Here is a 53,523-nt window from a genome sequence, read left to right on the forward strand (position 1 = left end):
CGGACTACTACACCGAGCTGGAGCGCGGACGCGGCGCCCAGCCCTCGGCCCAGGTGCTGACCGCCCTGGCGCGGGCGCTGCGGCTGACCGGCGATGAGCGCGACCATCTGTTCCACCTCGCCGACCGCCCCGTTCCCCCGGCCACACACGGCCCGACCGCGCAGGTCCAGCCCGCCCTGCTCGGCCTGCTGGACCGGCTGGGCACCACCCCCGCCCAGGTCATCACCGATCTGCACCAGACCCTGGTGCAGAACGAGCCGGCCGCCGCGCTGGTCGGCCGTCCCCCGGCGGTCGGTGGCCCCGCGGCGAGCTTCGTCTACCGCTGGTTCACCGATCCGGACGCCCGTGCGCTCTACCCGCCCGAGGACCACCCCCACCACTCCCGGGTCTTCGTCGCCGACCTCCAGGCCGTCGCCGCCCGGCGCGGCGACGACACCGAGGTACGCCGGATGGTGGCCGCGCTCCGGCGCCGTAACGAGGAGTTCGCCACCCTCTGGGACACCCATGACGTCGCCCTCCGGCGGACCGACCACAAGCGCATCGTCCACCCCGCGCTGGGCGTCATCGAACTGGACTGCCACTCGCTGTTCAGCGAGGACGGCCGCCAGCGCCTGCTGTGGTTCAGCGCCCCGCCCGGCAGCGAAGGCGCGGCCCAGCTGGAACTTCTCTCGGTCATCGGCACCCAGTCCATGACGAGCAGCGAGAACCGCGCGTCACCGTGATCCCCTGCCACGTGTGGTCCGCTGCCGAAGGGGCCTGCGGGGCCGGTCACGGCCCCCTGATCGCGCCAACGTGGTGACGTTCGGCGTGCGGAGCGAGCGCACGGCCCGTCATCGGGAACCCCTGTCGCAGTACGAGCGGGCTCCGCCGGTGCTGGGCACGGCATCGGTGGCGGGCCCGCCGGTCCGCGACTCACACAAGGATCCCGTATGAATGGACCAGCCCCGCTTCTGACCCTGAACAACGGCGTGCGGATGCCCGCTCTGGGCCTCGGTGTCTACCAGAGCCCGCGCGACGAGACCGTCCCCGCGGTGACGACCGCGATCGAGAACGGCTATCGCCTGATCGACACCGCGGCCGCCTACGGCAACGAGAAGGAGGTCGGTGAGGGCATCGCCCGCTCGGGTATCGGCCGCGAGGACATCTTCGTCATCACCAAGCTGTGGCTGACCGACTACGGCTACGACTCCGCCCTCCGCGCCTTCGACACCAGCCTCACCAAGCTGGGCCTCGACCACCTCGACCTGTATCTGCTGCACTGGCCGCTGCCGTCCGCGTACGACACCACGGTGGCCTCGTACAAGGCGGCCGAGAAGCTGCTGGCCGACGGCCGGGTGCGCGCCATCGGCGTATGCAACCACACTCCCGAACGCCTGACCGACCTCATGGCGCGGACCGACGTCGTGCCCGCGGTGAACCAGGTCGAACTGCACCCGTACTTCAGCCAGCCCGAGCTGCGTGCCTTCGATGTCCGCCACGGGATCGTCACCCAGTCCTGGTCGCCCATCGGCGGTGTGACCCGCTACGGGGGCGAGCGCCCGGACAAGGCCAAGGACCCGCTCCAGGAACCCGCCATCACCGGACTCGCCGAGCGATACGGCAAGACCCCGGCCCAGATCATCCTGCGCTGGCAGATCGAGCACGACCTGTGCGCGATCCCGAAGTCCGTCAAACCCCATCGCATCGCGGAGAACATCGGCGTCTTCGACTTCTCCCTGACCCCCCACGAGGTGGCCGCCATCGACGCGCTCGACACCGGAGCACGCGGCGGGCCGGACCCCGACAGCGTCGGGCCCGACACCTTCTCCTGAGACGAGTGCGGGGCGGCCACCGGGCCGCCCCGCACAGCTCATCGGACACCTCCTCCGGACCGGGTCAGGAGTCCAGGTCGGCGGCGAAGTGGCGGAAGCCGTTCCGATCCTGGTGCAGGGTCCACAGCGTGTCCGCGAGCACGGCCGGGTCCTTCCTGTCGTGCCCGGGGACGATCGCGCCCGGGATGACCAGCTGCGCCACATGGATGCCCTCGGCGGCGAGGGTGTCGTGCAGCAGCTGGCCGTACGCGCTCTCGGCGGCGAAGGCGATGGAGGTGCCCGCGCGCTCGGGGTGCGGCACCACGGCGGTGCCCCCGTTGACGAAGAGCACCGTGCCACGGCCCAGGCCACGCATCCCGGGGAGCACCTGCTGTACGGCCGTGACCGGGCCGTACACCGAGAACTCCACCGGGCCCGCGAGATCGTCGGCGGTGGTGTCCAGGACCGGCAGCATGAACTCCCGCTGCGGCACCGGGCTGTATTGCAGGACCTCGATCGGCCCCAGGGCCGTGGCCGCGGCGTCCAGGGCCCCGGTGAGGGTCTTCGGATCGCGTACGTCGGCGGCGAAGCCGCGCGCGGTCACGCCCTCGTCGGCGAGGCCGGCGGCCAAGGCGTCGAGCCGGCCCTGGTCGCGGGCGATGAGGGCGGTGTCATAGCCCTCACGGCCGAAGCGCCGCGCGACAGCGGCGCCGAGACCGGGGCCGGCTCCGATGATGGCGAGGGTGGTCATGGCTTCTCCGGGTGCTCGGACGCGTCATGGTCATCTCGGCACGAGCCTCAGTGTCGTGGCACGCGCGGTGTCCGCGACCATGGGCTCGACGTAGGTGCCGCTGTAGCGGCTGTACTTGGAGCGGTAGGCGTTGTCGAGCCGGTCGTTGAGGCCGGGGTCGCCCTCCTCGATGAAGGTGACGTCCTTGTCCACCCCGCCGGAGCGGATATGGCCCTCGTGGCTTCCCCGGGCGGTGCGCCACCAGGATCCGTCGATGCCCCGGTAGGAGCGTACGTAGAGGTCGTCGCCCTCACGGACGACCCAGATCGGCACCGCCGTACGCGGTGTGCCATCGCCGCGCAGCGGCGCCATTTCCAGCTCGTCCGTCGTCGCGATCCGGTTGAGCTCGTCGCTCGTCCATGTCGTCATCGTCTGCCTCCTTCACGAGTGAGCGAACGGGGAGAATTCCATCTCGGGAGGAAAGCAACCAGGGGGCGGAAAACCTCCTCTGGGCGGCCGGCGAACGATGCCACTTCGACCAGTATGCCCAGCGACGCGCGTCGCAACGAGCGGAGAGTCACCCGGCGAGGACGGCGAACGCCTCGTCCGACCCGCACACCGGGGCTGAGCCATGATTGCAGCCATGAGACCCGATTACTACCATGACACCAAGTTCCATATATGGAATGGTGATTCATGGTGATTCTTCGGTTCCGGACCTCTGCGAGCGGGAGACGGGCATGAGGGGACTTCAGGGCAAGAGGATCGTCATCGCGGGCGGCGCCACCGGGATCGGCGCCGCCACGGCCGAGCGGCTCGCCGAGGAGGGCGCCTCGGTCGTCATCGGCGACATCGACCTCATGGGCGCGAAGGCCACCGCCCGGCGCATCGCCGAGGCCGGCGGCACCGCGGTCGCCGTCGCGTTCGACCTCGCGGACGAGGGATCGATCCGCACACTGGTCGACCGCGCCGCCGCCGAGCTCGGCGGGGTCGACGGGCTCTACAACGTCGGCGCCGACCTCTCGGACGACCACCTGGGCCGGGACACCGATCTGCTGGAGATGGACCCGGCGGTGTGGCGGCGCACCCATGAGGTGAATCTGCTCGGCTACGCCCTCACCTGCCGGGAGGTCATCCCGCGGCTGCTGGCCCAGGGTGGCGGCGTGATCGTCAACACCTCCTCCGGCGCGGCCTGGGGAGGGGAGCCCCGGCGTCCCGCGTACGCCGCCTCCAAGGCCGGTATCAACGCGCTGACCCGCCATATCGCCTCCCGCTGGGGCAAGGAGGGCATCCGCTGCAACGCCGTGGCACCCGGGCTGGTCATGGGCGACACCCAGAAGCAGCGGGACGACCAGCGGCTCCAGACCCTGGCGCTGAAGGTCGCCCGCAGTCCGCGGCTGGGCGAGCCCGCGGATGTGGCGGGCACCGTGGCCTTTCTGCTCTCGGACGACGCCGAGTGGGTCAACGGCCAGGTGTGGTCGGTCTGCGGCGGTATGAGTCTGCGCGACTGAGGCTCCCCTCCGGACTCTCCGCACCCTCGCCGGGCTCGGCCGAGGCGTCCTGCGGCGCCCTACGGCGTCCAGGGCGTGGAGACGCGCCAGCTCACGTCGTCGGCCCATGACGTGGCGCTGTCGAAGGCGTTGGATCCTCCGTTGGACGCGATGTAGACCTTGTTCTCGTAGTGGCGGATGAGCCGGTCGGGGTAGTTGTAGGAGGCGAACGAGGTGCCCTGGCCGTTCTTGCCGGTCTGGGGGCAGAAGGTGGCGTCGGCCCGGAAGACGGCGGTGCCGTCCATCGGCTGCCGGAGCAGCTGGTAGTCGTAGTGCCGCGAAGTCGCCGGGATAGTTGCGCGACTCGAACGACAGGGCAACCCGCGGTCACCGGCAACGCGTCCGCGGGCACACCGGAGTTGGCGGGGCCCGCGGTGCCGGCCGGTTCGATGGGCATGTGGTTGTGGCGCGGTGACTGGTCGTAGATGACGTTGATGACGCAGGTCGTTCCGGCGCAGAAGGAGTCCTGCCGGGCGGCGTCGGCGTAACCGCCCGCCGCGAGCGTGCCCACGTCGGTCACGGCGCTGTCGGAGGCGCGTTTCAGCTGGTAGAGCGGGCCGTTGAAGGAGGCGTAGAGGGCCCGGGTGGTGCTGTGCGCGGCCACGCAGGGCGTACCGGCCGAGGCATGGATGTCGCACGGCAGGGACGCCGCGGCCTGGGAGGTGCCCGTGCCGCCGGCCAGGAGCCCGACGACGAGGGTCGCTGTCGCACCCACCGACAGCAGCGCCTTTCGCATCCTCGTGAGAGCTAACGGAATTTTCATGGTGGTGTCCTCCTCGTGCCTGGATGCGTGCGGCATGCCAGGTGCATGTCATCGACCACGATGAGTGAGCGGTTCGATATTTCGTACGTTGACCGTGAAATCGAACCTGACGGTAGGACTGGCGGCCGTCGCCGTCAATGGCCGTGCACGACTTGGCCATCCGGCGCAGGGACACGCGGGGGCACCGCCCCGGGGGAAATGTTTCCGTGCCGCCTTTTCACCCTGCGTTCGAACGCCGTTGGACGGCAATCCCGCCGCCGTCCTCGATTTGGGCATTGCCCGGCGGCCCACCGGGATCCCGGCCCGGGAGAGGCATTCGGACAGGAGTAGTCTCCTGCGCGGCGGCCCTTACGGTTCGTTCGCCCCACACCAAAACGAGGAGAGACCGCTTGTCGGGATTGTCGAGTTTTATCGTGTTCGACCTTGAGTTCACTTCATGGTCGGGAGCGCTCGAGCAGGATTGGGCGGGGCCGGGGCGGCTCCGCGAAATCGTCCAGATCGGCGCGTTACGCATCAGCACCGGCCGTTCCGCTGCCGACTACTCCGTTGTCGAGGAATACGAAGCCCTGGTCAGGCCGGTGGTCAATCCGCGGCTGTCCCCGTTCTTCACCAGCCTCACGGGCATCGACCAGGAAACCGTGGACCGCGAGGGAGTCGCCCCCGCCGAGGCCATCAGCGACTTCCTGGCGTTCTGCCAGGGGCAGTCCGTGCTCTCCTACGGCAACGACATGGTCGTCCTCGGGGAGAACGTGGGATGGGCCCGAGTTCGCGGCGAGGAGATCAAGAACAGTTTCCTCACCGCCGCCTTCCTGAATATCCGTCCATGGCTGAATACCATCGCGCCGATAACGGCTTCGGCCAATTCCGGCCGGCTATGGGAAGCGCTCGGCCTGCCCAAACCCATGGCGGGCAGTGAGCATTCGGCGCTCTTCGACTGCTATTCGATCGCCGCGGCGATCGGACACCTCCGCGCCAGTGGGGCCGCCCTGCCCGAGGGGTGCCTCTAGTACTCGCGGGCGGCCAGGGCGAGCGCCGTGCCGCCCCATGCCCGTCGCCACGGCGAGGTCCACCGCCCGCGCCCGGGACGCGCCGACAGCGAGTGGCACGATGGGCCGAAGATCTTGCCCGGCGGCGCTCGTACGCCGTCCGGTACGCGCGGAAGTCCGGTACGCACGGAGGAAAGGAAACCCCCACATGACCGCAGTGCGCGGAACAGCCGTGGACATCCCCACCCAGGACGGCATCGCCGATGCCTACCTGGTCCATCCCGACGACACCGACCGCCACCCGGCCGTTCTGCTGTACATGGACGCGTTCGGCCTCCGGCCCCATCTGCGGGGGATGGCCGACCGTCTGGCCGCGGCCGGTTACACCGTGCTGGTGCCCAACATCTTCTACCGACACGGGCGCGCTCCCGTGGTGGAGCTGCCCGACTTCATCGACCCCGCGGCGCGTCCGCAGCTCTTCGAGCACATCATGCCGATCGTGCGGGAGCTCACTCCCGAGCGCGCGATGAGCGACGCCGGTGCCTATCTCGACTGGCTGGCCTCCTGCCCGCAGGCCACCGACGGGCCCGTGGGGCTCACCGGCTACTGCATGGGTGCCGGGCTGGCGTTGCGCACCGCCGGAACCTACCCCGACCGCGTCGCCGCGGCGGGCGGATTCCACGGTGGCAATCTGGCCACGGAGGCGCCGGACAGCCCGCACACGGTGGCCGGGCGGATCACCGCCGAGCTGTACTTCGGCCACGCGGACCAGGATCGCTCCCTTCCGCCCGAGCAGATCGAGCGCCTGGACAAGGCCCTCACCGAGGCCGGTGTCCGCCACCACGCCGAGGTCTACGCGGGCGCCCAGCACGGCTACACCCAGGCGGACACCGTCGCCTACAACGCCGAGGCCGCGGAACGCCACTGGGAGGCCCTGCTCGACCTCTTCGGCCGCACCCTCTGACCACGGCGCCGCGGACGATCAACGGCAGCTCCGTGCGCTTCCAGCGGAGCGCTCAGAGCTGCCGGAGGTGGTCACGCAGGGTGCGGGCCACCTGTGCCATGAGGGCTTCGGCGCCGGGCTGGGAGTTGGCGGGCACCAGTGACTCGGTGAGCACGGCGATGGCGAACGCCTGACCGTCGGAGTGCTCGACGATGCCGATCTCATGGCGGAGGTTGAGAAGGGTGCCGGTCTTGGAGGACCAAGTGGTGGCGTCGGAGCTGAAGTCCGGGGCGAGCCGGTGCCGCAGCACGTTATGGGCCATCAGATCGCGCACCCGCAGCGCCACTTCGGGGTGGATGGCCGATGGTGTCCACAGGGCCTGGAGCAGCTCCACATAGGCGCGTGCGCTGCCGGTGTTGGCACGGGTGGTGTCCAGCTGCGGCACCCGGTGGCCGCGGCCGCCGGTACCGGCGTCGATGGCGAGGGCGTGGGCCAGATGCGCCTGTGCGGCGTCGAAGCGTTCCACGGGGGTTTCGGACAGTTCGCGCATGCCGTGCCGGACGGTGATGCCACGCAGCCCGAGCTCGTGGAGGATCTCGGCGACCCGGGCGGGTGGGGTGAGGTCGAACAGCGCGTCGGCCGACGTTCCGTCGCTCACACAGGTGCTCAGATAGAGCAGATCGTCGATCGCGATCCGGGCGGGGTGGCGGAACCGGCTCAGTCCGGTGGGGCCCGGTGTGGTGATCCGTCCGGGCGGCACATCGAGCATCGTCGCGCCGTCGAGTTCACCGCGCCGGATGCGCTCCACCGTCGCCAGTGCGAGCGGGACCTTGACCAGGGAGGCGGAGGGCAGCTGGGTGTCCGGGTCGATCCCCAGCTCGTCCCCCGTGTGGAGATCCCGTACGAGCAGACAGCCGTGCAGACCGCCGTCGCGCAGCTGCCCGCGCAGATCGCGCAGCAGTGCCTCGGTGCTCACGCCACGCCCCCTTCCGCGGTGTCCGTCCCGGTGCCCGCGCCGAGGCAGCGGGCGATGGCGCCGCCCAGGCGCCCTTCGATGTGCTGCGGATTGCCGTCCGCGGCGGCGGTGAGCGCGAATCCGCGGCTGAGTGTGATCTCACCGATGGGCCGCCACGTCAGGGCGAGTTCATCCGCCTGGGCGGGAGAGCACAGCAACAGGTCCCGGGTGCAGAGGACTTCGGCGGCCGCGGTGGTCAGATCGGTGGCGGCCACGAGCTGTGCGGGCCGCAGGCCGACCGCGTCGCGCAGCCGGGTCAGCGGGTCGCGGATATGCGGCACATCGTCCTCCGGCTGGATCCAGATACGGCGGGCCGGGGCCGGCGAGGCCCGGCCGACCCGCAGTGTCTCGAGATAGACCCGCCGCACACCGGGGTCCTGGACTCCGGCGAGCCCGAGCGGCACGGACCACGTGGCCTCGTCCGCGGGCACCGCGAGCAGGGCGGCCCGCACCTGCTGCGCATGGATGAGCTCCAGGCGCCGGGCGGGCGCCGCCACGCGGAGATCGAGGGTGACTCCGTGCCCACGCGCCTCGGCGACCAGGTGGGCGAGCCCGGACGTGGAGCAGATACCGGGCACCGCGAGCCGCCACGGCTTGCGCTTGGCGGCCTCCGCCTCGTCCAGCAGCACATCGGCCGCCTGTACGAGCTGTCTGGCCACCGGAAGCATCTCCCGCCCGAACGGGGTGAGTACGGCCCGCCGTGAGGTGCGCTCGAAGAGCTGCTCCCCGAAGCGCTCCTCCAGCGCGGCCACCCGACGGCTGGCCACCGACTGGGACATCCGGGCAGCGGCCGCCCCGACGGTGAAACTTCCGCGCTCGCTCACACTGACGAACGCCCGGCACACTCCCACCAGATCCACATCCGCACCCTATGCCAGATCCGCATGAAGAAGCGCATGAGCGTATTGGACCGCATAGCCGTCCGAAGGCGAGGGTGGCTCCGACGCCCACGACCACGCCCCGCGGGGGCCGGGTCGTCTCATCCCCTGTGCGCTCCGCGTGATGGGGCCAACCGGAGGTTCTGACCATGCGATTCACCCGTGCCCGGCACACCGCTGTCGGCGCGCTCGCCGCGCTCGCGCTGCTCGCCCCGCTGACGGCCTGCGGCCAGGACGAGTCCTCGGACACATCGGGGGCCTCGAATGCCTCGGCCTCGTCGTCCACATCCGCGGAGAGGGCGAGTACGAGGAGTCCTGGCGCGGACACGAAGGCGTTCACCGGTGAGTTCAAGAAGCTGGAGCGCGCCCACGACGCGCGGCTGGGGGTCTACGCCATCGACACCGGCACCGGCCATGAGGTGGCGTATCGCGATGGCGAACGGTTCGCCTACGCCTCCACGTTCAAGGCGCTGGCCGCCGGTGCCGTACTGCGGAAGTACTCGCTGAGCGGACTGGACCGGGTGATCAAGTACTCCAAGGACGACCTGGTCGACAACTCCCCCGTGACCGAGAAACACGTGGACACCGGGATGAGCCTGGGCGCGCTGTGCGACGCCGCCGTGCGCTACAGCGACAACACCGCGGCCAATCTGCTCTTCGACGAGCTCGGCGGGCCGGGGGGTCTGGACGCCATCCTCGAGAAGATGGGCGACGGCGTCATCCAAATGGAGCACTACGAGCCGGAGTTGAGCCGATGGGTGCCCGGCTCCACAGCCGACACGACCACCCCGCGGGCGATGGCCAAGGACCTGCGCGCGTTCGTCCTCGGTGACGCCCTCGGCAAGGGAGAGCGCGCGCAGCTCACGAAGTGGCTGCGGACCAACACCACCGGGGACGAGCTCATCAGGGCCGGGGTGCCCAAGGGCTGGGTGGTCGGCGACAAGACCGGAAGCGGCAGCTACTACGGCGCCCGCAACGACATCGCCGTGGTGTGGCCTCCCGACGCCGCTCCCATCGTCATGTCGATCATGTCGTACCGCGGCGACAAGGACGCCGACTACGACGAGAAGCTGATCGCGGAAGCCGCGTCCGTGGTGGCCGACACGCTGTCGTAGCACGTCTGCCCCGCGTGGCCGAGGGGTCAGCCGCGGAGGAAGTACAGGACGGTCATCGTCACCGCGGTGGCCAGAATGACGCTCCGCAGCAGCCACGCGGGGAGCCGACGGGCGACATGCGCCCCGGCCACACCACCGGCCACCGCGCCGACCAGCATGGTGGTGAGCAGAAGCGGTGCGCTCAGCGCGTCCGAGGCGAAGAGGAACAGCCCGGTCGCGCTGAGATAGATGGCCGCGATCTGGGCGACCCGCATCGGGTTGCCGGCCGAGGTGTCCAGGCCGAGCCCGATGCTCCACACGGCCAGCATCATGATGCCTACGGCACCGCCGAAGTATCCGCCGTACACGGCGAGGAGCAGCTGGCCGAGCAGCACGGCCCGGGGACTCATCCCCACCGCATGGCCCCTCGCGTCGCTCACCGCACGGGACACCCGGCGCCCGAAGGCCAGGACCACCGTGGCGAAGGCGAGCAGCCAGGGCAGCGCGGCGTCGAAGGACACCGCGGGCAGCACCAGCAGCAGACCGGCGCCGAGCAGGCCACCGATCACACTGACCGCTGTCAGCGACCGTGTGGACGTGTCGCCGACCGGGGTGAGGTCGCGCCGGTACACCCACGCGCTCGCCACGGTCCCGGGCACGAGGGCCACGGTCGAGGACGCGTTGGCCGTCACGGGGGACAGACCGGCCGCGACCAGGGCGGGGAGCGCCACGAACGTGCCCCCGCCCCCGACCGCGTTCAACGCCCCGGCGGCCACACCCGCCAGCAGGACAAGCAATATCTCGGACACCCGCAGAGCATCGCGCCATCGCCCGCGGGCTCACAATGCGTGATCCACGTAGCCGGCACAAGGCTGTGCCATAGGCTCATCAGAGTGCGTTATGACCTGGATGATCTGCGGCTCTTCCGTCACATCGTGGCGGAGGGCTCGATCACGGCGGGCGCCCGCCGGATGCATCTGAGCCTGCCGTCGGCCAGCGCGAGGGTGCGCTCGCTGGAACACCACGCGGGCGTGGCCCTGCTGATCCGCGAACGGCGGGGAGTGCGTCCCACCCCGGCGGGCACGGCGCTGGCCCGCCACGCACGGGACGTTCTCGCCCAGACGGCACGCCTGGAGAGCGCCGTGGCGAGCTACGCCCGGCCCCCGACCGCCCCGCTGACCCTGTTGGGCGGCGGCTCCGCGATGCATCGGCTCGTGCCACGGGCCCTGGTCTCGTTCCTCCGCGCACACCCGGACGTCGACGTCGCGGCGTCCGAGAGCCGCACCCCACGAACCGTGCGGATGCTCGCCGACGGCGAGGCGGACCTGGGCGTCGTGCTCGACAACGAGGCCCGCGACTGCGGTCTCACCATGGAACCGCTCGGCGATGACTCCCTGGTGGTGATCGGCCAGCCCGGCGGGATCCTCGCGGGGCGCACCGCGGTGGCCTACCGCGAGGTGGCCGAGCATCCGCTCGTGGGGCTCGACTCCGGCTCATCGCTGCGGCGCTGGATCGAGAAGAACCTCGGCCCGCACGCCCCGGCGGTGCGCTATCGCACCACCGTCGCCCACCTCAACACGCTGGTGTCCCTCGCGGCCGCCGGCGTGGGACTCGCCGTCGTGCCACGCCGTGTCCTCGCCCCCTCCCAGCCGCTCGATGTGTGCGAGCTCCGGGATCCCTGGTCGCACCGCCGCCATCTGCTGGCCTGGGGTGTGAAGGCTCAGGCTCCGTCCACCGCCACCGCGGCACTCGCCGAGCACCTGCGCCACGCGGCCATGTCCGAGCCGGAAGGTGGCGAGGGCGTTCCGGCGATGTGAACCCGGGGCCCCGCGGGGGCTGGATCAGTGCCGAGCGCATCCGGTGTCGAGGCGGCGCAGTTCGCGTACGCCGTCCGCGAGCGTGCGGTCGCCCAGCGACCCGAGCACCGCCTCCTCGGCCTCGACGGTGAGCGCGGCGAAGTACTCACCGGCGTGCGCGGTCACCGCGCACACGGGCTCCACCCCCGGTGAGGGAGCCCACAGGGGCTTGTCGCCGACGGCACAGCGGTAGATCTCGGCCAGGGTGATCCGGTCGGCCGGCCGCCCCAGCCTCGCCCCACCCGTACGGCCCTTGACGCAGACCGCCAGCCCCTCGTCCGTCAGCGGGACGAGGAGCTTCCGGACCAGGCTCGGGTTGGCGTGCAGCCGGTGGGCCAGTTCGGCGGAGCTCAGCGGCGCGGAGCCGTTCTCGGCGGCCACGGCGAGGAACAGCATCAGCTGGAGCGCACGGGAGAACCGGATGTCCAACACATTCGCCACCTCCGCCCGCGGATCGGGGCACAGCCTACTCGACGGTGCCGTTCCGCCCTTCCCCTGAAAAGCAATCAATACAGTTGCAGTTTACGGCGTGAAAATTGTATCTTTCAGACTCACACTTTCGAGCTCCGGGTAAGCCACCCCGGAGTGACACGGCAGGAGAGCGACACGGTGAACACCCGCCTGACCACGGCACTGTCCCGCCCGTTCGCACTGGGTTCGGCCAAGCTGCCGAACCGGATCGCCATGGCCCCCATGACCCGTGGGCACTCCCCCGACGGCATTCCCGGTGAGGACGTCGCCGCCTACTACGCACGCCGGGCCGCGGCGGGGACCGGCCTGATCATCACCGAGGGCACCACCGTCGACCACCGGTCCGCCGGCTATATCGACGGCGTCCCCCGGTTCCACGGCGAGGAGCAACTGGCCGGGTGGCGAAAGGTCGTCGACGCCGTGCACACCCACGGTGGCGCGATCATGCCCCAGCTCTGGCACGTGGGCATACAGCGGCCCGCGGGGGCGCCGCCGTTCCCCGACGCCCCGTCCGTGAGCCCGTCCGGGGTCGCGCTGGACGGCACGCCCGGCGCGGGCGAGACCATGACCCTCGCCGACATCGACGCCGTCATCGGCGCCTTCGCCGAGGCCGCGGGGGCGGCCGAGCGGATCGGTTTCGACGGTGTGGAGCTGCATGGCGCGCACGGCTATCTCATCGACCAGTTCCTCTGGGAGCGCACCAACCGGCGCACCGACGCCTACGGTGGCGATCCGGCCTCCCGGACCACATTCGCCGCCGACCTCGTGGCCGCCATCCGCGAGCGGGTGGCGCCGGACTTCCCCGTCGTCCTGCGGTTCTCCCAGTGGAAGGCCGACCACTACGACACCCGGCTCGCCGAGAACCCCAAGGAGCTGGAAGCCGTGCTCACCCCGCTGGCGGAGGCCGGGGTCGACGCGTTCCACGCCTCCGGGCGGCGCTACTGGCAGCCGGAGTTCCCGGACACGGGATCGGACCTGAACATCGCCGGATGGGCGAAGAAGGTCACCGGCAAGCCGGTCATCACCGTCGGCTCGGTCGGCCTGGACAGCGTCTTCCAACCCGGCTCCCTCTCCGGCGCGAACGCGGCCGTGGAGACCATCGACCGGCTCCTGGACCGTCTGGAGCGGGACGAGTTCGATCTCGTCGCGGTGGGGCGCGCCCTGCTCGCCGACCCCGAGTGGGCCGACAAGGTCCTGAACGGCCGGATGAGCGAACTCATTCCGTTCACCAAGGACGCCGTGGCGACGCTGCACTGACAGGGCCCGCGGCCGGGGGCGCCACTGCGCCTCGTCGCCCCGGGAGGGGCGGAAGGGGGATCGGCGCCGGCCGACACGGGGGAGTCCGGCCGGCGCCGAGCACGGGGTGCGATGTAGTTTAACATTTCACCACTGCCGCGGATTCCCCAGCCTAGCCGGTGGCGCAGGCGCCCCCGTTGAGGGTGAAGGCGGTCGGCACCGAATTGGTGGCGCCCCTGTCCGCGGTGAAGCCCAGGGTGACCGAGCCGCGGGCGGGGATGGTGGCGGTGTACGAGGCGGGGGTGACGGTCACCGCGGCGCCGGTCTGCCGGGGCGTACCGCCCCACATATTGGTGATGACCTGGCCATTGGCGAAGCTGAACGCCAGAGTCCAGTCGGTGATGGCGGCGGTGCCGGTGTTGCGGACGGCGATCTCGCCCTGGAAGCCATTGCCCCATTCATCGGCCACGCGATAGCCGACCGAGCAGCCGGCGTCGGGGCCACCGCCGTTCTTGGTGGTGACGTCGACCGTGGCCGAGCGCGCCGAGCGGTTGCCGGCCGCGTCCCGGGCATAGACCGCGAAGGTGTAGGAGGTGGCGGCGGTGAGGCCGGTGAGCGTTGCCGTGGTGCCGGTCGAGGTGGCGACCCTCGTCTCGGCGCCGCCGCCGACACGGACCACGTCATAGGCGGTGACACCCACATTGTCGGTGACGGCGGGCCAGCCGAGGGTGGCGGAGGTGGCCGTCACGGCCGACGCGGTGGGGGCGCCGGGGGTGCTGGGCGCCCGGGTGTCGCCGCCGGAGCCGCCGCCGTAGACGGTGGCCTCGCGGGAGGTCTCGGCGATGCCATTGGGCCCGTTGAAGACGCGCTTGCCCCAGTCGGTGAGCCTGCCCGGGTCGAAGTCGGTGGCCAGGTCCAGGATCGGGTCGGTGTTGCCGCTCCAGGACCAGGCCAGATAGCCGAGCTTCAACTGCTGGGCGGTGGCCATCATGGTGTTCTCGTCCGGGTCGCCGTATTGGTCGGGGGGTCCGCCGAACTCGCCGATGAGGATGGGCAGTTCGGCGTCGACGAAGGCGTTGAGATAGTCGGTGATCTCCTGTGCCGTGTCATAGACGCTGTACATGTGGATCGAGAAGATCAGGTTGCCGGTGGAGTCGGCGTCGTAGACGGTCCGCGCGTTGGTGCGCATGACGTTCTGCCAGTCCTGCCCCCAGTTGGGGGCGTCCACCATGATGGTGTGCTGGAATCCGGCGTTGCGCAGCTTCTGCACGGCGGCGACAGTGGGGGCGGTCCAGCCGGCCGGGTCGGTGTTGCCCCAGGGCTCATTGCCGATGTTGATGAGGACGTAGTTCTCCTGGCCGGTGAGCACGCTCTTGAGGCCGATCCAGTAGTCGGCCGCCTGGTCGAGCGAACCGGCCGCGGCATCCTCGCCGTAGCCGGTGGTGTCGTGCACCTCCAGTACGCAGATGAGCCGGTTGGCCTTGCACTGGGCGATGATGGCGGCCACGTCCTCGGGGCTGTTCTTGCTCCAGCGGTGGCCGTCGGAGAGGACGACCCGGACGGTGTTGGCGCCCAGGGCCTTGATATCGGCCAGCGACCGCGTCTCGCCCGGGTACCAGGCGTGGGCGTGGTTGACACCGCGCATGACGAAGTCGTTGCCGTTGCCCTCCAGCAGACGGCCGTCGCCGATGTGCAGCCCCGTCGCCAGAGTGGCCGACGGCCGGGCCGGGTCGGCATGGGCGGTCCGGCCGAGACCCGCGATCCCGAAAAGGCTGACCAACAAGGCCAGTAAGGCGGCCAGGGATCTCTTCCGTCTCATCATGACTCCAAGGAGTGAGCGCGCGGTGGCTTGCGTACGGCGGATTTGGGAGCGCTCCCATCCATTGCATCGCGCCTGACGGACGTCAAGACCTCCGGCGGGAACCCGGAATGCGGACCGGGAGTCCCGAGGTTATGACGGTCATGAGCGATTCATCCGGTGATGCCGCTTTCACTCCGGCCGAGCGTGAGACCATCCGCGAACGGCTGGTGGCCGAGCGCGCCGGAACCAGCGCGCGGATCGCGGCCCTGAACCGTGAATTCGACGGGATCGTCGCGGCGAACGCCCTGGTGGCGGTCGACGACGAACACGACCCGGAGGGGTCGAGCACCGCCTTCGAGCGAGCCCATGTGGCCTCTTTGCTGGCCCAGGCACGCGATCATCTGACCGCCCTGGACGAGGCGCTGGAGCGGCTGGACCGCGACGACTACGGACGGTGTGCGGTGTGCGGTGAGCGGATCCCGGCGGAACGGCTGGACGTGCGCCCGGCGGCGGACACCTGCGTACGCTGCGCCGGCGCCCGCTCCCACTGAGCGGCGCCGATCACCTCGGCCTCACCGGCGTTGCCGAGCGGACACGAGCCTGCATGCGCTGCCGGCCGTGGCGGGGGGATGATGCCTGCGAGCCCTTGCCGTCCCCTGAGCCCGCACATCCACTGCAACGGTGTGGTGGTGAGGCGCCGCATGTCCGGTTCACACGCCGAGTTCGCGGAGCGACGGGCGCGCACACCGGGCCGCACACGGCCGCCCGGACCCCGTGAACGAGCCAACGGCCCTGGTCCGGGCGCTAGTTGTTGCCTTGAGAAGATCACGTCGACCGGCACCCCGGAGCGTGATCGTTTTTCGCCTGGTGAGACGATGCGCTCGCTCGAAACAAGCCTCGACAAGCGAAACGGAGGGCGAATGCATAAACGTCGTGGAACCGTGACCCGCCGCTGGAGAGTCGCGGCGGTCGCGTCCACGGTGGCCGTGGCGATCGCGGTCCCGGTGGCGATGGCCCAGGCTTCGGCCGAACCACCACCGGAGGTCAGCGCCCAGGGCGCGTACCTGCTCGACACCGGTTCCGACAAGGAACTGATGGCCAAGGACGCCGACACCAAGCGTCCGATGGCGAGCACCACAAAGATCATGACTGCCCTCGTGGTGCTCGAGACCCGAGGTCTGGACCTCAACCAGCAGGTCACCATCAAGCAGGAGTACCGCGACTATGTGACCAAGTCGGGTGCCAGCACGGCGGACCTCCAGACCGGCGACAAACTCACCGTCAACCAGTTGCTGTACGGGTTGATGCTGCCGTCGGGCTGCGACGCGGCGATGGCGCTGGCCGACACCTTCGGCACCGGTGACACCACCGCCGAGCGCACCAAGTCGTTCGTCTCCAAGATGAACGAGAAGGCACAGGACTTGGGGCTGACCAACACCAAGTACGACTCCTTCGACGGTGTCTCGGCCGACGCCGACAACTACTCGACGCCCCATGACCTGGCGCGGCTGACCGGGCGCGCCATGGAGAACGCGACGTTCGACACGGTTGTCAAGTCGGTGTCCATCAAGCAGGAGGCGCCGGCGGCCAACGGCCGGACCCGGTACTACACCTGGGACAACACCAACCAGTTGCTGGGTTCGTACGAGGGCGCGATCGGCGTCAAGACCGGGACCACCACCCCTGCCGGTCCCTGTCTGGTGTTCGCCGCCAAGCGCGGTGACAAGACGGTCGTGGGAGTCGTCCTCAACGACGCGGACCGTTACCCGGACGCGAAGAAGATGCTCGACTGGACGTACGACACCACCACCGAGGTGAAGTGGCGCCAGCTTCCCAAGGACGCTCAGCGGGACTGATCCACAAGCCCCGACAGGCGACAGCGCCGGTGCCCCGGCCGGACTCGTTCCGGCCGGGGCACCGGTGCTCGGGCCCGTCCGCCGAGAGCTCCTGGCGGAGCTTCCCAGGCGTACGGGAGCGGACACGGGGAAGGCGCTGGTCGGGAGAGCCGAGGGCAGGGGCGGGCGCACCGAAGCGAAAGGTCGCCCGCCCCTGAGGCGCCCCCGCACCGCCGTCGGGCCGCTGTGCCGTCGCCGTACTTCTGTACCGGCCCTCGAGCGCAACACAGCACTCTGTGAGGACAGTTGGGGCAGCGGCCCCGCCGTCCTCGAACGGAGTCGACCATGGCCTTCACCCTCGACCCTGAACTCGCCGCGGTGCTCCAGGCCCTCGCCGAGCAGGGCGACCCCGCTCCCCCGCCCGAGCGCGACGACTGGCGGACCCTGCGGGCCAGGGGCGTGGCCTCGATGCGGTGGATGGCCTCGCTGCTCCCGGCATATCCCTCCGGCTATCCCCTGGTGAAGGCGTCCTCGCACAAGGTGCGGTCCGAAGGCGGGGCGGAGATCCTCGTCCGCTGGTACGAGAGGGCCGACTCCGCGCCGGGTTCCGCGGTCGTCTACGCCCATGGCGGAGGGATGGTCGCCGGCAGCGTCGACCTCTATGACGCCGTGGTGGCGGGGTACGTCCAGGCCACCGGGGTGCCGTTCCTGTCCGTGGACTATCGCCTGGCCCCCGACGCGACCACCGGCACCGGCCCCGTCGAGGACGTGTTCGCCGCGCTGAGCTGGTTGGGCGGCCAGGCGGCCGCGCTGAAGGTCGACCCCCGCCGAATCGCCGTCATGGGCGACAGCGCCGGGGGCGGGCTCGCCGCCGGAGTGGCGATCCTCGCCCGTGACCGGGGAGTTCCCCTCGCTCACCAAGCGCTTCTCCATCCCATGCTGGACGACCGCAATCTCACCCCGGATCCACGGCTGACCCCCTATGTCGCCTGGACCTGGGACGACAACTGGACCGGCTGGCACGCCCTGCTGGGTACGGCGTTCGGCACCGACGACGTTCCGGAGGTGGCGGCGCCCGCGCGCGTCGCCACCGTCGAGGGCCTGGCACCCGCCTATGTCGAGGTGGGCGAGCTGGACATCTTCCGCGCCGAGGCCGTCGGCTACGCGCAGCGGCTCGCCGATGCCGACATCCCCGCCGAACTGCACGTCCACAGCGGGGCCATCCACGAGTACGACCGGCTCGCCCCCGCCTCCCGGCTCGGGCGCCGGGCCATGGAGGACCGCAAGCGGGTGATCTCCTCGCTGTGAGGGCCCGTCGCGGGCCGAAGAGGGCAGCGGCGCCGCGCGGCCGCCCATAGGTCGGTGTTCATCGCCGATGCCGTGGCGGCGGCTGTGGCGATCCGCCCGGACCGGCGGCGAACACCGTGGCACAGGCGAACACCGTGGCACGGACGGGCTCGTCGGCCCGCCACGTTCCCTTGCACGCGGGTAACACCAGCAGTGCCACATGTGCAATTGCCGTTCATCCATGAGGTTGCCTACCGTCGAGGCGCAGACGGCGAAGCGCGCACCAAGCCTCCCCCTCTTTCACCATGTGCGGGAGCACCTCATGTCCACTGCCAACGGCACCACCACCCCCGGCACCGGTCTCGACACCGCCTTGCTCACCCGGGTCACCGCAGCCGTCCGCACCGCCGGCGACCTGCTGCGTGAGCGCCACACCCCACACCCCCGCGGTGTGGCCCTCGACGAGATCGTCGCGGAGATCCACGCCAACGACGACGCGGTGCTCGACGTCCTGAAGGCGCCGCTGATGGCCGCCAGGCCCGGCGCGCGCTGGGCCGAGGACGAGTTGGAAGGCGGTGCGCTGCCGCCGGGCGAGTGGTGGATCGTCGACCCGGCCGAGGGCAACATCAACCATGTGCACGGCATGTCCGACTGGGCCGTGACCGCCACCCTCGTCCGGGACAACCACCCGGTCCTCACCGTCGTCCACCTTCCGCCGACCGGCGACTGGTACACCGCCGTGGCCGGTCAGGGTGCCCGGCTGAACGGCGCGCCACTGCGGGTGTCGGCCAAGACGAACCTGGGCGCGGCCCTGGTCGGCACGGGTGGTCAAGACGCTCAACACCATGCTCTTCCCGGTGATGACCGCCCCGGCCGGGCTGTCCACCCCGCCCACCGGCTACCTCTCCGGCGACGACGCGGACGCCAAGGCCACCATCGCGGACCTCCTCGCCGACCTCGGCTGGAAACCCGAGTGGATCGAGGACCTCGGCGACATCACCACCGCCCGCGCCACCGAAGCCCTCGTCCTGCTGGTACCGCATGTGCTGCGCCGCCATGGACTCCGGCCGTTCGCCGTCTCCCTCGCCCGCTGACCACCCCGCACCCCCGGCACTCCCGCCACCGCGGGCACGTGGCGTAGCACACGCCGTGAAACGTGCTCTTGCACATCTGTAGAACCTCGGGCCAGCATCAATCGTCTTCTCTTCCGAACAGCCGCCGGACGAAGGACGCGCATGACAGGCAGTGACGGGGAGACGACGGGGAGCTCTGCCACGGGGCCGGACGGACCGGGGCGGCGGCGCAGTGGGCGCCGCCCGCTGCGGATCGCCCTGCTGATCGTGGTGTCGTTCCTGGTGCTGCTCGGCGGCGGAGTCGGCTGGATCTACTTCAAGCTGAACGGGAACATCACCACCTTCGGGACGGACGGCCTCTCGGACAACCGGCCCGAAGGAAACGCCGCCGGCCAGAACGTGCTGGTCATCGGCTCGGACTCACGGTCGGGCGACAACAGCAGGCTGGGCGGCGGCAGCGGTGATGTGGGCCGTTCGGACACCGCCCTGCTGCTGCATGTCTACAGCGACGGCAAGCACGCGGTCGGGGTGTCGATCCCCCGCGACACCCTGGTCGACATCCCGCCGTGCCGTCTGCCCGACGGCTCATGGACCAGGACACGGCGGAACGCCATGTTCAACTCGGCGTTCTCCGTGGGCGAGACCGCACAGGGCAATCCGGCCTGCACCCAGAACACCGTCGAGCGGCTGACCGGGCTGCGCATGGACCATACCGTCGTCATCGACTTCGAGGGGTTCTCCCAGATGACCTCGGCGGTCGGCGGGGTCCAGGTGTGTGTGCCGCAGGACGTCTACGAACGCGATCTGAGCCCCAGCCGGGCCACCCGCGGCAAGCGCATCTTCAGCAAGGGGGTGCAGACGGTGTCCGGGCAGAAGGCGCTGGACTACGTCCGCATCCGCCATGGCATCGGCGACGGCTCCGACATCGGGCGCATACAGCGGCAGCAGGCGTTCATCTCCGGCCTGTTCAAGAAGGTGAAGGGCCGGGGATTCGACCCGACCACGCTGTATCCGCTGGCGGACGCGGCCACCAAGTCCATGACCGTGGACCCGGGGCTGGGCTCCGCCAAGAAGCTGATGTCCTTCGCCATGTCGCTGAAGAGCATCGACCTGCACAACACCAAGTTCATCACCATCCCCTGGCGCTACCAGGGCGAACGGGTCGCCGTGGTCCAGCCCGACGCCGATCAGCTCTGGACCGACATCAGAGCCGACCGCACCATCGACGGGAAGAGAGCCGGCGGGAAGAAGGACGAGGCGCCCGCCACCCCCAGCGCCACGCCCACCGTGTCGGGCGCGGGCATCAGCGTCACCGTCTACAACGGCACCACCACCCCGGGGCTCGCCGCACGCGCCGCCGACACGCTCAGCTCACATGGCTTCACCGTGACCGGCACCACGAACGCCGAGACCCAGGACCACGCCACCACCGTGGTCGGCTACGGCCCCGGCGAGCGGGACCGGGCCCGGACCGTGGCCCAGCTCTTCCCCGGCGCCGGACTGCGGCCCACCACCACCCCGGGCATCAGCCTCACCCTGGGGCAGACGTACCTCACCGAGCCCTCCCCCGGCGCCTCCGCCCCCTCCACATCGCCCTCGAAGCTGGACAAGGACGCCCGCTCCGCCGACGACGACCCCTGCTCCAACCTGTCCTACGGCTGACCGGGCCCGTCACGGCCCGCACAACCCGCACATCCGGTCCGGGCATGGCGCACGGTTCCCCCGGGCATCTGAAGATCAAGTCACTCGGAACCACCGCCGGGCGGCCCGCGTCTTCGTTGACGCCCGTACAAACGCGCGACCGATTGAACACGATCAACGACCGGGCTCACTCACCCCGGCACGACCGCACAACCGCACAACAAGCAAGACGAAGGGGACGACAACGTGGGCATCGTGAGCTGGATCATCCTCGGCCTGCTGGCCGGAGTCATCGCCAAGGTCCTTCTCCCCGGGCGTGACCCCGGCGGGCTGATAGGCACCACGGTCATCGGCGTCGCCGGGGCGTTCGTGGGCGGCTGGATTTCCGCCCAGTTCTTCGACCGCCCGGTGCAGAAGCAGTTCTTCGACCTCGGCACCTGGGGCGCGGCGATCGGCGGCTCCTTCGTTCTCCTTGTCGTCTACCGTCTGCTGTTCGGCAACTCACGGAACTGACGGCGAGAACGGCGCGAAAGGCGCCTGCGCCACCGGTTACGACGCCACCGCGCCCGCGAGCCGGCGGATCGTACGGGCGGCGGGCGATCCGGGGTCGGCCGTGATCAGGACCACCTCCTGGTCGTCCTCGGGTACGAGCAGGACGTCGCAGTTCAGCCGGAGCGTCCCGGCCGTGGGGTGGTCGATGGTCTTGGTCCGGTGGCCGGGCGCGTGGACCGGGCGCTCGTCCCAGATCTGCCGGAACTCCTCGCTGCCCGCGCCGAGTTCGCGCAGCAGCGCGGCCAGCGCCGGGTCACGGGGGTAGCGGTCGGCGGCCCGGCGCAGCCGCGCGACCACGATATGCCCGAACTCCTCGGCGCTCGAGCTCTCGTACGCGCGGCCCTGGCCCAGGAAGCGGCGGCGGGCGAGGTTGCCGTGCCGGCCGAGGTCGTCGCCGAGCAGGGCCTGCGCCAGCGGGTTCCAGGCGACCACGTCGTAACCGGCGTCGGTGACGATCGCCGCGGTGTCGGGCAGCCGCAGCAGCATCTGGGCGATGTGCGGGCGGACCCGCCGCACCGCCCGTACGCCCGGGGGCGCGCTCGCCCCCGCGAGCCGGAACAGATGGCTGCGCTCGGCGGGCGCGAGCCGCAGCGCCCCCACCAGCCCGTCCAGGATGCGCGGCGAGGGCCGGGGGCCGCGGGCCTGCTCCAGACGGGTGTAGTAGTCGACCGACATATGGGCGAGCTCCGCCACCTCCTCCCGCCGCAGCCCGGGAGTGCGGCGGTGGGGGTCGGCGGGCAGACCGATGTCCTGGGGGCGCAGCCGCTCGCGGCGGTCCCGCAGGAAGCGGGCCAGCTCCTGCCTCGCCATGCTGCCTCCTTCGACTGCCCGGTACCTGCCCGGTACCTGCCCGGTATCTGCCCGGCGCCCGCTCAGTATCCGCCCGGGACCTGCCTGGGACAGGTTGTCCCTGGCAGGGTGAGCGTGGCCGGGGAACCCTTGATGTCATGAACGATCGCACAGCACTGGTCACCGGTGCCAACAAGGGCATCGGCAAGGAAATCGCACGCGCACTCGCCGCCGAGGGAATCACCGTGTACGTGGGCTCGCGCGACGCCGAGCGGGGGCGGCGGGCCGTCGAGGAGATCGGTGGCACCGCCCGGCCCATGGAGCTCGATGTCACCGACCCCGACAGCATCGCCACGGCCGCCGCGCGGCTGGATCGGCTGGACATCCTGGTCAACAACGCGGGGATCATGGTGGACAGCGGCACGGCGCCCGACGCGGATCTCGACGGCTTCCGCCGGACCTATGAGACCAACGTCTTCGGTGTCCTCGCCGTCACCAACGCCTTTCTCCCGGCCCTGCGCCGCTCGCCCGCGCCCAGGATCGTCAATGTCTCCAGCGGCACCGGCTCGCTGACCTGGAGCGCCGATCCGGAGCATCAGTTCGCCGTCTCCGCCGGATCGGGCGCGGCCTACCGCTCCTCAAAGACGGCCCTGAACGCCCTGACCCTCTACACCGCACAGGCCCTGGCCTCGGAAGGTTTCAAGGTCAACGCGCTGGCCCCCGGGCTGCGCAGGACCGATCTGAACGCCCGCGCCGCCGGGAGCGACGGGGATCCGGCCGAGGCGGCGGCGGGCGCGGTCAGGCTCGCCCTCCTCCCGGACACCGGGCCCACCGGCGGGTTCTTCTCCTGGGACGGCACTCCGGCGCCCTGGTAGACCCCGGTTCCACCCGGGGCCGTACGGTGGCGCTTCCGCCGCCGCCTCGGAGTCCGCCCGCTCTCCGCCGACCGGGTCAGTCGGCGGAGAGCTGGGTGTTCGGCACCCGCCAGGCGGCGATCACGAAGGCGATCAGGGCCACCGCCGCCCCGGTGAGGAAGACCACACGCAGGGCGCTGACGTAGCCCTCCAGGAACGGCTGCGCCACGCCCGGATCGAGGTGGCGGAGAAAGGCCGAGTCCTCCAGATTGACCCCGCCGTCGGGCCGCACCACGCCCTTCAGCGCCTCCGCGTTCGCCGGTTCCCCGGCGAGCCGGCGGAACGAGGCGTCCTGGGAGGCCACGGCCAGGCGCTCGCCGATCCGCGTACCGGCCAGGGAGAAGAGGATGGACAGGAAGACGGCGGCGCCCACCGTGCCGCCGTTGGAACGGAAGAAGTTCACCGACGCGGTGGCCGCGCCCATGTCCCGCCCCGGCACCTCGGACTGGGCGAGCGTGGTGATCGTCTGCATCGCCGCGCCGAGGCCCGCCCCCATGAACACCATGCCGATGGCCACGTACCACAGCGGGCTGTCGTCCCTCAGGGTGGCGAACACCAGCATGGCGACGGTGAGGGAGCCGACGCCCGCCACCAGATGGACCTTGAACCGGCCGGTCCGCGACATCAGCCGGCCCACCACCAGGGTCACCGTCACATTCGCCGCCATGGTGGGCAGCGTGGCCAGGCCCGCCCCCATCGGGCTCATGCCCTTGGCCAGCTGGAGGTAGAGCGGCAGCGTGGTCATGGCGCCGAACATGGCGATGCCCACGGTGAAGTGCAGCACGGTGCCCAGCCGGAACGCGCGGATGCGGAACAGCCTGACCGGCAGCAGCGCGGCATCCGCCATCCGCCGCTCCAGCAGTACGAAGGCGACCAGCCCGACCACCCCCACCGCGTACAGCACCAGCGCCCGGGGAGAGCCCCAGCCCCAGCTCCGGCCCTGTTCGGCCACGATGAGCAGGGGCACGATCCCGATCGCCAGCGTCAGCGCCCCGCCGTAGTCCAGGCGGTGCCGTACGGGCCGGTGGGGTACGTGCAGCACCCGCAGGATCACCACCACGGCGAGGGCCGCAAGCGGCACATTGACCAGGAAGATCCAGCGCCACCCGGCGATCCCCAGCAAAGTGGCGCGCTCGGCGAACACCCCGCCCACCAGGGGGCCGACAACACTGGAGCCGGCGAACACCGCCGTGATGTAGCCCTGGTAGCGGCCGCGCTCCCGGGGCGAGGTGATATCGGCGATGATCGTCATGGCGAGGGACATCAGCCCGCCACCGCCGAGGCCCTGGACCGCCCGGAAGGCCGCGAGCTGGTGGATGGAGGTGGCGAATCCGCACAGCAGCGATCCGAAGGTGAACAGCACGATCGCGGCCAGATACACCGGCCGGCGGCCGTAGATGTCGGAGAGCTTCCCGTACAGCGGCGTGGCGATGGTGCCGGTGACGAGATAGGCGGTGGTGACCCACGCCTGGGCGGTGAGGCCGTGCAGATCGTCGGCGATGGTGCGCAGCGCCGAGGAGACCACGGTCTGGTCCAGCGCGGCGAGGAACATGCCGAGCACCAGCCCGGACAGCACGGTGACGACCTGACGGTGGGTCAGCCGGGCGGGGGTCTGGGGCTCGGCGGGCTCGGTGCTGGTGGATGAGGACGACATACGTAGCTGCGAACCTTCTCTGCCGCGCGTTGGGGACCGGGAAAAAGCGGGGGCTCGGACCGGGGAAGCGGGGGCCCGGAGCCGGGGCCGGGAATGGGCGGGCTCCCGGAGCCCGGGCACTCGCGCCCGGGCTCCGGGAGTCGGGCGTCACCCGGCGATCTTCTCCAGGTCGGGGACGGCGCTGTCGATCTCCGGCAGCGCCAGCATCTCAAGCCGCGCCCGACGGGCCCGGGCGCGGCAGCCGTCGTCGGCCAGCACGTCACGGCAGACGGCGGCGATGCCGTCCGGCGTGGGGTCGGTGATGTGGCGGCCGAGGCCGAGCTCCTGGACCCGCTGTGCGTTGCCGGGCTGATCGCCGAACTGGGGCAGCACCGCCATGGGCGTCGCCGTGCGCAGCGATTCGCGGATGCTGTTGAAGCCACCGTGGGTGAGGAAGAGGTCCACGGATTCCAGCAGCAGCGGCTGTGGCACCCGATCGGTGATGCGCACATGCGGTGGCACCCCGTCGGTGTCCACGGGAATGCCGGAGGTGGCGAGGACGACGGTGCACTCCTCCAGCCGCGACACGGCCTGGATCATGGCGCGCAGCGTATCCGCCGGATCCTGCATCGGCATGGGTGGCGCGGGGGTGTCGGCCTCGTGTGCGCTGTCGCGGAGCATGGGGATCGCGGTGCCGATGGCGGCGAGCATCAGCGGCCGGTCGGTGGGCAGTTCGGCGATCCAGCGGGGCAGCGCGGCGCCCCGGTCCACGTCCACCGTCTGCCGGTAGGACCAGGAGGCCGGGAGATGGCGGGCGAAGGAGAACGCGGGTGGTACGTAGTCGATGCGCCCGTGCGGGACGAGCGACAGCGGGTCCTCGAGGATGGCCAGCCCCTGCCGCTTCCGCAGGGCGTTGAGGCCCGGGAGCATCGCGGCCGGGTCGAAGCTGTTGGCGGCCCCGGAGGGGGTGGACAGCTGGGGTATGCCGAGCGTTTCGGCGATGACACAGGAGCCGAGGTCCATCCCGTCGCGCAGGATGAGGTCGGGGCGGAAGTCGTGTGCCACGGGGAGCACGGTGTCCAGCAGCCATGTGGCCATCGGGCCGGACACGGCCTTGGCCATGAGGCGCAGCATACGCGCCGGTGGCTGCTCGTCCGCCAGGTCCGGCGAACCGGCCTGTGCGGCCTCCTCGGCCAGTACGGGACCGAGGAAGGAGGACGGGCTGAAGTCGCCCATACCGCTCGTCACCCGCACCTCCTCCCGTTCGAAGACGGAGGTGAGGGCCGGGGTGGTGACCACCAGCACCTCATGGCCGGCGGCCGCGAGGGACCGGGCCAGCGGAAGCTGGGCCCGGCCGTGGGAGGGGCTGCCGAGCGTGGTGAACATGACCCGCAACGCAGGGGCCTTTCTGTGGGAAGGGTCTCGTACGGCGAGGAAGGGGCGGGGCGGTCAGCGCGCCATCGCCAGTGTGCGGCCGATGCCCTCGCAGCTCAGCCCGGCGCGGCGCAGCCGGTCCGGGTCCAGGAGGTTGCGGAAGTCGTAGACGGCCGGGGATCCGAGCAGTCCGGCGGCGCGCTCCCAGTCGAGGTCGCGGAACTCCGGCCACTCGGTGAGGACGAGACAGGCGCGCGCTCCCCGCAGGGCCTCTTCGGGGGTGTCGGTGAGGGTGAGCAGATCGCTGAGGTCGGGGCGGGTCTCACGGAGGGCGGGGTCGTAGGCGTGGAGTTCGGCACCCCGCTCCTTGAGCAGCCGGGCGATGGCCAGGGCCGGTGAGTCGCGCAGATCGGAGGTGCCCGCCTTGAAGGCCAGGCCCAGCACGGCCAGCCGTACGCCGCGCAGCGAGCCGTCGCCGGGTGTGCATCCGGCCACCACCCGCTCGACCAGCCGCCGCTGGTGTTCGACGTTGGTCTCGATGGTGGCGCCGAGCAGTGGGAAGTCCACGCCCGACTCCTGGCAGATGGTCAGCAGGGCGTGGGTGTCCTTGGGCAGGCAGGAGCCGCCCCAGCCGGGTCCGGGCTTGAGGAAGGCCGAGCCGATGCGGGGGTCGTGGCCGATGCCGGTGAGCACATCGTCCACATCGGCGCCGAAGTGCTCGCACAGGGTGGCGAGGTTGTTGGCGAAGGAGAGCTTCATGGCCAGGAAGAAGTTGGCCGCGTACTTGGCGAGTTCGGCGCCGGCGGCGTCGGTGAGCACCAGCGGGGCGTCCAGCCCGGCGTACAGATCGGCCACCCGGCGCGCCGCGTCCGGGTCGGCGGCGCCGACCACGATGCGGTCGGGGTGGAGGAAGTCGCGCACCGCGTAACCCTCCCGGAGGAACTCCGGGTTGCTCACCACGGCCACGTCGGGGCGGTCCAGCAGCGCGGCCACACGCTCGGCGGTGCCGACGGGCACGGTGGACTTGTTGACCACCACGCTGCCGTGCGGCAGCCGGTCGCGGATCTGGTCCGCCACGGCCTCGACGGCGGCCAGGTCGGCGGCGCCGCCGACGCCCATCGGGGTCGGCAGGCACAGGAACACCACGTCGGCGTCGGCGACCGCGGCCCGGGTGTCCTGGACGAACTCCAGCCGCCCCGAGTCCAGTCCCTCCCGGACGAGTTCGGGCAGGCGGGGCTCGAGGATGTCGACCTCTCCGCGCCGGAGCCGTTCGACCTTGTGGCGGTCGGTGTCCGCGCACACCACTCGATTGCCGAGGGTGGCCAGACAGGCGCCGGTGGTCAGTCCGACGTAGCCGGTTCCCACGACGGCGACGCGTCGTATCTGCACAGGGGATCACCACTTCTGCTGGGGGTCAGATGCGGGCACGTGGCGAGGACGGCACGGGGCCGCCCGGTCGGGAAACCAGCGGCCGGACACCGTCGTTGGGCCGGGACCGCGCTGGGCGGCGACCAATGTCACCACGCGTTGACAAAACATAACGCCCCGACCCCAATCTTGGTCAACAAGTGATGACAACGGTGGGTGACTTCTGGACATGCGAGGCTGAACCGGCAGCATGTACGGCACGTCCAGGCGGAGGTACGACAGGGTGAACCGGGCAAGCGACACACGGCGGTGCGACGGCCTCCCCCCGCGCCCCCGCAGATACGACGCGGAGGGCACGCGCAGCGCGCTGCTGGGGGCCGCCGCGCTGCGTTTCGCCAGGTACGGCTACGACCGCAGCAGTGTGCGCGATATCGCCAAGGACGCGGGGGTGGACGCCGCCCTGGTCTACCGCTATTTCGGCTCAAAGGAGGCGCTGTTCGACGCGGTGTCGGCCGGCACCGGCCTGTTCGAGCCACTGCGCCATCTGCCACTGGACGAGGTGTCGGCGTGGATCTGCGATGTGGTCTCCAACGGGCCCACCGAGGAGGAGGCCCCGCATCCACTGCTGACCAAGCTCCGCTCCTCCAGCCGGGAGGAGACCGTCGGGCGGCTCCGCGAGGAGGTCACCGAGGTGTTCTCACAAGGGTTCGCCCGGCGCCTGGAGGGCGAGGACGCCGAGCTGCGGGCCGAGTTGCTGGCGGCGTGGCTGATGGGCATCACCCTGCTCCGCCTGGCCATACGCTCACCGGCGCTGGCCGCCACGCCGGACGACACACTGCTGCGCTTCCTGCGGGCGGGTATCGACCCGCTGCTGGACGCGGGCTGCCCCGGCGGCGGGGGCGAGGACGGCTGACCCGCTCCTCGCCCCGCCCCCGGGGCAGGGGAAACCGGTGTGGCGCCTAGACGTTCGGCACGCGCGGCGACTTGGGGGCCGGGCCGGCCGGTTCGGCGCCGAGCCGCTTGCCGATACGGCCGCGCATGGAGTCCATCGTGAAGCCACGCGGGTCGACCTTGCCCGGCTGCCACTCCAGATGGCCGATCACCGAGCGCTGGGTCCAGCCATGGGCACGGCAGATGGCCGCGGACACCTTCTCGATGGCCAGTTTCTGCGCCTCCGGCCAGGGGTCCTCGCCATCGCCGAGGTTGACGCACTCGAAGCCGTAGAAGTGGCGGTTGCCATCGGTGTCCGCCTCGTTGTCGGGGGGCAGCGCGGCTTCGTCGACGACCGCTCGGAGCACGTCGCTGTCGCCGAGACCCGCGTGGTTGGCGCGGCCGTGGCCGACCATGTGGACCACGCCGGCCTTGTCGATGACACCGTGGCACAGCGGCCCCGGCAGCGAGGAGTGTCCCTCGTAGCACAGCTCCACGGAGGAGTCGGTGCCCTTGGTGACGGTGTGATGGATCATCACCCCGTTGACCGGGCCCCAGGGGCCCTTGGAGTTGCGGTTGTGAGCGCGCCAGTCGCGGTACTCACGGACTTCCAGCCCCTCGTCGCGAAGTGCCTTGAGCAGACGGTCGGCGGTGAGCGGAGTGGCCATGGTGATGTGCTCCTTAGGGATGGGACATGGTCATGTACGGATGCCACGGACAGGGAACTCAATCGGCTCCGGACCGGGGCCCACGCGTCCAGCCCGGTGTCCGTGGCCGACGTCCCGAACACCATCCGCGGATCCAACTCGGCCCGCCCGGCCGTCACCCACGCCGGTGGCGCGCAGTGCGCCCGGATCCCGGCCGGGCCCGGAGCGGCGGTTCGCGGGCCGCGTTCACCGGCCACTCCACGGTGCCCGCACACCCGCGCCCGCGCGCCACCTGCCCCGCGGGCCTCAGTCGGGTGCCAGTGGCGAGGGCGTGAGGACCGCGCGTCCGTCCAGCCAGGCCGGGCGGCTGAGCAGCGGGCGGAAGCGGGTGAACAGGGCGAGGAGTTCGGGGCCGCGCCGTTCCCGGAGTACGGGGTCGCGGCGGGCGAGGTCGAGCTCGTTGGCGGCCGACAGCTCGGCGAAGTCCCGGAGCAGCCGGGGTTCCGGACTGTGCGTACGGCCGGTGAAGCGATCGTGGAAGGCCGCGCCGGGGTCGGCGAGCGCCGGGCAGGTGGCCTTCCGGTCGCAGCTCGCGTAGAGGTACACGATGGCTTCGGCCTCCGCGCCGATCACCGCCACGAGTTCACCCCGGCGGCCGAGGGGCAGCAGGGTGACCGGGAAGCCGTCGGTTCCGTAGAACGCGTGGCACAGCCCGGCGAGTTGGAGTTCCGGGCGGGCTCCCCACGCGGCGAGCCGGGCCCGTACGCGCTGGAGGTGGGCGAGGAGCGTACCGCCGGGGTGGGCGATGCGCGCGGCGCCGAGGTGGCGCAGGAACGTGACGGCCCGGTCGGCGGCGGCAGGAGGGGGAGCGGCAGGCACAGGTCGTGTCCTTTCGGTGCTTGGCAGGTCGGCACCCGTGCCCCACCCCCACCCGGTCCGGATCCATGTGCGGACGCCGCACGGGTTGCCGCCTGAGCCCTGCGACGATCGTCCCGACCTGCGGCCATCCCAGTCAATCCTGGCAATTGCTCGCCAACTCCAAGCTCTAGCTTGGAGGTTATGACTCTGGATGATCTGCGGGTGTTCGTGGCCGTGTGCCGCGCCGGAAGCCTCAGCGCCGTGGCCCGGGAACTGGCCTGCACACAGTCGGCGGTGAGCCAGCGGGTGAAGCGGCTGGAACGCGAGACCGGTGTCAGCCTGCTGGAGCGCCAGCCGCGCGGCGTCGCGCCCACCCCGGCGGGGCTCATTCTGTGCGAGGCCGCCGCCGACGGCATCGCCGGGCTCGAACTGGCGCTGCGCCGCCTGGGCGACCTGGTGCACGGGGAGAGCGGTTCGGTGCGGATCACCACCGGCAGCACCACGGTGCGGCACTTCATGGCCGAGGCGATCGTCTCCTTCCGCCGGCGCTATCCGAAGGTGAACCTGGAGTTCCAGACCGAGAGCTCCAGCCGCGGCTGCCTCGGCGCCCTCATCGCCGGCAATCTGGACCTGGCCTGGATCTCCCTCGGCGGCCCGGTGCGCGGTGTCGAACAGCGGCCCGTGGCCGAGCTGCCGTGGGTGCTCGCCATGCGGGCCGGGGATCCGCTCGCGGCCCGGCCCCGGGTGGAGGTGTCCGACCTCGCCGACATCCCGCTCGTACGGCTGCCGCCGAACTCCACCTCGGGCGGGCGCCTCCACGCGGCCCTGGCCGAGCTGGGCATACGGGCCGGCTCCGATACGAGCGTCGCCGACTGGGACACGGCCCTGCTGCTGGCCGAACTCGGCCTGGGGCGCGCCGTGGTGCCCGCCCTGCCGGGGCTGCCGGTGCCCGGGGACGAGGGGCCGCTGCGGCTCGTCCCGATCCCGGCGCTGCCCCCGCTGCCGGTCGGCTGGGCCGCGCGCCGCTGGGACGCGCTCCCGCCGCTGGCCCGGGCCTTCGCGGACACCGTGGCCGGCACCTTGCGCGAGGACACCGCGCCTGAAGGGCGCTCCGCCCGGCCCGATGAGTGATCATTTTCGGACTTCCCCCGCCGACGCGCCCGGATGGGCCAATTCAAGGCGGCGCGCACCCTATGCTTCTACATGCGTGTAGAACTACGGAGGGAGGACCCACGGTGAACGTGCCACCGGCCGCGAACGTTCCGCGGCACATGGCCCGCTGTCGCGCGACCCCCGTCCGCCGCCGCACGCGCCCGCAACCCCCACGCATACGCGACAGTACGCATATTTGAAGGAGTGAACGCCACGATGGTGTTCAAACGACTGCTCGGCTCGCTCGGTGTCGGCGGACCCACCGTGGACACGGTGCTGGACCCCGGCCCGGTACTCCCCGGCGGGCCGTTGACCGGCCAGGTCCATCTCCAGGGTGGCAAGGCGGACTTCGAGATCGAGCAGATCACGCTGGAGCTCGTGGCCCGGGTGGAGGACGAGCGCGGCGACGAGGAGCGGGAGGGCGTCGTCCTCTTCGACCGCTTCACCGTCGGCGGCGGTTTCCGGCTCGCCGAGGGCGAGCACCGCAGCCTCCCGTTCACGGCCCACCTCCCCTGGGAGACGCCGGTCACCGAGCTTTACGGGCAGCCGCTGGGCATCATCCTCGGCGTGCGCACCGGGCTGGAGGTCGCGGGCGCGAAGGACAAGGGCGACCTCGACCAGCTGACCGTGAGCCCGCTGCCGGTCCAGGAGGCCATCCTGGAGGCGCTGGGGCAGCTCGGCTTCGGCTTCCGGTCCGCCGATCTGGAGCTGGGCCATGTGGGCGGCACCGGGCAGCGGCTGCCGTTCTACCAGGAGATCGAGCTCTCCCCGGCTCCCCAGTACGCCCATGCCATCAACGAGCTCGAGGTGACCTTCCTGGCCAACGCGGGCGGCATGGACGTCGTCCTGGAGGCCGACAAGCGCGGCGGGTTGTTCACCTCGGGGGAGGACGCCCTCACGCTCTTCACCGTCGGCCATGAGGGCGTCGAGCACCGCGACTGGAACACCGAGGTCGACGCCTGGATCGCACAACTCGTCGAGCGGCGCGCCGCCTACGGCTCGTACGGCTCCTACGGCCACGGCGGACACGACGGCCACGGCTACGGGCACGCGGACCACCACCACGACGGGCACCACGACGGCGCGCGGCGCTCCGGCCCGAGCACCGCGGCGATCGTCGGAGGCGTCGCGGCGGGTGTCGCGGTCGGCGTCGTCGGCGGAATGGTCGCCGCGGAGGTCGTCGACGAGATCGGCGACGCCTTCGAGGACGAGGAGGACGAGGACTGAACCCGCCTCCCCCGGCCCGGGGCGTCCCCGGGCCGGGGAATCCGGCCCCCTGCTCGTCCCCGCGTCCCGGCCGTCCCCCGATGCGGCAGCGGCCCAACGGCCGTGGTCCCGTACCCCTCGGCGCCGCTGCGCCACCCGGGGACCGGACCAGCCGTCGAGGAGGACGAGCGACGATGACCGCCGACAGCCGCCCAGACCTCCAGCTGGGCTGCGGCCTTCGCGCCGTGACGCGGGTTGGGCACGAACTCGCCGTTGCACGAGGACCTCACCAAGTGCCCGCACTACCGGCGGCGGGTGGTTCCGGAGGGCTGAGGCCGCGCGACACGGGCGGCCCGCGCGGGGCAGCGGGGGCGCGAGGCTCTGGTTGAGGCGGCCGGTGCTGGGCACTCCATGGGGCGCGTGGCCCGGTACGGCCTTGCACAGGGCCTGATACGGCCTTGCTCGTGGCCTGACACGGCCTTGTCGATCCCAAAGGACGATCATGAGCGAGCCCAGGACATCGACATCCCCCCGCATGCTCGGCATCTATCTCAATGACCATCTGGCCGGAGCGACGGCCGGATGGGAACTGGCCCGCCGGGCGGCCCGCGAGCACCGGCAGTCGCCCCTCGGCGGCGAGCTGGAGGACCTCGCCGTACAGATCCTGGAGGACCGTAAGGCGCTGCTGGCCGTCATGGCCGACCTCGAGGTGCCCGTACGCCGTTACAAGGTCTACGGGGGCTGGCTGGGCGAGAAGGCCGGGCGGCTGAAGCCCAACGGCCGTCTGCGGCGCCGTTCCGGGCTCAGCTCGGTAGTCGAGCTGGAGTCGCTGCGGATCGGTGTGGAGGGCAAGGCACTGCTGTGGCATGCGCTGCTGGCCGCGGCCGGCCAGGACATCCGGCTGGACTCCGATCGGCTCACCGAACTGCTCAACCGGGCGTGGCGGCAGCGCGCGGCGCTGGAGTCGCTGCACGACACCGCGACCGCCACGATGTTCGCCCCCGGCCGGCCGGAGCCGCGGGAGGCGGTGGTCGGGCCATGACCACTCCGCCGGACGGCGCCGCCGAACTCCTCTTCATCGGCAACGCCACGCTCCTCATCCGCTACGGCACGCTCACGCTGCTCACCGACCCGAACTTCCTGCACCGGGGCCAGTACGCCTACCTCGGCAAGGGGCTGATGTCCCGGCGGCTGACCGAGCCCGCACTGGCCGCCTCGGACATACCGTCCGGCCTGGACGCCGTGGTGCTCTCGCATCTGCACGGCGACCACTGGGACCGGGTGGCGCGCCGGCGGCTGGACCGCTCACTGCCCATCATCACCACCCCGCACGCCTCCCGCCGGCTCCAGGCCATCCATGGGTTCAGCCGGGCCACCGGGCTGCCCACCTGGCACGATCACGTGCTGGTGAACGGCAGCGGCCAGGTCCGGGTCACCGCACTGCCCGGGATACACGCCCCCGGCCGCTGGCAGCGGTTGCTGCCACCGGTGATGGGGAGTCTGCTGGACTTCGGCGAGCCGGGGCAGCCGCCCCGGCTGCGGGTCTACATCACCGGCGACACGCTGATGTTCCCGGGCGTCCATGAGATCGCCCGGCGCTACCCGGATGTGCATCTGGCGGTGGTCCACCTCGGCGGCACCCGGCTTCCGGGCGGGCTCATCGTGACCATGGACGCTCCCCAGGGGGCCGATCTGGTCAGGGCCGTACGGCCAGAGCGGGTCCTGCCGGTGCACTACGACGACTACGCCGCCTTCAGCTCCCCGCTCTCGGCGTTCCTGGAGGAGACCCGGCGCCCGGACTTCCCGTCCACGGTGGTCCACTGCCCCCGCGGCGAACGCGTCACCGTGAACGCGCAAGGGGTGCTCCCGACGCCGTGAGGGCCGCCGAGAGGCCGTGAACGCCGATGCTCAGGGCGTGAACGCTGACCGCTCAGGAGGCCGCGCTGGTGGGCGTCTGGTCGTCGCTGTGCAGCCGCCCCAGACGTTCCAGCAGCTGCGGACGGTGCAGCTCCGCCACGCATGACATCAGGTCCGGATGGCGCAGGAACGGCGCCGCACGCCGGTCGTGCGTGTCCGGCGCCGTCAGCCGCCGGAACTCACCGGGAGACCCGGGGCCGTGCTCGCACTCGGCAAGCGCCGCCACCCCCTCGGACGCCAGGGTGGAGCAGGTGAGCAGGGCCGCCGCCCAGCTCGCCACGACCTCGTCCACACAGGTGCGCCAGACGCCGTCGGGGCCGCGGATCTCGTACGGCTCCGCGTCCACGAGCCAGTCCAGCCGGAAGGAGCCGCCCGGACCGATCAGCGCCACCAGGGAAGCGTCGGTGGGGTCCGTATAGCGCAACCAGGCGGCCACGGTGACGGCCTGCCGGGCCTGCGCCTCGGCGAGCGCCGCGTTCATCGCCCCGTCGGCCGCCGGATATGCCCTGATCAGCCACTGCGTGGTCGCAGCGATGACGGATGACAGGTCCAGGGACAAACGACGCCGCTCCTCGTACGCGATCAGTGTCAGCACCGTACCCGCGGAACGACTGTGTCGAACATGACATAGATCACGCCGCGCGGCGGCGCGGCGCGTCCCCAAGTGTGCCTGGGGCGCACCGCATAGCGGACAAGGCGCCGGGTACCCGGTGCCCATGAACGCGCCAGGCCCCGCCGTCGGCGTCGTCATCGCCACCCGTGACCACGCCGAACGCCTCGCCACAGCCCTGGAGCACCTCACCGCGCTGCCGGAGCGGCCACCGGTCGTGGTCGTGGACCACGGCTCGACGGACCACACCAGGGCCATGGTCGCCGAGCGCTTCCCCCAGGCGCGGGTCCTGGCCCACGGGGACGGCCACGGGGCGCTCGCCCGCAACGACGGGGTACGCGCCATCGGCACCCCCTACGTGGCGTTCAGCGACGACGACTCCTGGTGGGCGCCAGGGTCCCTGGCACGGGCCGCCACCCTGCTCAACGGCCATCCGCGGCTGGGGCTGCTGGCGGGCCAGGTGCGGATCGGCCCCGAGGAGCGGCCCGATCCGCGGGGCGCCACGCTGGCCGCCTCCCCCGTCGGCCGGGCCGAGGACCTTCCAGGAGCGGAGGTCTACGGCTTCCTCACCCGTGCCGCCGTGGTGCGCCGCGGCGCCTTCCTGGAGGCAGGCGGCTTCCATCCACTGATCTTCCTCGGCGACGAGGAGACCCTGCTCGCCTACGACCTCGCCGCGATGGGCTGGGGCGTCTCGTACTGCCCCGAGGTGGTCGCCCTCCACCATCCGTCCCCCTCACCGCACGAGGACCGCACCGCCGCGATGCGCCACAACGAACTGATCAGCTGCTGGCTGCGCCGCCCCCTCCCCCTCGCGGCCCGCCGCACCGCCGCGCTCCTCACCCGGGCCGGCCACGACCCGGCGGCCCGCACCGCACTCCGTGGCCTGCTCACCCGCCTCCCGGCCGCGCTATGGCTGCGCCGCCCGCTGCCACCGTGGGTCGAGGAGGCCGCCCAGCGGGTGGACAGGCAGCGAGCGACGGCGGACGAGAAGACCCTGGCGGCCCCGCCGGGATGAGCGGCGGGCACGCGCTTCGGTGACGGCCCGCCGGTGGGGTGGATCCGATCGACGAGCCGCCGCGATCGCCACGCCCCGGGCCCCCTTCATCGCCGAGGGGCGCCTCCCGGCCGGTCGCCGTACGGCGCTACGAGGCCGTCGCGCGCCGCACACCGTAGGCCGCCGCGCCCACGGCCAGTACCGCCGCGCCCCAGACCACCGAGGAGACGGGCAGGGCGAAGGCCAGCACCAGGCAGCCGACCAGGCCGAGCGCCGGGATGATCCGCGGTGGGCGGCCCTCGGCCGGGGTGAGGGTCCAGGCGGAGGCGTTGGCGACGGCGTAGTAGGCCAGCACCCCGAACGAGGAGAACCCGATCGCACCGCGCAGATCCGCCGTCGCCGCCAGCACCGCCACCACCGCGCCCACGGTCAGCTCGGCGCGGTGCGGCACCGCGAACCGGGGGTGCACGGCGGCCAGCACGGGCGGGAGGTGCCGGTCGCGGGCCATGGCCAGGGTGGTCCTGGAGACGCCCAGGATCAGCGCGAGCAGCGATCCCAGCGCGGCCACCGCGGCGCCCACCCGCACCACCGGCGCCAGCCAGGAGAGCCCGGCGGCGCGCACGGCGTCGGCCAGCGGGGCGCTCGCCGCGGCCAGTCCGCCGCTGCCCAGCACGGTCAGCGCGGCGATCGCGACGACCGCGTAGACGGCCAGGGTGATGCCGAGCGCGAGGGGGATGGCGCGGGGAATGGTGCGCGCCGGGTCGCGGACCTCCTCACCGAGGGTGGCGATACGGGCGTATCCGGCGAAGGCGAAGAACAGCAGGCCGCCCGCGCGCAGCACCCCGCCGAGGGTGGCGTCGTGGCCGATCTCCAGCCGGGCGGCGTCCGCCTCCCCGGAGGTGAGGAGGGCGACGACCACGGCGGCCAGGACCGCGAGCACGACGGCCACGATCGCCCGGGTCAGCCAGGCGGCCTTGTGCACCCCCACGTAGTTGACGGCCGTCAGCGCCACCACGGCCGCCACCGCCACCGCGGGCGCCTGCGCGGGCCAGACATAGGAGCCGACGGTCAGGGCCATCGCCGCGCAGGAGGCGGTCTTGCCGACCACGAACCCCCAGCCGGCCAGATACCCCCAGAAGTCGCCCAGCCGCTCGCGGCCGTAGACATAGGTGCCGCCCGACTGCGGATAGCGGGCGGACAGCCGCGCGGAGGAGGTGGCGTTGCAGTACGCCACCACTCCGGCGGCCACCAGGCCGAACAGCAGCCCCGACCCCGCCTCCCGCGCCGCGGGCGCCAGCGCCCCGAAGATGCCCGCGCCGATCATCGACCCCAGGCCGACCACGACCGCGTCGAACACCCCCAGGCGCCGCCGCAACTCCCCCGGCCCGGCCGGGGTGTTCACCGTGCCGCTCACCGCTCAGCCCCGATCCGTGTCGAGCTCGGCATTGTCCAACTCGGTCTTGTCCGAGTCGGTCTTGTCCAGGTCGGCTTGGTCGAGGTCGGTTTTGGCCGGCAGATCGCGGGCGCCGAGCCGCAGATGCTCGATGTGGTACACGGCCTCGTCCAGGAGTTGGGCGACGTGGTTGTCGTAGAGGCTGTAGACGATCCGGCGGCCCCGGCGTGAACCGGTGACCAGCCCGAGCGCGCGCAGCAGCCGGAGTTGGTGGGAGACCGCGGACTGTTCCATGCCGACCGCGTCGGCCAGTTCGGTGACCGCGCAGGGGGCCTGGCGCAGACGGGTGAGGATCATCAGCCGCGACGGTGTGGCCAGGGCCTGGAGGGTGGCGGCGATGGTGGCGGCGGAGTCCGCGTCCAGATGCGCTGCCGGGGTGGTCTGACTGTCGGCTCCGTGTCCCATGCCGCCATCGTATCCACAGCAACACTTGAAGAGATCTTCATATGTTCCCGTATGGTGGCGGGGTCAGACCATCGCCCCACCAGTCGAGGAAGAGGTGTGCCCCGGTGTCCGCCGAAGTCATCGAGGAGCGGTCCCCCGCCGACGCCCCACCGCCCGTACGGCCGCGCCGGACCCGCGTCCGCGAGCTGCCCGAGGTGCGGTGGGCCGCGCTGGCCACCGCCGCGTTCCTGCCCGCCCTCGCGCTCGACCTGACCGGCGCCCCGGCGTGGCTGTGGGCCCCGCTCTACGCCATCTGCTACGCCGCCGGGGGCTGGGAGCCGGGCCTGGCGGGCCTGCGCGCCCTGCGGGAACGCACCCTCGACGTCGATCTGCTGATGGTCGTCGCCGCGCTCGGGGCCGCGGCGATCGGGCAGTTCCTCGACGGCGCCCTGCTCATCGTCATCTTCGCGGTCTCGGGCGCACTGGAGGCGTTCGCCACCCGGCGCACCGCCGACTCCGTACGCGGGCTGCTGGACCTGGCGCCCGACACCGCCACGCGGCTCACCCCCGGCGGCGCCGAGGAGCGGGTGGACGTCAGCGCGCTGCGCGTCGGCGACACCGTGTTCGTACGGCCCGGTGAGCGGCTGCCCGCCGACGGCACCGTCCGCGAGGGGACCAGCGACGTCCAGCAGGCCGGGATCACCGGCGAACCGCTCCCGGTGGACAAGGGACCCGGGGACGAGGTGTTCGCGGGCACGCTCAACGGGACGGGCGCGCTGCGCGTCACCGTGGACCGGGACGCCTCCGAGTCGGTCATCGCCCGGATCGTGTCCATGGTCGAGGAGGCGAGCGAGCGCAAGGCACCCGGCCAGCTGTTCATCGAGAGGATCGAGCAGCGCTACGCCATCGGCATGGTGGCCGCCACGCTCGCGCTGTTCGCGATCCCCCTCGCCCTCGGCGCGGAGCTCACCGAAACCCTGCTGCGGGCCATGACCTTCATGATCGTGGCATCGCCGTGTGCGGTCGTGCTCGCCACCATGCCACCGCTGCTGTCCGCCATCGCCACCTGCGGACGCAACGGCGTGCTGGTCAAGTCAGCCGCGGCCATGGAGCGGCTGGGCGGCATCACCCGGGTGGCGCTGGACAAGACCGGAACCCTCACCGAGGCATCGGCGCGCGTCCGCGGGATCCGGGTGCTCCCGGGCAGTGGCCTCACCGAACACGAGGCCCTGGCCTGGGCCGCAGCGGCCGAGCGGCCCAGCGAGCACCCGCTGGCCCGTGCGGTGGTCGCCGCCGCGGAAGAGCGCGGTCTGCGTCTGGAGCCCGCGGCCGACTTCGGCTCGGCGCCGGGCCGGGGCGTACGGGCGGTGGTCGCGGGCCGGACCGTCCAGGTGGGCAGCCCCCTGGCGCTGCTGGACGGCGCGACGCCACCGCTGAAGCGCCCCGGCGAACCGGCGCCGCCGACGGGCGGGGGCGATCCGGGGCGTACGGATGTCGCGAACGAGTCGTCCCGTAGAGCCACCGCCGACGACGCGGCCCATACGGCCACCACCGACGACCCGGCCCGTACAGCCACCACCGACGACGACGCCCGTACAGCCGTCGACCAGGACGGCCCGGTCCGTGCCGCCGTGGCCGAGGTGGAGGACGGCGGTGCCACCGCGGTCGCCGTCCTCGTCGACGGCCGCCCCGCCGCCGTGCTCGCCATCGCCGCCCCGCTGCGCGCCGGGGCCGCCGAGGCCGTCGCCGCGCTGGGGCAACTCACCGGCACCCCACCGGTGTTGCTGACCGGCGACAACAAGCGTGCCGCCGCCCGGCTGGGCGAGGAGGTCGGCATCACCGACATACGGGCCGGGCTGCTGCCGCAGGACAAGGTGGCCACCGTACGGGGCTGGGAGGACACCGGGGAGCGGGTCCTGATGGTCGGCGACGGGGTCAACGACGCCCCGGCGCTGGCCGCCGCGCACACCGGTGTCGCCATGGGCCGCGCGGGCTCCGCGCTGACGCTGGAGACCGCCGACGCCGTGGTGGTCCGCGATGAACTGGCCGCCGTGCCCTCGCTCGTGGCCCTGTCCCGGCGCGCCCGCCGCCTGGTGGCGCAGAACCTGGTCATCGCGTGCGCATGCATCGGAGCGCTGGTGGTGTGGGATCTCTTCGGCCATCTGCCGCTGCCGCTCGGCGTGGCGGGCCACGAGGGGTCCACCGTCCTGGTGGGCCTCAACGGTCTGCGGCTGCTGCACACCTCCGCGTGGCCGGGCGCGGGGCGGACCGGCCGCCGGGCCGCCGGAAGCGAAACCATGTCCGGCGGTTCCTCACACCCGTGACATCGGCGGCTGGTGGCCGCGGCATCCGGCAGTCACCTTGCGGTGGCGGCCGGGCCGCCGGGCCACACGTCGCGGGCGGCCCGTGAAATCCACCGGACAGCGACCCGGACGCGGGACGGGCCGGGACGGGACCCGCCCCGGCCCGCCGCTCTACGATGGGGGCATGCCGGTCAGCGAACCCTCCTCAACTGCGACCCGATCGCATACGCACCCCAGTGGCGCGGCGCAGTTCTCCACGGCCGCCAATGTCTTCTCACTGCTCTCCGATCCGACCCGGCTGCATCTGGTGTGGTCCCTCGCCCGGGGCGAAGCCGATGTCAACACCCTGACCGAGGCCAGCGGGGCGGCCCGCCCCGCGGTGAGCCAGCATCTGGCCAAGCTCCGGCTGGCCGGGCTGGTCCAGATGCGCAAGGAGGGCCGCCGCTCGGTGTACTCACTTCACGACGGCCATCTGCGCCGACTGGTCGTCGAGGCCGTCAACCACGCGGACCACATGGTCACCGGGGCCCCGTCGCACGACTGACCGCACCAAAGGGGACGGTGCACCCCGTCTCCCCCGCTCCCCTGCACGCCGCCGGACCGCCTCACCCCGCGCCCCCCTTCCCTCCGCGCTGCGGCTCTCCTCCGGGGCGCCCCTGGTGACGGGGTGGATGCGGCAGGTACGGGCCCGCCTGGAGGGCCGGGCCGGGGCCGGGTGTTCCAGCCCTGGCGGGACGCCCGCAAGCTGATGCGGAAGGAGCCCATCACCCCGGTGGGGATCCGGCGTGGTGCGCCAGCAGGCGATGCGGATCCTCGGCGCCCGGCCCAGGGGCCGGATCGGTGTGCACCAGGGCGGCGGTCAGCCGGGGCACCGCGTGGCGGAGGGCGTGTTCCGCCCTGACCGCCACATCGTGCGCCGCGCGCAGATCCAGGCCACCGTCCACCTCCACCGTGACCTCGGCGCGCAGCCCGTGGCCGAGCCAGCGCATCCGGAGCTCGGTCACCCGCAGCACTCCGGGGACCGCGCGCAGTGCGGCCTCGCCCGTGTCGACCACCGCCGGGTCGACGGAGTCCATCAGCCGCCGGAACACCTCGCGGGCCGCGTCCTTGAGGACGAGCAGGATCGCGACGGTGATGGCCAGGCCCACCAGCGGGTCGGCGGCCCGCCAGCCGAGCGCCACGCCGCCCGCGCCCACCAGCACGGCCAGGGAGGTGAAGCCGTCGGTGCGGGCGTGCAGTCCGTCGGCGACCAGGGCAGCCGAGCCGATCCGCCGCCCGACCCGGATCCGCAGGCGGGCCACCCATTCGTTGCCGATGAAGCCGAGCACCGCCGCGAGCGCGACGACGCCCGGATGGGCGATGTCGCGCGGGTGCAGCAACCGGTCCACGGACTCGTAGGCGGCCAGGGCCGCCGAGGCGGCGATGGTCAGGACGATGACGATCCCGGCCAGGTCCTCGGCCCGGCCGTAGCCGTAGGTGAACCGCCGGGTCGCCGCGCGGCGCCCCAGGACGAACGCCACGGCGAGCGGCAGCGCGGTCAGGGCGTCGGCGGCGTTGTGGACGGTGTCGCCCAGCAGCGCCACCGAGCCGGACAGCAGCACGACCGCGGCCTGGAGGACCGCGGTGGCGCCCAGGACGCCGAGGGAGAGCCACAGGGCACGCATGCCCTCGGCCGATGACTCCAGCGCGGGGTCGACCTTCTGCGCCGACTCATGGGAGTGCGGTTTCAGCAGATGCGCGAGCTGGTGCCGCCGGTGGGACCAGCGTTCATGATGACGGGACTCCATGAAACCATTATGTGCATACACGCGCACCCATGCACCTGTTGAATCCGCGACGGTCGGCGATATCCCAGCCCACTTCCGGCGGAGCGCCTAGCGCGCCCCATAGGGCAGCAGCGCCATCTCACGCGCGTTCTTGATCGCGCGGGCCAGTTGGCGCTGCTGCTGCGCGGTCACCCGGGTGACCCGGCGGCTGCGTATCTTGCCGCGATCGGAGATGAACTTCCGCAGCAGTTCGGTGTCCTTGTAGTCGATGTAGGTGATACCTGCCTTGTCCAGCGGGTTCACCCGGTTGCGCCGGCCGTCCCGGCGGGTGGGGTCGATGCGTCGGGCCATCATCGGGTCCTTGTCTGTGCGATGCGTGCGGCGTCCGTCCGCGCTCCGGTCAGGACGGGGCAGGACGGGTCAGAACACCGGGTCGAGCAGTTCGTCGAAGGCGTGCGGCAGCCGGCGCCAGGCGTCCGGCCCGGCCGCGTACTCCGCGTCGGTCAGCAGACATGAGTCGAGCAGGGCCAGCAGTCCGTCGCGGTCGAGGCCGGGCGAGGTGAAGGTGAGGTGCTGGCAGCGGTCGCCGTGGCCGGGGTGCCAGTCGAGCGCGGCGGCGACCCGCCGCTCGGGCGGCACCATCTCCCAGGCGGCGTCCGGCAGCGCGGCCAGCCACGGCCCGGCCGACTCCACGCACAGGGCCCCGCCCGCCGCGTCCCAGGACAGCAGGGTGTCACCCCGGTCCGCGAGCCAGAAGCGGCCCCGGCTGCGGGCCGCAGCACAGGTCAGATCCTCCAGTGCGGCATAGAGCCGCCCCGGGTGGAAGGGCCGCCCGCGCCGCCAGACGAGGGTGGCCACCCCGTGGTCATCGCCCTCCTGCGGCAGCAGCGCACACGCCGGATGCTGACGGGCGGCGGCCGCCTCGATGTCGAAGCCCTCGAGAAGCGCGGGCCCCAGCCCTCCCTCGCCGAGCCGCAGCTTCCTTGCCCCCGGGGTGAGTTGGGTGAGCAGGGCGTGATCGCCGCAGTCCGCGGGCTCCCCGGACATCCCGTCCTCGGCGACGGCGATCAGGGTGGGATACTCCAGCTGCCGGGCGAAGGTGTCCGCGATGGTGCGCTGATCGGCCGGGGCGGCGGCGAGACCGGCCTCGGCGACGTCGTCGCCATTGGCCAGATACGGCACGATCAGGGCCGGGTCGACCGCGGTGGCCACTCCGGTCAGCTCCAGCGGCGCACCCTCGGCCGCGATGACGGCGGCCATGGCCTGGGGCTCGACCGAGTCCCACAGCTCGACGACGGCGAGCCGGTGGCCGCCGCCCGTGGCCAGGCGCAGCAGTTCGGGGACCAGGTCCTCGCGCAGCGCACAGCACGCGCAGTCGTTCACCAGCGGCGCCTCGCCACCACCGAGCGGCCCGGACGCGTCGCGCACGGTGCGGCGCACGGCGCGGTCGGTGGCGGCGGACAGATCGTGGTGCAGCGCCACGGAGCCGGGCACCGTGCGCAGGATCTCCTCGACGGCGGCGTGGCGGGCATCGGCGTGCAGCCCGCCCACGACCGCGACGGCCAGTCGGTGCTCGTCCGCGCTCACCGGCCCCTCCGGCCGCGCCCGTAGCGCCGCTCGAACCGCTCGACGCGACCGGCGGTGTCCACGACACGCTGGTTGCCGGTGTAGAAGGGGTGGCTCGCCGAGGAGATCTCGACGTCGATGACCGGATAGGTGTTGCCGTCCTGCCACTCCACGGTCTGGTCGCTGGTGGCGGTGGAGCGGGTGAGGAAGGCGAAGTCGCCGGCCCGGTCACGGAAGACGACGGGCCGGTACGCGGGGTGAATGCCGGGCTTCATGACGGTCAGCGCTCCTCACGGAAGTCGACATGGCGGCCGACGACCGGGTCGTACTTGCGCAGGGTCAGCCGGTCGGGGTCGTTCCGCCGGCTCTTGCGGGTCACATAGGTGTAGCCGGTGCCCGCGGTGGACCTCAGTTTGACGATCGGGCGTAGTTCATTGCGTGCCATGAGCCAGAGTATACACGGAAGTGGTTTTCATTTTCATCAAGCTGCTACGCTGCCGCCACATCCACACCACCGCCGAACGGAGGAACCATGTCCGCCCACTGCCAGCTCACCGGCCGGCAGCCCGGCTTCGGGCACCACATCTCCCACTCCCACCGCCGCACCAAGCGCCGGTTCGACCCCAACGTGCAGCGCAAGCGCTACTGGCTGCCGAGCGAGGGCCGCCATATCCGGCTCACCCTCAGCACCAAGGCCATCAAGACCATCGACGCGATCGGCATCGAGGCCGCCGTGGCCCGTATCCGCGCCCGGGGAGGGAAGGTCTGATGGCCAAGAAGAGCAAGATCGTCAAGAACGAGAAGCGACGGGTGATCGTGGCCCGCCACGCCAAGCGCCGCGCCGAGCTGAAGGCGGTCATCGCCGACCCCCGCACCTCGGCGGAGGAACGGCTCGACGCCCAGCGGGAACTGCGCCGCCAGCCCCGCGACGCCAGCGCCACCCGGGTACGCAACCGCGACTCCATCGACGGCCGCCCGCGCGGCCATCTGCGCGCCTTCGGCCTCTCCCGTATCCGGCTGCGCGAGATGGCGCACGCGGGCGAACTCCCCGGGGTGACCAAGAGCAGCTGGTGATCCCCCACCGCTCCGGGCCACTCCGCCGAGGTGCGCCGCTTGGCACACTATTTCAACCGCCGACGCCGACGGATCGACGGGCCGTTCCGGCTACTCGGCCTCGGTGAGGCAGAGGTCCCCGTCGGCAGGCGGTGCGAAGAAGCGGGCCACCTCCGCGTCCGTGACCTCGGCGAGAGTGGCCGGGGCCCAGCGGGGGCGGCGGTCCTTGTCGATCACCTGGGCGCGGATGCCCTCGACGAAGTCCGGGCGGGACAGGGCCGCGCAGGAGACGCGGTACTCCTGCTCCATGACCCGCTCCAGCGAGCCGAGCGCCCGGGCCCGGCGGACAGCGGCCAGTGTGGCCTTCAGCGCCGTGGGGGACTTGGCGAGCAGGGTCTGGGCGGTCTCCTTGGCGGCCGGTTCCCCGACGGCCGTCAGCCGGTCCACGATCTCCTCGACGGTGTCCGCCGCATAGCAGTGGTCGATCCACTCCCGCTGGCCGTCCAGGGTTCCGGCCGGGGCCTCCACGGCGTACCGGGGAAGGACGTCCGCCACCGGCTCCGCGGCCAGGTCCCGGGTCAGCGCGGGCAGCAGCCCGGAGGGGACGACATGGTCGGCCAGGCCGCAGCGCAGCGCGTCGGCGGCGCCCACCGCCGCTCCCGTGAGCGCCAGATGGGTGCCCAGTTCGCCCGGTGCGCGGGACAGCAGATGGGTGCCGCCGACGTCCGGTACGAAGCCGATCGTGGTCTCGGGCATGGCCACCCGGGAGCGCTCGGTGACGATCCGCACCCCGCCGTGGGCCGAGATCCCGACGCCCCCGCCCATGACGATGCCGTCCATCAGGGCCACATACGGCTTGGGGTAGCGGGCGATCCGGGCGTTGAGCGTGTACTCGTCGCGCCAGAACGCCCTCGAGGCCGCGCCGCCGCCCGAGGTCACATCCCGATGGATCATGCGGATGTCGCCGCCCGCGCACAGCCCGCGCTCCCCCGCCCCGTCGATCACCACGGTCCGGACGGCCGGGTCCCGCTCCCAGGCGGTGAGGGCCTCGGCGATCCGGGTCACCATGGGGTGGGTGAGGGCGTTGAGGGCGCGGGGGCGGTTGAGGGTGAGACGCCCGGCGCGGCCCTCGGTGCGCGTCAGCACGGCGTCGCCCTCGGCGGCGGAGTCGGGCACGGACTTGGTCACGGAGTTGGTCACGGAGTTGGTCACGCGGTCGGTCACGGAGTCGGTCACGAGGTGTTCGTTCCTTCCGGCGTCTGATGCGTTCGCGGATCACCACCGATCCGTCGCCGCCGATCCTCTCAACCGGCCATCGGCCCGGTACAACAGGCCATCGGCCCCGGAACGGCCGGGCCCTCTGTTTGACTGGGCACATGCTGACCATCGGTTCCGTGGTGCTGGGCGTCTCGGACGTCCGGCGCGCGGCGGCGTTCTGGACCCGGGCGCTGGGATACGTCCCGCGCGGGGAGATCGAGGACGACTGGGTGGTGCTGGTGCCGGCGGACGGGCGCTCCGGACCCCGGCTGTCGCTCGGCCGCAGCGACACCCCCGTCCAGGGGCGCCCGCGGGTCCATCTGGATCTCTACGCGGGGGACGCGGACGACCAGGCCGCCGAGGTCGAGCGGCTGGTGTCCCTCGGCGCCCGGCGGGTCCGCTGGGAGCTCTATCCGCCGGACGCCGATTTCATCGTCCTCGCCGACCCCGACGGAAACCGCTTCTGCGTCATCGACACCGGACGCGGCTGACGGCGGCTCCCGGCCCGCGACCGCCGCGGCCCGAAACTCTCTGGACACCCGCCGCCCGGCCGGGGAGGGTTGGCGCAGCCCACCTCTGACCTCCAAGGACCCGTCTGATGAGTGCTCATCCGCTGCCCACCAGCACCCCCGCCGCCGAGGGCGTGGACGCGCGGGGCGTCCACGCCTTTCTCGACGCCGTCGAGGGCGCGCCGGACCTCGAGCCGCACAGTCTGATGATCCTGCGCCACGGCCGGCTCATCGCCTCCGGCTGGTGGGCGCCGTACACGGCCGAGCGGCCGCATCTGCTGTACTCCCTCAGCAAGAGCTTCACCTCCACCGCGGCGGGGCTGGCCGCCGCCGAGGGGCTGCTGAACCTCGACGATCCGGTGATCTCGTACTTCCCCGAGTTCGAGGCGGAGATCACCGACCCGGGCAGCCGCGCCATGCTCGTACGCCATGTCGCGTCCATGGCCAGCGGACATATCGAGGAGACCGTGGACCGGGCGTTCGGCCTGGACCCGGCGGAGCCGGTGCGCGGTTTCCTGCTGCTGCCGCCGGATCGCGAGCCCGGCACCGTCTTCGCGTACAACCAGCCCGCCACGTACACGCTCGGCGCGATCGTCCAGCGGGTGACCGGGCAGTCGCTGACGGAGTATCTGCGGCCGCGCGTCTTCGATCCGCTGGGCATCGGCGAGACCGCCTGGCTCCAGGTGCCGGCCGGGCGCGACCTCGGCTTCAGCGGGCTGTTCGCCACCACCGACGCGATCGCCCGGCTGGGGCTGCTGTATCTGCGGGGCGGCGAATGGGAGGGCGAGCGGCTGCTTCCCGCCTCCTGGGTGGACGAGGCGACGCGGCTGCGGATGCCGACCGAGGAGGCCATGGTCAACGGCGCGGGGCCGGACTGGCGGCGGGGGTACGGCTTCCAGTTCTGGATCTCCCGCCACGGCTATCGGGGCGACGGGGCGTACGGCCAGTTCTGCGTGGTGCTGCCCGAACACGATGTGGTGATCGCCACGACGGCGGACACGGAGCGGATGCAGGCGATCCTGGACGCGGTGTGGGAGCATCTGCTGCCCGCGTTCGGCGACGCGCCGCTCACCGGCCGCGAGGACGAGGACGCCGCGCTGGAGCGGCGGCTGTCCCGGCTCGCTCTGCCGCCCCTCGCGGCGAAGGCCGCGCCGCTGTCGGACCCCGGCGCGTGGTCGGGCGCGGAGTTCGCCCCCGAAGGCGGCGCCTGCCCGGATCAGCCGACCCTGACGGGGGTCACCGTGGCCGAGGACGGCTCCGGCGGGTGGAGCGTCTCACTGACCGAGGAGGGGGCCCGGCTGGACCTGGGGTTCGACGCGGCGGGGTGGCGGGTCCACACCGGGCCCGAGGCACCCGTTCCCACGGCGGTGAGCGGGGGCTGGACGGACCCGGACACCCTGACCGTGGACGTGGCGTTCCTGGAGACCCCGCACCATCTGGTGGTCACCTGTTCCCTCGCGGAGCGTGTCTTCACCGCGCGGTGGCGCACGATGCCGCTGCACCGCGCACCGCTGCACGTCATGCGCGCGCCACGGCCGCGTTGACCCGTTCCGTCCGTCTGACAAGGTGGGGCCCTGGTCCGGGCCGGGGCGCTCCCCGGCCCGGACCCTCTTGCCGACGGACCGCGGAACGAGGCTGAGATGCGCGAGAGCGACGCGCCGGGCATGGACGAGGGCCTGGGCATACGGAGGGATGGGCCGGGCGAGCGGCGGCATCCGGCGGCGGGCGGGACGTCCGGGGGCACGATGTGGCTGCTGCGGACCGACGGCGGCCTCGACCGGCCGGACCATCCCCTGTTCATGGGCGCGCGGCGGGTGGGCCGGGAGAGACCCGGCGCCGCCGTGATCGTGGACCTCTCACAGGTCCGGGAGATCACGGCGGACGGGAGCGCGCCCCCGAGGCGGCCCCCGCGCTGCCGTTCCTGCCGGATGTGCGGCCCGGTGAGGTCAACCGCGGCACGGTGGTGAGGAGCGTCCTGGGCCGGGCCATGGAGGCCCGAGGTCAGGCACGGCCTGACCGAAGCGGAGACCGCGGCCCTGCTCGACCTGGCCACCCGGGCGGGGCTGTGGCTGGAGTGGCATGAGCGCACGGTCGTGCTGGACGCCCTCGAAGACCTGCACCAACGCGCCCTGGGCGCGGCTCCCCGGCCGTCGTCCCCTGAGATTCCTCACCAGTCTCTTGAGAGTCCTCCCGAGGGGTACTCGCCGGGGTCGTGACAGCGCTGCTCGGGGCCCGGCGTCGGGAGGACGACTATGGCTGCACCGGCCGCGACCCGCTCCGGCGGCATCCACGCACAGCCGTGGCTCGGCATCTACCTCAACGACCACCTGGCCGCCGCCGCGGCAGGGGTCGGGGTGGCCCGCCGGATGGCCCGGAAGCACCGGCACTCGGTCTACGGCGGCGAGCTGGCGAGGCTCACCACGGAGTTCGTCCAGGACCGCAGGTCACTGCTGTGGTGCATGGTCTCGCTCGGCATCCCCGTCCGCCACACCAAGCTCCGTGCGGCGCTGACGGCCGAGCGCGCCGTACGGCTGCCATCGCGCGGCCGGCGGCAGCGCACCGGGGTGAACACACTGGTGGGGCTGGAGGCGCTCCGGATGGGTGTGGAGGGCAAGGCGCTGCTGTGGCGCTCACTGCTCGCCGTGGCCGTCCATGACACCCGGCTCCAGACGGGCCGCCTCTCCGAGCTGCTGGAGCGGGCCGGGAACCAGCTCACCGCCTTGGACTCGCTGCACTCCCGGACCACCTCGGCACTGATCTCGCCCGAGGACCCGGCGTAGACGGACGTGGCCGGCGTTTCCTCGGCGCCCGGCCGAGCGCCCCGCCGCACCGCCGCACCTGATCCCCATGTGACGTACGACCAACGGAAGGACGTACATGGCCCCGGGCCATTCGGGTACACGGCTGGCGTCACCCCGTCGGCTGAGAAAGGACCACTGCCGTGCTGATGGCCCACCCGGTCGTACTTCAGAACCTCATCGAGCAGTACGAGACGCTGCGGATGCTGCACGCCGAATCGGGCGGCACCGAGGTACGACAGCGGATGGACGACCTCGCCTACACCCTGTGCGTCTCCACCGGTACCAGGGATGTGGACGCCGCCCTCATCGCCGCCCGGCACCAGCTGCCGGGCGCACGCGTCGAGGACGACTCGGCGCTCGCCGCCGGGGCGGGCACACCGGGCGGCTGAGCCCGCCGCGCCACCCGCGGTGAAGGCGCCGCGCCGGATCAGCCCTCGACCCCCCGTGCCATCTCGGAGAGGTCCATGGTCTGGTTCGCCGGCGGCGCCTTCACCGTGACCGGCTCATTGAGTCCGGAGAAGGTGATGGTCATGTCGAGCGGGCCCTTGTCCCCGTCGCCGCGCATGCGGAACCGCTTGGTGTGGCCGTCCCCGTCGATCCACATGTCCATGGACAGCCGGTCGACCCCCATCTCCTCGTACGCCTTGAGGCTCTTCTCGCGGCGCTCGCGGCTCGCCGCGTCCTCGTCCTTCAAGCTCGCACGCATCTGGTCGAGGGTGATGGTGCCCCGGTAGTGCGTGGTCCGCACCCCGTCGATGGTCTCCTCGCCGACCCGCTTCACATCGTGGGCGCCGGAGAGGAAGGCCGAGTCGTCGGCCGGGTTCTTCTCGGCCTGGCGGGAGAGCGAACCGCCGCCCAGCGCACCGGTCACCTTCTCGCCCAGCGCCGAGAGGTCCAGCTTCAGCCAGCTCTTTCCCTTCAGCTCGGCGGCGGCCTCCTTGCCCCCGTCGAGGTACATCACCCCGTCGAGCAGCCGGATCTCCACCGCCGCGTCGGTGCCCTGGCCGACCGCGCGCATCGTCATCCGGACCGCGACCGGCTTGGTGCTCATCGCGGCCTCGCCCTCGATCCGCCCGTCCTCGGGGGTGCGTCCGCTCATCCGGTAGCGGAACGAGGTGAGCTTCTCGCCCTTCCTGGCGGCCGCGCGCACGGCCGCCGCCGGGGCCATCCGCACCTGCTCCGAGGACTTCTCCCCCGCCTTGCCCGTCGGCTTCCCGTCCGCCCCGGACGACCCGCAGCCGACCGCACCACCGCAGAGCAGCACGGCGGCGAGAACAGCACCCGCCGCACGGGCACCCTTGCCATGTCCCCCATATACGACCATGGCCATATACCCCACCCCTTGCAGAACTTCTGTTCGTTTCGCTGTGATCCGGGACAGTACCAGCAGCGAACGACAACCGGCTCCCGACGGCCGTGCGCAGGCCCTGCGCCGTACCCGGGGCGAGGGAATGACGGCTGAGGCCGCCCGCCGTCGGACGGCTTCGCGACAGCAACCGCCGCCGCCCAACTCCAAGGTGGCAGCTGCCGCCAGACGCCTTCACTACAATTGCGGAGCAACGAAGCCGTGCTCCCGCAAAGGCTGAAGGCTGCCCTCCATGCATACCCAGCACCCACGTGACGCCGGTCCCCTGGCCGCGCTGAGTCCCGCGGAATCGGCCCGTCTCATGGCGGTGATCCGCGAGGCGACGCTGAGCCGGGGACGGCTTCCGCTGCCCACCCGCCCGGTGATCGGCGCGTCCTGGGACCGGATGCTGCGCCTGGGCCTCGACCCGGATCACGGCCGCGCCCCGCGCCCGTTGGGCCTGGACGAACTGGAGCTGCGGCGGCGGCAGACCCGGCTGGCCGAGGTGCTGCCCACGCTGCGCAACGGACTGCTGGAGACGGCCGAGGCGGCCGGCCACATCATGATCATCGCCGATGCCGAGGGCCGGATCCTGTGGATCGACGGCCATCGGGGCGTGCGCCGGCAGGCCGATGGCATCGCGTTGGTGGAGGGTTCGCACTGGGCCGAGGACATCGCCGGGACCAGCGGAATCGGCACCGCGCTCGCGGTGAAGTCGCCCGTGCGGGTGCACTCGGCGGAGCACTTCGTGAGCGCCTTCCACACCTGGAGCTGTGCCGCCGCCCCCGTCCATGACGGACGGGACGGACGGCTGCTGGGCGTCGTCGACGTCAGCGGCCCCGCCGGGACCGCCCATCCGACGGTGCTCTCCCTGGTCACCGCGACCGCCCGGTGGGCCGAGGGCGAACTGCGCCTCGCCCACAGCCGGGAGCTGGAGGGCCTGCGCGCGATCGCCGCCCCGCTCCTGGCGCGGATCCACGGCAAGGCCGTCGTGGTCGATCAGCACGGCTGGATCGCCGGGGTCACCGGGGTGACCCCGCGTGAGCGGCGGCTGTTGCTGCCGAAGGCGCCGTACGACGGGCCGGTCTGGCTGCCGGCGCTCGGCGCGTGCGCGGTGGAGCCGCTGCCCGGCGGCCATCTGCTGCGGGTGCTGGACGGCGAGACCGCCGAGGGGGGCGGTCCGGCCGGCTGGGGCGATCTGCTGCTGGACGTACGCCATCCGCACCGCTGGGCCCTGACCTTCTCGGGCCCCTCGGGCACCTGGACGCATCAACTCAGCGCCCGCCAGGCCGAGGTGCTGCTGGTGCTCGCCGCGCACCCCGAGGGGCGCACGGCGGCGCAGCTGGCCCAGGACCTGTTCGGGGACCCGACGCGGACGGTGACCGTGCGGGCCGCGATGTCCCGGCTGCGCGGACGCGTAGGGGCGGTGCTGGCGCACCGCCCCTATCGGATAGCCGACAGCGTCCGCATCGACGTGGCCGCCCCGGACCGCCCCGCCGACCTGCTCCCCTTCAGCTCGGCCCCGGCCGTCTCCCACCTGCGCGGGCGGCATACGTTCTGAGGCTCGGTTCTCCCCCGGCCACCGCCGGGAGGCACCCCCGCCGGGGCGCTCCAGTCTCCCCCGGCCACCGCCGGGAGGCACCCCGGCCGGAAGACCCAAGCCTCCGGAAGCGCATCGGGTCCCGAAAAGGTGCGCGTCAGCTGCGGCCCGCGACTTCCTCCGGGCGCAGCACCCGGGCCAGGCGGTCGGCGGGCAGCAGGCCCTTTTCCAGGACGAGTTCGGCCACGCCGCGGCCGGTGGCGAGCGCCTCCTTGGCGATGCTGGTGGCCGCGCTGTAGCCGATGTGCGGGTTGAGCGCGGTGACCAGGCCGATGGAGTTCTCCACGGAGGTGCGCAGCCGCTCGGTGTTGGCGGTGATACCCGCGACGCACCGCTCGGCCAGCACCAGGCAGGCGGCGCGCAGATGGGTGACGCTCTCCGAGAGGGAGTGCAGGATGATCGGCTCGAAGGCGTTGAGCTGGAGCTGTCCGGCCTCGGCGGCCATCGTGATGGCGACGTCGTTGCCGATCACCTCGAAGGCGACCTGGTTGACCACCTCGGGGATCACCGGGTTGACCTTGCCGGGCATGATGCTCGAACCGGCCTGCACCGGGGGCAGGTTGATCTCGTTGAGCCCGGCCCGCGGGCCGGAGGAGAGCAGCCGCAGGTCGTTGCAGCTCTTGGAGAGCTTGACGGCGATGCGCTTGAGGACGCCGGAGAGATGGACGAAGGCGCCGCAGTCCTGCGTGGCCTCGACCAGGTTGGCGGCGGTGACCAGCGGCAGGCCGGTGATGGCCGCGAGGTGGCGGCGGGCGGCCTCGGCATAGCCCTGGGGGGCGTTGAGGCCGGTGCCGATGGCGGTCGCGCCGAGGTTGATCTCATGCACCAGCTCGGCCGCCTCCAGCAGCCGGCTCTGGTCCTCCTCCAGCATCACGGCGTACGCCGAGAACTCCTGGCCCAGCGTCATGGGCACCGCGTCCTGGAGCTGGGTGCGCCCCATCTTGAGGACGTCGCGGAACTCCTCGGCCTTGGCGGCGAACGCCTGGCGCAGCGTCTCCATGGCCGCGTGGAGCCCGCGGACGGCGATGATCGTGGAGACCTTGACGGCGGTCGGGTAGGCGTCGTTGGTGGACTGGCTGAGGTTGACGTCCTCGTTGGGGTGGAGGTGGGCGTAGTCGCCCTTCTCATGGCCGAGGAGTTCCAGCGCCCGGTTGGCGATCACCTCGTTGGCGTTCATATTGGTCGAGGTCCCGGCGCCGCCCTGGATCACATCGACGATGAACTGGTCGTGCAGGGCGCCCCGGCGTATCTCCTGGCAGGCGGCGGCGATGGCGTCGGCCTTCGGCGAGCCGAGCAGCCCGAGGTCCTCGTTGGCGCGGGCGGCGGCCTCCTTGACCGCGGCCAGGCCGCCGATCAGGTGCGGATAGGCGGAGATGGAGGTGCCGGTGATGGGGAAGTTCTCGCCGGCGCGCAGGGTGTGGATGCCCCAGTAGGCGTCGGCGGGGACGTCGCGGTCGCCGAGCAGATCGTGTTCGCGGCGATGAGCGGTGGCAGTCATGGCGTGGGGTCTTCCTCGGTTCTTCGGTGCGGGGGGGAGGGGCGGGGGGGGGGGGGGGGCCGGGGGGGGGGGGGGGGCGGCCCCCCCGGGGGGGC

Annotated in this window: 55 protein-coding genes and 4 pseudogenes (1 of these 59 cut by a window edge); 32 read left to right on the top strand and 27 right to left on the bottom strand. The window is 72.0% G+C overall.

Going from position 1 to position 53,523, the window contains the following annotated elements; genetic code table 11:
• Together NQU54_RS27360 and NQU54_RS27365 are read left to right on the top strand one after the other, a co-directional pair.
• Positions 1-722, top strand: the 3' portion of a protein-coding gene (locus NQU54_RS27360) for a helix-turn-helix transcriptional regulator (RefSeq protein WP_372506053.1). The gene continues 142 nt to the left of window position 1, outside the view; only the last 722 of its 864 coding nucleotides appear in the window; the start codon falls outside the window, past its left edge; it ends in the stop codon at positions 720-722.
• Positions 723-929: 207 nt separating this feature from the next.
• Positions 930-1,811 carry an aldo/keto reductase gene (locus NQU54_RS27365; RefSeq protein WP_257633414.1) on the top strand — a complete coding sequence of 294 codons (882 nt, stop codon included), beginning with the start codon at positions 930-932 and terminating at the stop codon, positions 1,809-1,811.
• Between the two features lie 64 nt (positions 1,812-1,875).
• On the opposite strand, the gene NQU54_RS27370 is transcribed toward NQU54_RS27365, so the two are convergent.
• Both NQU54_RS27370 and NQU54_RS27375 read right to left on the bottom strand, forming a co-directional pair.
• Entirely contained in the window at positions 1,876-2,541 is a 666-nt protein-coding gene (locus NQU54_RS27370; protein ID WP_167500162.1) for an SDR family NAD(P)-dependent oxidoreductase, read from the bottom strand.
• Positions 2,542-2,571: 30 nt separating this feature from the next.
• Positions 2,572-2,949, bottom strand: a complete 378-nt coding sequence (locus tag NQU54_RS27375; protein WP_257633415.1) for a DUF2255 family protein — start codon at positions 2,947-2,949, stop codon at positions 2,572-2,574.
• Between the two features lie 311 nt (positions 2,950-3,260).
• On the opposite strand from NQU54_RS27375, the gene NQU54_RS27380 reads away from it, so the two are divergent.
• Entirely contained in the window at positions 3,261-4,031 is a 771-nt protein-coding gene (locus NQU54_RS27380) for an SDR family NAD(P)-dependent oxidoreductase (RefSeq protein WP_257633416.1), read from the top strand.
• 59 nt (positions 4,032-4,090) lie between these two features.
• On the opposite strand, the gene NQU54_RS27385 is transcribed toward NQU54_RS27380, so the two are convergent.
• Together NQU54_RS27385 and NQU54_RS27390 are read right to left on the bottom strand one after the other, a co-directional pair.
• Positions 4,091-4,315 carry an AbfB domain-containing protein gene (locus NQU54_RS27385; protein ID WP_257633417.1) on the bottom strand — a complete coding sequence of 75 codons (225 nt, stop codon included), beginning with the start codon at positions 4,313-4,315 and terminating at the stop codon, positions 4,091-4,093.
• Between the two features lie 143 nt (positions 4,316-4,458).
• Positions 4,459-4,869, bottom strand: a pseudogene (locus NQU54_RS27390) (arabinofuranosidase catalytic domain-containing protein); the annotation flags it as partial.
• A 362-nt stretch (positions 4,870-5,231) separates the two neighbouring features.
• On the opposite strand from NQU54_RS27390, the gene NQU54_RS27395 reads away from it, so the two are divergent.
• On the top strand, positions 5,232-5,840 hold the full coding sequence (locus tag NQU54_RS27395) for a 3'-5' exonuclease (RefSeq protein ID WP_257633458.1): 609 nt from the start codon (positions 5,232-5,234) through the stop codon (positions 5,838-5,840).
• On the opposite strand, the gene NQU54_RS27400 is transcribed toward NQU54_RS27395, so the two are convergent.
• Entirely contained in the window at positions 5,837-6,007 is a 171-nt protein-coding gene (locus tag NQU54_RS27400; protein ID WP_257633418.1) for a hypothetical protein, read from the bottom strand. The two genes, NQU54_RS27395 and NQU54_RS27400, sit on opposite strands and share 4 nt — an antisense overlap.
• A 20-nt stretch (positions 6,008-6,027) precedes the next feature.
• Between NQU54_RS27400 and NQU54_RS27405 the strand changes: the two genes are divergently transcribed.
• Complete coding sequence (locus tag NQU54_RS27405) at positions 6,028-6,783, top strand: dienelactone hydrolase family protein (protein WP_079256454.1); 756 nt, start codon at positions 6,028-6,030, stop codon at positions 6,781-6,783.
• Positions 6,784-6,835: 52 nt separating this feature from the next.
• Here the strand turns inward: NQU54_RS27405 and NQU54_RS27410 are convergent, their stop codons facing one another.
• Positions 6,836-7,738 carry a serine hydrolase gene (locus tag NQU54_RS27410; protein WP_079256455.1) on the bottom strand — a complete coding sequence of 301 codons (903 nt, stop codon included), beginning with the start codon at positions 7,736-7,738 and terminating at the stop codon, positions 6,836-6,838.
• Positions 7,735-8,637, bottom strand: coding sequence for a LysR family transcriptional regulator (locus tag NQU54_RS27415; RefSeq protein ID WP_257633419.1), 903 nt, complete (start codon positions 8,635-8,637; stop codon positions 7,735-7,737). The genes NQU54_RS27410 and NQU54_RS27415 overlap by 4 nt, the downstream gene beginning before the upstream one ends.
• Before the next feature lie 167 nt (positions 8,638-8,804).
• Between NQU54_RS27415 and bla the strand changes: the two genes are divergently transcribed.
• The gene (bla, locus tag NQU54_RS27420; protein WP_257633420.1) at positions 8,805-9,770 is read left to right on the top strand and encodes a class A beta-lactamase; all 966 of its coding nucleotides are present in this window, start codon (positions 8,805-8,807) and stop codon (positions 9,768-9,770) included.
• Between the two features lie 26 nt (positions 9,771-9,796).
• Here the strand turns inward: bla and NQU54_RS27425 are convergent, their stop codons facing one another.
• Positions 9,797-10,558 carry a sulfite exporter TauE/SafE family protein gene (locus NQU54_RS27425; RefSeq protein ID WP_257633421.1) on the bottom strand — a complete coding sequence of 254 codons (762 nt, stop codon included), beginning with the start codon at positions 10,556-10,558 and terminating at the stop codon, positions 9,797-9,799.
• Positions 10,559-10,642: 84 nt separating this feature from the next.
• Here NQU54_RS27425 and NQU54_RS27430 point away from each other — a divergent pair, with 84 nt between their 5' ends.
• A complete protein-coding gene (locus NQU54_RS27430) occupies positions 10,643-11,566 on the top strand; it encodes a LysR family transcriptional regulator (protein ID WP_257633422.1) in 924 nt (307 codons plus the stop codon).
• Positions 11,567-11,590: 24 nt separating this feature from the next.
• On the opposite strand, the gene NQU54_RS27435 is transcribed toward NQU54_RS27430, so the two are convergent.
• Complete coding sequence (locus NQU54_RS27435) at positions 11,591-12,037, bottom strand: RrF2 family transcriptional regulator (RefSeq protein WP_257633423.1); 447 nt, start codon at positions 12,035-12,037, stop codon at positions 11,591-11,593.
• 177 nt (positions 12,038-12,214) lie between these two features.
• Here NQU54_RS27435 and NQU54_RS27440 point away from each other — a divergent pair, with 177 nt between their 5' ends.
• Positions 12,215-13,333, top strand: coding sequence for an NADH:flavin oxidoreductase (locus tag NQU54_RS27440; RefSeq protein ID WP_257633424.1), 1,119 nt, complete (start codon positions 12,215-12,217; stop codon positions 13,331-13,333).
• Positions 13,334-13,484: 151 nt separating this feature from the next.
• Here NQU54_RS27440 and NQU54_RS27445 read toward each other — a convergent pair whose 3' ends face one another.
• A complete protein-coding gene (locus tag NQU54_RS27445) occupies positions 13,485-15,131 on the bottom strand; it encodes a cellulase family glycosylhydrolase (RefSeq protein ID WP_257633425.1) in 1,647 nt (548 codons plus the stop codon).
• Between the two features lie 143 nt (positions 15,132-15,274).
• Here NQU54_RS27445 and NQU54_RS27450 point away from each other — a divergent pair, with 143 nt between their 5' ends.
• The 7 genes and pseudogenes from NQU54_RS27450 (at position 15,275) to NQU54_RS27480 (ending at position 21,462) form a co-directional block, all read left to right on the top strand.
• Complete coding sequence (locus NQU54_RS27450; protein WP_257633426.1) at positions 15,275-15,664, top strand: TraR/DksA family transcriptional regulator; 390 nt, start codon at positions 15,275-15,277, stop codon at positions 15,662-15,664.
• A gap of 369 nt (positions 15,665-16,033) precedes the next feature.
• Positions 16,034-16,969, top strand: coding sequence for a D-alanyl-D-alanine carboxypeptidase family protein (locus NQU54_RS27455; protein ID WP_257633427.1), 936 nt, complete (start codon positions 16,034-16,036; stop codon positions 16,967-16,969).
• 324 nt (positions 16,970-17,293) lie between these two features.
• Positions 17,294-18,256, top strand: a complete 963-nt coding sequence (locus NQU54_RS27460; RefSeq protein WP_257633428.1) for an alpha/beta hydrolase fold domain-containing protein — start codon at positions 17,294-17,296, stop codon at positions 18,254-18,256.
• A 301-nt stretch (positions 18,257-18,557) separates the two neighbouring features.
• Positions 18,558-19,100, top strand: a pseudogene (locus NQU54_RS27465) (inositol monophosphatase family protein); the annotation flags it as partial.
• Positions 19,057-19,329: pseudogene (locus tag NQU54_RS27470) on the top strand (NAD(P)-binding domain-containing protein); the annotation flags it as partial. The pseudogenes NQU54_RS27465 and NQU54_RS27470, both read left to right, overlap by 44 nt.
• A 141-nt stretch (positions 19,330-19,470) precedes the next feature.
• The gene (locus NQU54_RS27475) at positions 19,471-20,970 is read left to right on the top strand and encodes an LCP family protein (RefSeq protein ID WP_257633429.1); all 1,500 of its coding nucleotides are present in this window, start codon (positions 19,471-19,473) and stop codon (positions 20,968-20,970) included.
• 225 nt (positions 20,971-21,195) lie between these two features.
• The gene (locus tag NQU54_RS27480; protein WP_069872964.1) at positions 21,196-21,462 is read left to right on the top strand and encodes a GlsB/YeaQ/YmgE family stress response membrane protein; all 267 of its coding nucleotides are present in this window, start codon (positions 21,196-21,198) and stop codon (positions 21,460-21,462) included.
• Positions 21,463-21,498: 36 nt separating this feature from the next.
• Here NQU54_RS27480 and NQU54_RS27485 read toward each other — a convergent pair whose 3' ends face one another.
• Positions 21,499-22,311: a helix-turn-helix transcriptional regulator gene (locus NQU54_RS27485; RefSeq protein ID WP_079256466.1), complete on the bottom strand. Its 813-nt coding sequence runs from the start codon at positions 22,309-22,311 to the stop codon at positions 21,499-21,501.
• Between the two features lie 137 nt (positions 22,312-22,448).
• On the opposite strand from NQU54_RS27485, the gene NQU54_RS27490 reads away from it, so the two are divergent.
• Entirely contained in the window at positions 22,449-23,165 is a 717-nt protein-coding gene (locus NQU54_RS27490; RefSeq protein WP_257633430.1) for an SDR family oxidoreductase, read from the top strand.
• Between the two features lie 76 nt (positions 23,166-23,241).
• Here the strand turns inward: NQU54_RS27490 and NQU54_RS27495 are convergent, their stop codons facing one another.
• The 3 genes from NQU54_RS27495 to NQU54_RS27505 all read right to left on the bottom strand — a co-directional run bounded on the left by NQU54_RS27495 (position 23,242) and on the right by NQU54_RS27505 (position 27,600).
• Positions 23,242-24,858 carry an MDR family MFS transporter gene (locus tag NQU54_RS27495; protein WP_257633431.1) on the bottom strand — a complete coding sequence of 539 codons (1,617 nt, stop codon included), beginning with the start codon at positions 24,856-24,858 and terminating at the stop codon, positions 23,242-23,244.
• 147 nt (positions 24,859-25,005) lie between these two features.
• Entirely contained in the window at positions 25,006-26,223 is a 1,218-nt protein-coding gene (locus NQU54_RS27500; RefSeq protein WP_257633432.1) for a glycosyltransferase, read from the bottom strand.
• 63 nt (positions 26,224-26,286) lie between these two features.
• On the bottom strand, positions 26,287-27,600 hold the full coding sequence (locus tag NQU54_RS27505; RefSeq protein ID WP_257633433.1) for a UDP-glucose dehydrogenase family protein: 1,314 nt from the start codon (positions 27,598-27,600) through the stop codon (positions 26,287-26,289).
• Positions 27,601-27,862: 262 nt separating this feature from the next.
• Between NQU54_RS27505 and NQU54_RS27510 the strand changes: the two genes are divergently transcribed.
• Positions 27,863-28,492, top strand: coding sequence for a TetR/AcrR family transcriptional regulator (locus NQU54_RS27510; protein WP_257633434.1), 630 nt, complete (start codon positions 27,863-27,865; stop codon positions 28,490-28,492).
• Positions 28,493-28,553: 61 nt separating this feature from the next.
• Here the strand turns inward: NQU54_RS27510 and NQU54_RS27515 are convergent.
• Positions 28,554-29,177, bottom strand: a pseudogene (locus NQU54_RS27515) (N-acetylmuramoyl-L-alanine amidase); the annotation flags it as partial.
• Positions 29,178-29,462: 285 nt separating this feature from the next.
• A complete protein-coding gene (locus NQU54_RS27520) occupies positions 29,463-30,035 on the bottom strand; it encodes a DUF6817 domain-containing protein (RefSeq protein ID WP_257633435.1) in 573 nt (190 codons plus the stop codon).
• A 180-nt stretch (positions 30,036-30,215) separates the two neighbouring features.
• Here NQU54_RS27520 and NQU54_RS27525 point away from each other — a divergent pair, with 180 nt between their 5' ends.
• From NQU54_RS27525 to NQU54_RS27540, 4 genes are all read left to right on the top strand, one after another.
• Positions 30,216-31,145, top strand: a complete 930-nt coding sequence (locus NQU54_RS27525; protein ID WP_257633436.1) for a LysR family transcriptional regulator — start codon at positions 30,216-30,218, stop codon at positions 31,143-31,145.
• A gap of 237 nt (positions 31,146-31,382) precedes the next feature.
• A complete protein-coding gene (locus NQU54_RS27530; RefSeq protein ID WP_257633437.1) occupies positions 31,383-32,393 on the top strand; it encodes a sporulation protein in 1,011 nt (336 codons plus the stop codon).
• A gap of 481 nt (positions 32,394-32,874) precedes the next feature.
• The gene (locus NQU54_RS27535; RefSeq protein WP_257633438.1) at positions 32,875-33,414 is read left to right on the top strand and encodes a hypothetical protein; all 540 of its coding nucleotides are present in this window, start codon (positions 32,875-32,877) and stop codon (positions 33,412-33,414) included.
• Complete coding sequence (locus NQU54_RS27540; protein WP_257633439.1) at positions 33,411-34,250, top strand: MBL fold metallo-hydrolase; 840 nt, start codon at positions 33,411-33,413, stop codon at positions 34,248-34,250. The genes NQU54_RS27535 and NQU54_RS27540 overlap by 4 nt, the downstream gene beginning before the upstream one ends.
• A 52-nt stretch (positions 34,251-34,302) precedes the next feature.
• Here NQU54_RS27540 and NQU54_RS27545 read toward each other — a convergent pair whose 3' ends face one another.
• On the bottom strand, positions 34,303-34,848 hold the full coding sequence (locus NQU54_RS27545; protein WP_257633459.1) for a hypothetical protein: 546 nt from the start codon (positions 34,846-34,848) through the stop codon (positions 34,303-34,305).
• 157 nt (positions 34,849-35,005) lie between these two features.
• On the opposite strand from NQU54_RS27545, the gene NQU54_RS27550 reads away from it, so the two are divergent.
• Positions 35,006-35,914, top strand: coding sequence for a glycosyltransferase family 2 protein (locus NQU54_RS27550; RefSeq protein ID WP_257633440.1), 909 nt, complete (start codon positions 35,006-35,008; stop codon positions 35,912-35,914).
• A gap of 127 nt (positions 35,915-36,041) precedes the next feature.
• Here NQU54_RS27550 and NQU54_RS27555 read toward each other — a convergent pair whose 3' ends face one another.
• Together NQU54_RS27555 and NQU54_RS27560 are read right to left on the bottom strand one after the other, a co-directional pair.
• Positions 36,042-37,307: an APC family permease gene (locus NQU54_RS27555; protein ID WP_257633441.1), complete on the bottom strand. Its 1,266-nt coding sequence runs from the start codon at positions 37,305-37,307 to the stop codon at positions 36,042-36,044.
• Between the two features lie 3 nt (positions 37,308-37,310).
• Positions 37,311-37,751: an ArsR/SmtB family transcription factor gene (locus tag NQU54_RS27560; protein WP_257633442.1), complete on the bottom strand. Its 441-nt coding sequence runs from the start codon at positions 37,749-37,751 to the stop codon at positions 37,311-37,313.
• Between the two features lie 104 nt (positions 37,752-37,855).
• Between NQU54_RS27560 and NQU54_RS27565 the strand changes: the two genes are divergently transcribed.
• Both NQU54_RS27565 and NQU54_RS27570 read left to right on the top strand, forming a co-directional pair.
• Positions 37,856-40,054, top strand: coding sequence for a heavy metal translocating P-type ATPase (locus tag NQU54_RS27565; RefSeq protein WP_308408506.1), 2,199 nt, complete (start codon positions 37,856-37,858; stop codon positions 40,052-40,054).
• Positions 40,055-40,217: 163 nt separating this feature from the next.
• Positions 40,218-40,577, top strand: a complete 360-nt coding sequence (locus tag NQU54_RS27570; protein WP_069873827.1) for an ArsR/SmtB family transcription factor — start codon at positions 40,218-40,220, stop codon at positions 40,575-40,577.
• Between the two features lie 220 nt (positions 40,578-40,797).
• On the opposite strand, the gene NQU54_RS27575 is transcribed toward NQU54_RS27570, so the two are convergent.
• The 5 genes from NQU54_RS27575 to rpmG all read right to left on the bottom strand — a co-directional run bounded on the left by NQU54_RS27575 (position 40,798) and on the right by rpmG (position 43,810).
• Positions 40,798-41,820, bottom strand: a complete 1,023-nt coding sequence (locus tag NQU54_RS27575) for a cation diffusion facilitator family transporter (protein ID WP_257633443.1) — start codon at positions 41,818-41,820, stop codon at positions 40,798-40,800.
• Positions 41,821-41,907: 87 nt separating this feature from the next.
• The gene (rpsR, locus tag NQU54_RS27580) at positions 41,908-42,150 is read right to left on the bottom strand and encodes a 30S ribosomal protein S18 (protein ID WP_069873879.1); all 243 of its coding nucleotides are present in this window, start codon (positions 42,148-42,150) and stop codon (positions 41,908-41,910) included.
• Positions 42,151-42,219: 69 nt separating this feature from the next.
• Entirely contained in the window at positions 42,220-43,386 is a 1,167-nt protein-coding gene (locus NQU54_RS27585) for a GTP-binding protein (protein ID WP_257633444.1), read from the bottom strand.
• Positions 43,383-43,640, bottom strand: a complete 258-nt coding sequence (locus NQU54_RS27590; RefSeq protein ID WP_147968133.1) for a type B 50S ribosomal protein L31 — start codon at positions 43,638-43,640, stop codon at positions 43,383-43,385. The genes NQU54_RS27585 and NQU54_RS27590 overlap by 4 nt, the downstream gene beginning before the upstream one ends.
• Before the next feature lie 5 nt (positions 43,641-43,645).
• Positions 43,646-43,810, bottom strand: coding sequence for a 50S ribosomal protein L33 (gene rpmG, locus NQU54_RS27595; RefSeq protein WP_069873818.1), 165 nt, complete (start codon positions 43,808-43,810; stop codon positions 43,646-43,648).
• Between the two features lie 87 nt (positions 43,811-43,897).
• On the opposite strand from rpmG, the gene rpmB reads away from it, so the two are divergent.
• Positions 43,898-44,134, top strand: a complete 237-nt coding sequence (gene rpmB / locus NQU54_RS27600) for a 50S ribosomal protein L28 (protein WP_257633445.1) — start codon at positions 43,898-43,900, stop codon at positions 44,132-44,134.
• Positions 44,134-44,439 carry a 30S ribosomal protein S14 gene (rpsN, locus tag NQU54_RS27605; protein ID WP_167500190.1) on the top strand — a complete coding sequence of 102 codons (306 nt, stop codon included), beginning with the start codon at positions 44,134-44,136 and terminating at the stop codon, positions 44,437-44,439. The genes rpmB and rpsN overlap by 1 nt, the downstream gene beginning before the upstream one ends.
• Positions 44,440-44,529: 90 nt before the next feature.
• On the opposite strand, the gene NQU54_RS27610 is transcribed toward rpsN, so the two are convergent.
• Positions 44,530-45,594 carry an enoyl-CoA hydratase/isomerase family protein gene (locus NQU54_RS27610; protein WP_257633461.1) on the bottom strand — a complete coding sequence of 355 codons (1,065 nt, stop codon included), beginning with the start codon at positions 45,592-45,594 and terminating at the stop codon, positions 44,530-44,532.
• Between the two features lie 200 nt (positions 45,595-45,794).
• Here NQU54_RS27610 and NQU54_RS27615 point away from each other — a divergent pair, with 200 nt between their 5' ends.
• The 5 genes from NQU54_RS27615 (at position 45,795) to NQU54_RS27635 (ending at position 49,374) form a co-directional block, all read left to right on the top strand.
• Positions 45,795-46,166: a VOC family protein gene (locus NQU54_RS27615; protein WP_102933700.1), complete on the top strand. Its 372-nt coding sequence runs from the start codon at positions 45,795-45,797 to the stop codon at positions 46,164-46,166.
• Between the two features lie 107 nt (positions 46,167-46,273).
• Positions 46,274-47,728, top strand: coding sequence for a serine hydrolase domain-containing protein (locus NQU54_RS27620; RefSeq protein ID WP_257633446.1), 1,455 nt, complete (start codon positions 46,274-46,276; stop codon positions 47,726-47,728).
• A gap of 96 nt (positions 47,729-47,824) precedes the next feature.
• A complete protein-coding gene (locus NQU54_RS27625; RefSeq protein WP_257633447.1) occupies positions 47,825-48,151 on the top strand; it encodes a hypothetical protein in 327 nt (108 codons plus the stop codon).
• Positions 48,152-48,436: 285 nt separating this feature from the next.
• On the top strand, positions 48,437-48,964 hold the full coding sequence (locus tag NQU54_RS27630; protein ID WP_257633448.1) for a hypothetical protein: 528 nt from the start codon (positions 48,437-48,439) through the stop codon (positions 48,962-48,964).
• Positions 48,965-49,125: 161 nt separating this feature from the next.
• A complete protein-coding gene (locus NQU54_RS27635) occupies positions 49,126-49,374 on the top strand; it encodes a DUF5133 domain-containing protein (protein ID WP_069873801.1) in 249 nt (82 codons plus the stop codon).
• Between the two features lie 38 nt (positions 49,375-49,412).
• On the opposite strand, the gene NQU54_RS27640 is transcribed toward NQU54_RS27635, so the two are convergent.
• Positions 49,413-50,315, bottom strand: a complete 903-nt coding sequence (locus NQU54_RS27640; RefSeq protein WP_257633449.1) for an SCO4651 family lipoprotein — start codon at positions 50,313-50,315, stop codon at positions 49,413-49,415.
• 268 nt (positions 50,316-50,583) lie between these two features.
• Between NQU54_RS27640 and NQU54_RS27645 the strand changes: the two genes are divergently transcribed.
• A complete protein-coding gene (locus NQU54_RS27645) occupies positions 50,584-51,891 on the top strand; it encodes a GAF domain-containing protein (protein ID WP_257633450.1) in 1,308 nt (435 codons plus the stop codon).
• Between the two features lie 136 nt (positions 51,892-52,027).
• On the opposite strand, the gene aspA is transcribed toward NQU54_RS27645, so the two are convergent.
• Entirely contained in the window at positions 52,028-53,428 is a 1,401-nt protein-coding gene (aspA, locus tag NQU54_RS27650) for an aspartate ammonia-lyase (protein ID WP_257633451.1), read from the bottom strand.
• Positions 53,429-53,523 lie beyond the last annotated feature (95 nt).

Source organism: Streptomyces malaysiensis subsp. samsunensis (assembly GCF_024519315.1).
Lineage (GTDB): Bacteria > Actinomycetota > Actinomycetes > Streptomycetales > Streptomycetaceae > Streptomyces > Streptomyces malaysiensis.

What these genes read in the sequence shown, in the direction of transcription:
- rpmB (WP_257633445.1), top strand. Translation starts at nt 43,898, where the DNA reads ATGTCCGCCCACTGCCAGCTCACCGGCCGGCAGCCCGGCTTCGGGCAC.
- NQU54_RS27500 (WP_257633432.1), bottom strand. Translation starts at nt 26,223, where the DNA reads ATGTTCACCACGCTCGGCAGCCCCTCCCACGGCCGGGCCCAGCTTCCG.
- NQU54_RS27630 (WP_257633448.1), top strand. Translation starts at nt 48,437, where the DNA reads ATGGCTGCACCGGCCGCGACCCGCTCCGGCGGCATCCACGCACAGCCG.
- NQU54_RS27535 (WP_257633438.1), top strand. Translation starts at nt 32,875, where the DNA reads ATGAGCGAGCCCAGGACATCGACATCCCCCCGCATGCTCGGCATCTAT.
- NQU54_RS27455 (WP_257633427.1), top strand. Translation starts at nt 16,034, where the DNA reads ATGCATAAACGTCGTGGAACCGTGACCCGCCGCTGGAGAGTCGCGGCG.
- NQU54_RS27385 (WP_257633417.1), bottom strand. Translation starts at nt 4,315, where the DNA reads ATGGACGGCACCGCCGTCTTCCGGGCCGACGCCACCTTCTGCCCCCAG.
- NQU54_RS27450 (WP_257633426.1), top strand. Translation starts at nt 15,275, where the DNA reads ATGAGCGATTCATCCGGTGATGCCGCTTTCACTCCGGCCGAGCGTGAG.
- NQU54_RS27620 (WP_257633446.1), top strand. Translation starts at nt 46,274, where the DNA reads ATGAGTGCTCATCCGCTGCCCACCAGCACCCCCGCCGCCGAGGGCGTG.
- aspA (WP_257633451.1), bottom strand. Translation starts at nt 53,428, where the DNA reads ATGACTGCCACCGCTCATCGCCGCGAACACGATCTGCTCGGCGACCGC.
- NQU54_RS27645 (WP_257633450.1), top strand. Translation starts at nt 50,584, where the DNA reads ATGCATACCCAGCACCCACGTGACGCCGGTCCCCTGGCCGCGCTGAGT.
- NQU54_RS27560 (WP_257633442.1), bottom strand. Translation starts at nt 37,751, where the DNA reads ATGGGACACGGAGCCGACAGTCAGACCACCCCGGCAGCGCATCTGGAC.
- NQU54_RS27380 (WP_257633416.1), top strand. Translation starts at nt 3,261, where the DNA reads ATGAGGGGACTTCAGGGCAAGAGGATCGTCATCGCGGGCGGCGCCACC.
- NQU54_RS27490 (WP_257633430.1), top strand. Translation starts at nt 22,449, where the DNA reads ATGAACGATCGCACAGCACTGGTCACCGGTGCCAACAAGGGCATCGGC.
- NQU54_RS27575 (WP_257633443.1), bottom strand. Translation starts at nt 41,820, where the DNA reads ATGGAGTCCCGTCATCATGAACGCTGGTCCCACCGGCGGCACCAGCTC.
- NQU54_RS27540 (WP_257633439.1), top strand. Translation starts at nt 33,411, where the DNA reads ATGACCACTCCGCCGGACGGCGCCGCCGAACTCCTCTTCATCGGCAAC.
- bla (WP_257633420.1), top strand. Translation starts at nt 8,805, where the DNA reads ATGCGATTCACCCGTGCCCGGCACACCGCTGTCGGCGCGCTCGCCGCG.
- NQU54_RS27370 (WP_167500162.1), bottom strand. Translation starts at nt 2,541, where the DNA reads ATGACCACCCTCGCCATCATCGGAGCCGGCCCCGGTCTCGGCGCCGCT.
- rpsN (WP_167500190.1), top strand. Translation starts at nt 44,134, where the DNA reads ATGGCCAAGAAGAGCAAGATCGTCAAGAACGAGAAGCGACGGGTGATC.
- NQU54_RS27640 (WP_257633449.1), bottom strand. Translation starts at nt 50,315, where the DNA reads ATGGCCATGGTCGTATATGGGGGACATGGCAAGGGTGCCCGTGCGGCG.
- NQU54_RS27590 (WP_147968133.1), bottom strand. Translation starts at nt 43,640, where the DNA reads ATGAAGCCCGGCATTCACCCCGCGTACCGGCCCGTCGTCTTCCGTGAC.
- NQU54_RS27550 (WP_257633440.1), top strand. Translation starts at nt 35,006, where the DNA reads ATGAACGCGCCAGGCCCCGCCGTCGGCGTCGTCATCGCCACCCGTGAC.
- rpsR (WP_069873879.1), bottom strand. Translation starts at nt 42,150, where the DNA reads ATGGCCCGACGCATCGACCCCACCCGCCGGGACGGCCGGCGCAACCGG.
- NQU54_RS27495 (WP_257633431.1), bottom strand. Translation starts at nt 24,858, where the DNA reads ATGTCGTCCTCATCCACCAGCACCGAGCCCGCCGAGCCCCAGACCCCC.
- NQU54_RS27365 (WP_257633414.1), top strand. Translation starts at nt 930, where the DNA reads ATGAATGGACCAGCCCCGCTTCTGACCCTGAACAACGGCGTGCGGATG.
- NQU54_RS27625 (WP_257633447.1), top strand. Translation starts at nt 47,825, where the DNA reads ATGCGCGAGAGCGACGCGCCGGGCATGGACGAGGGCCTGGGCATACGG.
- NQU54_RS27615 (WP_102933700.1), top strand. Translation starts at nt 45,795, where the DNA reads ATGCTGACCATCGGTTCCGTGGTGCTGGGCGTCTCGGACGTCCGGCGC.
- NQU54_RS27475 (WP_257633429.1), top strand. Translation starts at nt 19,471, where the DNA reads ATGACAGGCAGTGACGGGGAGACGACGGGGAGCTCTGCCACGGGGCCG.
- NQU54_RS27530 (WP_257633437.1), top strand. Translation starts at nt 31,383, where the DNA reads ATGGTGTTCAAACGACTGCTCGGCTCGCTCGGTGTCGGCGGACCCACC.
- rpmG (WP_069873818.1), bottom strand. Translation starts at nt 43,810, where the DNA reads ATGGCACGCAATGAACTACGCCCGATCGTCAAACTGAGGTCCACCGCG.
- NQU54_RS27485 (WP_079256466.1), bottom strand. Translation starts at nt 22,311, where the DNA reads ATGGCGAGGCAGGAGCTGGCCCGCTTCCTGCGGGACCGCCGCGAGCGG.
- NQU54_RS27445 (WP_257633425.1), bottom strand. Translation starts at nt 15,131, where the DNA reads ATGAGACGGAAGAGATCCCTGGCCGCCTTACTGGCCTTGTTGGTCAGC.
- NQU54_RS27525 (WP_257633436.1), top strand. Translation starts at nt 30,216, where the DNA reads ATGACTCTGGATGATCTGCGGGTGTTCGTGGCCGTGTGCCGCGCCGGA.
- NQU54_RS27375 (WP_257633415.1), bottom strand. Translation starts at nt 2,949, where the DNA reads ATGACGACATGGACGAGCGACGAGCTCAACCGGATCGCGACGACGGAC.
- NQU54_RS27405 (WP_079256454.1), top strand. Translation starts at nt 6,028, where the DNA reads ATGACCGCAGTGCGCGGAACAGCCGTGGACATCCCCACCCAGGACGGC.
- NQU54_RS27570 (WP_069873827.1), top strand. Translation starts at nt 40,218, where the DNA reads ATGCCGGTCAGCGAACCCTCCTCAACTGCGACCCGATCGCATACGCAC.
- NQU54_RS27460 (WP_257633428.1), top strand. Translation starts at nt 17,294, where the DNA reads ATGGCCTTCACCCTCGACCCTGAACTCGCCGCGGTGCTCCAGGCCCTC.